The 55,595-nt window shown below is 69.7% G+C and carries 57 protein-coding genes and 3 pseudogenes (2 of these 60 cut by a window edge); 27 read left to right on the forward strand and 33 right to left on the reverse strand.

The window, feature by feature from the left end; all coding sequences use genetic code 11:
• From AOQ37_RS08070 to AOQ37_RS08080, 4 genes are all read left to right on the forward strand, one after another.
• On the forward strand, positions 1-869 hold the 3' portion of the coding sequence (locus AOQ37_RS08070) for a fumarylacetoacetate hydrolase family protein (RefSeq protein WP_062642698.1). Its footprint begins 118 nt before the window's first position; the window shows 869 of its 987 coding nt (coding positions 119-987); its start codon lies beyond the left edge, outside the window; it ends in the stop codon at positions 867-869.
• Positions 866-2,242 carry an aldehyde dehydrogenase family protein gene (locus tag AOQ37_RS08075; protein WP_062642700.1) on the forward strand — a complete coding sequence of 459 codons (1,377 nt, stop codon included), beginning with the start codon at positions 866-868 and terminating at the stop codon, positions 2,240-2,242. The genes AOQ37_RS08070 and AOQ37_RS08075 overlap by 4 nt, the downstream gene beginning before the upstream one ends.
• A gap of 190 nt (positions 2,243-2,432) precedes the next feature.
• Entirely contained in the window at positions 2,433-2,837 is a 405-nt protein-coding gene (locus AOQ37_RS42115; RefSeq protein WP_078890085.1) for an acyl-CoA dehydrogenase family protein, read from the forward strand.
• 242 nt (positions 2,838-3,079) lie between these two features.
• Positions 3,080-4,600, forward strand: a complete 1,521-nt coding sequence (locus tag AOQ37_RS08080) for a carboxylesterase/lipase family protein (RefSeq protein ID WP_062642702.1) — start codon at positions 3,080-3,082, stop codon at positions 4,598-4,600.
• Positions 4,601-4,818: 218 nt separating this feature from the next.
• Here the strand turns inward: AOQ37_RS08080 and AOQ37_RS08085 are convergent, their stop codons facing one another.
• Entirely contained in the window at positions 4,819-5,256 is a 438-nt protein-coding gene (locus AOQ37_RS08085) for a pyridoxamine 5'-phosphate oxidase family protein (protein ID WP_062642704.1), read from the reverse strand.
• 820 nt (positions 5,257-6,076) lie between these two features.
• Between AOQ37_RS08085 and AOQ37_RS08090 the strand changes: the two genes are divergently transcribed.
• From AOQ37_RS08090 to AOQ37_RS08100, 3 genes are read left to right on the forward strand one after another with little or no spacing between them, the layout of a single operon-like run.
• Positions 6,077-6,490: a hypothetical protein gene (locus tag AOQ37_RS08090; protein ID WP_234436840.1), complete on the forward strand. Its 414-nt coding sequence runs from the start codon at positions 6,077-6,079 to the stop codon at positions 6,488-6,490.
• Positions 6,491-6,493: 3 nt separating this feature from the next.
• On the forward strand, positions 6,494-7,609 hold the full coding sequence (locus AOQ37_RS08095; RefSeq protein ID WP_062642709.1) for an MAB_1171c family putative transporter: 1,116 nt from the start codon (positions 6,494-6,496) through the stop codon (positions 7,607-7,609).
• 22 nt (positions 7,610-7,631) lie between these two features.
• Positions 7,632-8,828, forward strand: coding sequence for an amidohydrolase family protein (locus AOQ37_RS08100; protein ID WP_062642711.1), 1,197 nt, complete (start codon positions 7,632-7,634; stop codon positions 8,826-8,828).
• A gap of 42 nt (positions 8,829-8,870) precedes the next feature.
• On the opposite strand, the gene AOQ37_RS08105 is transcribed toward AOQ37_RS08100, so the two are convergent.
• On the reverse strand, positions 8,871-9,773 hold the full coding sequence (locus AOQ37_RS08105) for a helix-turn-helix transcriptional regulator (RefSeq protein ID WP_062642714.1): 903 nt from the start codon (positions 9,771-9,773) through the stop codon (positions 8,871-8,873).
• 833 nt (positions 9,774-10,606) lie between these two features.
• On the opposite strand from AOQ37_RS08105, the gene AOQ37_RS08110 reads away from it, so the two are divergent.
• The 11 genes and pseudogenes from AOQ37_RS08110 to AOQ37_RS08160 all read left to right on the forward strand — a co-directional run.
• Positions 10,607-10,966 (forward strand): hypothetical protein, encoded by a 360-nt coding sequence (locus tag AOQ37_RS08110; RefSeq protein ID WP_234436841.1) that lies wholly within the window; start codon positions 10,607-10,609, stop codon positions 10,964-10,966.
• Positions 10,967-10,968: 2 nt separating this feature from the next.
• Positions 10,969-11,910 carry a hypothetical protein gene (locus tag AOQ37_RS08115; protein ID WP_062642719.1) on the forward strand — a complete coding sequence of 314 codons (942 nt, stop codon included), beginning with the start codon at positions 10,969-10,971 and terminating at the stop codon, positions 11,908-11,910.
• Positions 11,910-12,617, forward strand: a complete 708-nt coding sequence (locus AOQ37_RS08120) for an ATP-binding protein (protein WP_062642722.1) — start codon at positions 11,910-11,912, stop codon at positions 12,615-12,617. The genes AOQ37_RS08115 and AOQ37_RS08120 overlap by 1 nt, the downstream gene beginning before the upstream one ends.
• A 101-nt stretch (positions 12,618-12,718) precedes the next feature.
• Positions 12,719-13,312 carry a WhiB family transcriptional regulator gene (locus AOQ37_RS08125; RefSeq protein ID WP_062642724.1) on the forward strand — a complete coding sequence of 198 codons (594 nt, stop codon included), beginning with the start codon at positions 12,719-12,721 and terminating at the stop codon, positions 13,310-13,312.
• A 5-nt stretch (positions 13,313-13,317) separates the two neighbouring features.
• Positions 13,318-14,310, forward strand: a complete 993-nt coding sequence (locus AOQ37_RS08130; protein ID WP_062643551.1) for a DUF2637 domain-containing protein — start codon at positions 13,318-13,320, stop codon at positions 14,308-14,310.
• Positions 14,311-14,402: 92 nt separating this feature from the next.
• Positions 14,403-14,624 carry a hypothetical protein gene (locus AOQ37_RS08135; RefSeq protein ID WP_062642726.1) on the forward strand — a complete coding sequence of 74 codons (222 nt, stop codon included), beginning with the start codon at positions 14,403-14,405 and terminating at the stop codon, positions 14,622-14,624.
• A gap of 239 nt (positions 14,625-14,863) precedes the next feature.
• Positions 14,864-15,247: a plasmid mobilization protein gene (locus tag AOQ37_RS41170; RefSeq protein WP_234436842.1), complete on the forward strand. Its 384-nt coding sequence runs from the start codon at positions 14,864-14,866 to the stop codon at positions 15,245-15,247.
• A 2-nt stretch (positions 15,248-15,249) separates the two neighbouring features.
• Positions 15,250-16,995 (forward strand): relaxase/mobilization nuclease domain-containing protein, encoded by a 1,746-nt coding sequence (locus AOQ37_RS08145; RefSeq protein WP_062642730.1) that lies wholly within the window; start codon positions 15,250-15,252, stop codon positions 16,993-16,995.
• A complete protein-coding gene (locus tag AOQ37_RS08150) occupies positions 16,961-17,455 on the forward strand; it encodes a hypothetical protein (protein ID WP_234436843.1) in 495 nt (164 codons plus the stop codon). The genes AOQ37_RS08145 and AOQ37_RS08150 overlap by 35 nt, the downstream gene beginning before the upstream one ends.
• Positions 17,456-17,685: 230 nt before the next feature.
• Positions 17,686-20,430, forward strand: coding sequence for an AAA family ATPase (locus tag AOQ37_RS08155; RefSeq protein WP_063781139.1), 2,745 nt, complete (start codon positions 17,686-17,688; stop codon positions 20,428-20,430).
• Positions 20,431-20,447: 17 nt separating this feature from the next.
• Positions 20,448-20,681, forward strand: a pseudogene (locus tag AOQ37_RS08160) (6-pyruvoyl trahydropterin synthase family protein); the annotation flags it as partial.
• Positions 20,682-20,704: 23 nt separating this feature from the next.
• On the opposite strand, the gene AOQ37_RS08165 reads toward AOQ37_RS08160, so the two are convergent.
• Entirely contained in the window at positions 20,705-21,907 is a 1,203-nt protein-coding gene (locus tag AOQ37_RS08165; RefSeq protein ID WP_062642735.1) for an IS110 family RNA-guided transposase, read from the reverse strand.
• A gap of 260 nt (positions 21,908-22,167) precedes the next feature.
• On the opposite strand from AOQ37_RS08165, the pseudogene AOQ37_RS38500 reads away from it, so the two are divergent.
• Positions 22,168-22,293, forward strand: a pseudogene (locus AOQ37_RS38500) (6-pyruvoyl trahydropterin synthase family protein); the annotation flags it as partial.
• A 244-nt stretch (positions 22,294-22,537) separates the two neighbouring features.
• Here AOQ37_RS38500 and AOQ37_RS41175 read toward each other — a convergent pair.
• The 3 genes from AOQ37_RS41175 to AOQ37_RS08180 all read right to left on the reverse strand — a co-directional run bounded on the left by AOQ37_RS41175 (position 22,538) and on the right by AOQ37_RS08180 (position 23,603).
• Positions 22,538-22,714 carry a hypothetical protein gene (locus AOQ37_RS41175; protein ID WP_234436844.1) on the reverse strand — a complete coding sequence of 59 codons (177 nt, stop codon included), beginning with the start codon at positions 22,712-22,714 and terminating at the stop codon, positions 22,538-22,540.
• 239 nt (positions 22,715-22,953) lie between these two features.
• Positions 22,954-23,178 (reverse strand): hypothetical protein, encoded by a 225-nt coding sequence (locus AOQ37_RS08175; protein ID WP_062642736.1) that lies wholly within the window; start codon positions 23,176-23,178, stop codon positions 22,954-22,956.
• Positions 23,179-23,231: 53 nt separating this feature from the next.
• Positions 23,232-23,603: an SPDY domain-containing protein gene (locus AOQ37_RS08180; protein WP_062642738.1), complete on the reverse strand. Its 372-nt coding sequence runs from the start codon at positions 23,601-23,603 to the stop codon at positions 23,232-23,234.
• A 246-nt stretch (positions 23,604-23,849) separates the two neighbouring features.
• Here AOQ37_RS08180 and AOQ37_RS41780 point away from each other — a divergent pair, with 246 nt between their 5' ends.
• Positions 23,850-23,984 carry a hypothetical protein gene (locus tag AOQ37_RS41780; RefSeq protein ID WP_267888004.1) on the forward strand — a complete coding sequence of 45 codons (135 nt, stop codon included), beginning with the start codon at positions 23,850-23,852 and terminating at the stop codon, positions 23,982-23,984.
• A 102-nt stretch (positions 23,985-24,086) separates the two neighbouring features.
• Here AOQ37_RS41780 and AOQ37_RS38075 read toward each other — a convergent pair whose 3' ends face one another.
• The 25 genes from AOQ37_RS38075 to AOQ37_RS08290 all read right to left on the reverse strand — a co-directional run bounded on the left by AOQ37_RS38075 (position 24,087) and on the right by AOQ37_RS08290 (position 46,012).
• On the reverse strand, positions 24,087-25,289 hold the full coding sequence (locus tag AOQ37_RS38075; protein WP_063781133.1) for an HNH endonuclease: 1,203 nt from the start codon (positions 25,287-25,289) through the stop codon (positions 24,087-24,089).
• Between the two features lie 233 nt (positions 25,290-25,522).
• Positions 25,523-26,377 (reverse strand): SPDY domain-containing protein, encoded by an 855-nt coding sequence (locus AOQ37_RS08190; RefSeq protein WP_062642740.1) that lies wholly within the window; start codon positions 26,375-26,377, stop codon positions 25,523-25,525.
• Positions 26,378-26,475: 98 nt separating this feature from the next.
• The gene (locus AOQ37_RS08195; RefSeq protein WP_062642743.1) at positions 26,476-27,270 is read right to left on the reverse strand and encodes a winged helix-turn-helix transcriptional regulator; all 795 of its coding nucleotides are present in this window, start codon (positions 27,268-27,270) and stop codon (positions 26,476-26,478) included.
• A gap of 32 nt (positions 27,271-27,302) precedes the next feature.
• The gene (locus AOQ37_RS08200) at positions 27,303-27,788 is read right to left on the reverse strand and encodes a type II toxin-antitoxin system RelE family toxin (RefSeq protein ID WP_062642745.1); all 486 of its coding nucleotides are present in this window, start codon (positions 27,786-27,788) and stop codon (positions 27,303-27,305) included.
• The gene (locus AOQ37_RS08205; RefSeq protein WP_062642748.1) at positions 27,785-28,594 is read right to left on the reverse strand and encodes a hypothetical protein; all 810 of its coding nucleotides are present in this window, start codon (positions 28,592-28,594) and stop codon (positions 27,785-27,787) included. Before AOQ37_RS08205 ends, AOQ37_RS08200 begins: the two co-directional genes overlap by 4 nt.
• 1 nt (position 28,595) lies before the next feature.
• Positions 28,596-29,195 carry a DUF4913 domain-containing protein gene (locus AOQ37_RS08210; protein ID WP_062642750.1) on the reverse strand — a complete coding sequence of 200 codons (600 nt, stop codon included), beginning with the start codon at positions 29,193-29,195 and terminating at the stop codon, positions 28,596-28,598.
• A 95-nt stretch (positions 29,196-29,290) separates the two neighbouring features.
• Positions 29,291-30,214, reverse strand: a complete 924-nt coding sequence (locus AOQ37_RS39685) for a DNA cytosine methyltransferase (protein WP_107085142.1) — start codon at positions 30,212-30,214, stop codon at positions 29,291-29,293.
• The gene (locus tag AOQ37_RS40805) at positions 30,207-30,497 is read right to left on the reverse strand and encodes a DNA cytosine methyltransferase (RefSeq protein ID WP_107085143.1); all 291 of its coding nucleotides are present in this window, start codon (positions 30,495-30,497) and stop codon (positions 30,207-30,209) included. The genes AOQ37_RS39685 and AOQ37_RS40805 overlap by 8 nt, the downstream gene beginning before the upstream one ends.
• The gene (locus AOQ37_RS08220; RefSeq protein WP_062642752.1) at positions 30,487-31,089 is read right to left on the reverse strand and encodes a hypothetical protein; all 603 of its coding nucleotides are present in this window, start codon (positions 31,087-31,089) and stop codon (positions 30,487-30,489) included. The genes AOQ37_RS40805 and AOQ37_RS08220 overlap by 11 nt, the downstream gene beginning before the upstream one ends.
• Complete coding sequence (locus AOQ37_RS08225; RefSeq protein ID WP_107085144.1) at positions 31,086-32,267, reverse strand: DnaB-like helicase N-terminal domain-containing protein; 1,182 nt, start codon at positions 32,265-32,267, stop codon at positions 31,086-31,088. Before AOQ37_RS08225 ends, AOQ37_RS08220 begins: the two co-directional genes overlap by 4 nt.
• Positions 32,264-32,500, reverse strand: a complete 237-nt coding sequence (locus tag AOQ37_RS39695) for a hypothetical protein (protein ID WP_107085145.1) — start codon at positions 32,498-32,500, stop codon at positions 32,264-32,266. The genes AOQ37_RS08225 and AOQ37_RS39695 overlap by 4 nt, the downstream gene beginning before the upstream one ends.
• A 103-nt stretch (positions 32,501-32,603) precedes the next feature.
• On the reverse strand, positions 32,604-34,397 hold the full coding sequence (locus AOQ37_RS08230) for a type IV secretory system conjugative DNA transfer family protein (protein ID WP_062642756.1): 1,794 nt from the start codon (positions 34,395-34,397) through the stop codon (positions 32,604-32,606).
• 126 nt (positions 34,398-34,523) lie between these two features.
• Positions 34,524-35,225 (reverse strand): hypothetical protein, encoded by a 702-nt coding sequence (locus tag AOQ37_RS08235; protein ID WP_062642758.1) that lies wholly within the window; start codon positions 35,223-35,225, stop codon positions 34,524-34,526.
• Between the two features lie 19 nt (positions 35,226-35,244).
• Positions 35,245-35,742 (reverse strand): hypothetical protein, encoded by a 498-nt coding sequence (locus AOQ37_RS08240; RefSeq protein WP_062642760.1) that lies wholly within the window; start codon positions 35,740-35,742, stop codon positions 35,245-35,247.
• Between the two features lie 32 nt (positions 35,743-35,774).
• On the reverse strand, positions 35,775-36,545 hold the full coding sequence (locus AOQ37_RS08245) for a hypothetical protein (protein ID WP_062642762.1): 771 nt from the start codon (positions 36,543-36,545) through the stop codon (positions 35,775-35,777).
• Positions 36,546-36,574: 29 nt separating this feature from the next.
• Positions 36,575-37,291 carry a hypothetical protein gene (locus tag AOQ37_RS08250; protein WP_062642764.1) on the reverse strand — a complete coding sequence of 239 codons (717 nt, stop codon included), beginning with the start codon at positions 37,289-37,291 and terminating at the stop codon, positions 36,575-36,577.
• An 84-nt stretch (positions 37,292-37,375) separates the two neighbouring features.
• Complete coding sequence (locus AOQ37_RS39700) at positions 37,376-38,506, reverse strand: hypothetical protein (protein ID WP_159401321.1); 1,131 nt, start codon at positions 38,504-38,506, stop codon at positions 37,376-37,378.
• Entirely contained in the window at positions 38,499-38,690 is a 192-nt protein-coding gene (locus tag AOQ37_RS40370) for a hypothetical protein (RefSeq protein ID WP_159401322.1), read from the reverse strand. The genes AOQ37_RS39700 and AOQ37_RS40370 overlap by 8 nt, the downstream gene beginning before the upstream one ends.
• 82 nt (positions 38,691-38,772) lie before the next feature.
• Positions 38,773-40,287, reverse strand: coding sequence for a putative type IV secretion/conjugal transfer ATPase (locus tag AOQ37_RS08260; protein ID WP_062642767.1), 1,515 nt, complete (start codon positions 40,285-40,287; stop codon positions 38,773-38,775).
• A 20-nt stretch (positions 40,288-40,307) separates the two neighbouring features.
• Positions 40,308-40,763 (reverse strand): DUF6238 family protein, encoded by a 456-nt coding sequence (locus tag AOQ37_RS08265; RefSeq protein WP_062642769.1) that lies wholly within the window; start codon positions 40,761-40,763, stop codon positions 40,308-40,310.
• A gap of 43 nt (positions 40,764-40,806) precedes the next feature.
• The gene (locus AOQ37_RS08270) at positions 40,807-42,276 is read right to left on the reverse strand and encodes an SCO6880 family protein (protein ID WP_062642770.1); all 1,470 of its coding nucleotides are present in this window, start codon (positions 42,274-42,276) and stop codon (positions 40,807-40,809) included.
• A gap of 103 nt (positions 42,277-42,379) precedes the next feature.
• Positions 42,380-43,768, reverse strand: coding sequence for an SCO6881 family protein (locus AOQ37_RS08275; RefSeq protein WP_062642772.1), 1,389 nt, complete (start codon positions 43,766-43,768; stop codon positions 42,380-42,382).
• 31 nt (positions 43,769-43,799) lie between these two features.
• Positions 43,800-44,486, reverse strand: a complete 687-nt coding sequence (locus AOQ37_RS08280) for a hypothetical protein (RefSeq protein WP_062642774.1) — start codon at positions 44,484-44,486, stop codon at positions 43,800-43,802.
• Entirely contained in the window at positions 44,486-44,785 is a 300-nt protein-coding gene (locus AOQ37_RS08285; protein ID WP_062643557.1) for a DUF6112 family protein, read from the reverse strand. Before AOQ37_RS08285 ends, AOQ37_RS08280 begins: the two co-directional genes overlap by 1 nt.
• Positions 44,786-44,869: 84 nt before the next feature.
• Positions 44,870-46,012, reverse strand: coding sequence for a C40 family peptidase (locus tag AOQ37_RS08290; RefSeq protein ID WP_062642776.1), 1,143 nt, complete (start codon positions 46,010-46,012; stop codon positions 44,870-44,872).
• 630 nt (positions 46,013-46,642) lie between these two features.
• Here AOQ37_RS08290 and AOQ37_RS08295 point away from each other — a divergent pair.
• Positions 46,643-47,392 carry a DNA-methyltransferase gene (locus AOQ37_RS08295; RefSeq protein WP_062642777.1) on the forward strand — a complete coding sequence of 250 codons (750 nt, stop codon included), beginning with the start codon at positions 46,643-46,645 and terminating at the stop codon, positions 47,390-47,392.
• 95 nt (positions 47,393-47,487) lie between these two features.
• Here the strand turns inward: AOQ37_RS08295 and AOQ37_RS08300 are convergent, their stop codons facing one another.
• The gene (locus AOQ37_RS08300) at positions 47,488-48,435 is read right to left on the reverse strand and encodes a DUF5655 domain-containing protein (RefSeq protein ID WP_306305209.1); all 948 of its coding nucleotides are present in this window, start codon (positions 48,433-48,435) and stop codon (positions 47,488-47,490) included.
• Between the two features lie 599 nt (positions 48,436-49,034).
• Positions 49,035-50,603, reverse strand: coding sequence for a recombinase family protein (locus AOQ37_RS08305; protein ID WP_062642780.1), 1,569 nt, complete (start codon positions 50,601-50,603; stop codon positions 49,035-49,037).
• A 147-nt stretch (positions 50,604-50,750) separates the two neighbouring features.
• Between AOQ37_RS08305 and AOQ37_RS08310 the strand changes: the two are divergent.
• From AOQ37_RS08310 to AOQ37_RS08335, 6 genes and pseudogenes are all read left to right on the forward strand, one after another.
• Positions 50,751-51,134 (forward strand): annotated as a pseudogene (locus AOQ37_RS08310) (MBL fold metallo-hydrolase); the annotation flags it as partial.
• A gap of 310 nt (positions 51,135-51,444) precedes the next feature.
• A complete protein-coding gene (locus AOQ37_RS08315) occupies positions 51,445-53,742 on the forward strand; it encodes a sensor histidine kinase (RefSeq protein ID WP_062642783.1) in 2,298 nt (765 codons plus the stop codon).
• Positions 53,743-53,805: 63 nt separating this feature from the next.
• The gene (locus AOQ37_RS08320; protein WP_062642785.1) at positions 53,806-54,240 is read left to right on the forward strand and encodes a roadblock/LC7 domain-containing protein; all 435 of its coding nucleotides are present in this window, start codon (positions 53,806-53,808) and stop codon (positions 54,238-54,240) included.
• Positions 54,241-54,242: 2 nt separating this feature from the next.
• Entirely contained in the window at positions 54,243-54,614 is a 372-nt protein-coding gene (locus AOQ37_RS08325) for a DUF742 domain-containing protein (protein ID WP_062642786.1), read from the forward strand.
• The gene (locus AOQ37_RS08330) at positions 54,592-55,224 is read left to right on the forward strand and encodes a GTP-binding protein (protein ID WP_062642788.1); all 633 of its coding nucleotides are present in this window, start codon (positions 54,592-54,594) and stop codon (positions 55,222-55,224) included. Before AOQ37_RS08325 ends, AOQ37_RS08330 begins: the two co-directional genes overlap by 23 nt.
• 61 nt (positions 55,225-55,285) lie before the next feature.
• Positions 55,286-55,595, forward strand: partial view of a GAF domain-containing protein gene (locus AOQ37_RS08335; RefSeq protein WP_062642791.1) — the 5' portion only. It continues 263 nt past the right edge of the window; only the first 310 of its 573 coding nucleotides appear in the window; the start codon lies at positions 55,286-55,288; its stop codon lies beyond the right edge, outside the window.

Here is a 55,595-nt window from a genome sequence, read left to right on the forward strand (position 1 = left end):
TCACCCTGCTTGCCGCTCCGTCCGCCGAGCGCGCGGCTCGGGCGCAGTCCGCCACTCGGCGTGACGGACTGCTCCCGGGCGATGTCGTCCTTCTTCCTCCGGTCTATCCCGTGGCGATGCGCGACTTCCTCACCTTCGAGGCGCACGTCGACGGGATGGAGCGAGGGCAGGGCAACCCCGGTCCGCCGACGGAGTGGTACGAGGCGCCCGTCTTCCTGTTCATGGCGCCGCACGCCGTCACCGGGCCGTACGACGACGTGCCGATGCCGCCCGGTACCGAACGCCTGGACTTCGAGCTGGAGATCGCGGCGGTCGTCTGCCGGGATGTCAGAGACGTCACCCCCGCCCAGGCGCGCGAAGCGATCGGTGGCTACTGCGTGATGAACGACTGGTCGGCGCGCGACGTGCAGGGCAAGGAGATGAAGCTCAAGCTCGGGCCGTCGAAAGGCAAGGACTTCGCGACGACGATCGGTCCGTGGATCGTCACTCCGGACGAGCTCGACGCCTTCCGCGATGCCGATGGCTTCCTTGACTTGGAGATGAGCGTGAGTGTCAACGACATCGAGGTCGGTAGGGACCGTTCCGGCCACATGGGCTGGTCGTTCGAGCAACTGGTCTCGCACGCCTCCCAAGCCTCATGGGTCAAGGCGGGCGAGGTGCTCGCGTCAGGCACCTGTGCTTCGGGTTCGCTCGCCGAGTCGTGGGGCCGCAACGGTGCGCTCGTCCCGCCGCCCTTGCGGACCGGCGACATCGTCGAGATGACGATTCAGGGGCTCGGCACCATTCGCAACGTCGTCGCACCGCGGAAAGAGAGCGTGGCGGCCGTCGCGCCGGCCCGACGACGCACAAGCCTGGAGACCTCCGCATGAGCATCCTGATCACTCACAATCCTGCTACCGGAAGAGAACTCGCGTCGTACGAGGCACATGACGAAGCGGGCGTCGACCAAGCGCTGGCCGACGTCCACGCCGCCTCCGCAGTCTGGCGGGACACTCCCCTCGACCAGCGGCTCGCGCTGCTGCGCGGTGTCGGCAAACTTCTGACGGAGCGGAAGGAGCGGTATGCGGCGCTGATCACCGCGGAGATGGGCAAGCCGATCACGGAGTCGCTCGGCGAGATCGGCAAGTGCGCCTGGAACTGCGAGGTGGTCGCCGACCTCGCTCCGGAGTGGCTCGCCGACCACGAGATCGCTTCGGGCGCATCCCGCTCGTGGCTTTCCTATGAGCCGCTCGGCGTCGTCTTCGCCGTGATGCCGTGGAACTTCCCGTTCTGGCAGGTGCTGCGATTCGCCTGCGCCGCGCTGGCCGCCGGCAACGCGGCGTTGCTCAAACACAGCCCGGATGTGACGGGGTGCGCGCTGGCGATCGAAGAGCTCTTTGCCGGCGCAGGTGCGCCGAAGGGACTGTTCCGCAGCCTCGTCGTCGCGGCCGAGGACGTGCCCGCGGTCTCGCACCGCGTCGTCGAGGACCCTCGCGTCGCGGCGGTGACCCTCACCGGCAGCGAGCGCGCGGGCTCGTCGATCGCCGCGGTCGCCGGTGCGTCGGTCAAGAAGTCAGTGCTCGAACTCGGAGGCTCCGACCCGTTCGTGGTCCTGGCCGACGCCGACGTGGCGGCAGCCGCCGCCACCGCGGTCAAGGCGCGCTTCAACAACACCGGTCAGAGCTGTGTATGTGCCAAGCGATTCATCGTGCACGAGGACGTGGCCGACGAATTCATCGAACGCTTCGTCGCTGACGTCGCCAAGTTGCGGCTTGGCGACCCCACAGACCCTGCGACGACGATCGGCCCGATGGCGCGCGCCGATCTGCGTGACGGGATCCTCCGGCAGATCCGGCAGAGTCTCGCCCAGGGCGCTCGCCTCGTCGTGGGCGGCCACGCCGTCGAAGGGCCCGGTTCGTTCGTCGAGCCCACTGTGCTTGACGGGGTGGAGCCGGGAATGGCGGTGTTCGTGGAGGAAACCTTCGGTCCCGTAAGCGCGGTGACTCGCGCCAGGGACGACAACCACGCCGTCGAGCTCGCGAACGACACCACGTTCGGACTCGGCGCCTCGGTCTGGGGTAGTGCGGAACACGCGCTGGCGGTTGGTCGTCGGATCCGGTCGGGTGCCCTCTTCGTCAATGCGATGGTCGCCTCGGATCCGCGCCTGCCATTCGGCGGCACGGGCCGAAGCGGATACGGCCGGGAGTTGTCGGCGGAGGGCGTGCGCGAGTTCACCAACGTCCGCACGATGGTCGTGGCCTGACGCCGCGCGGTGTCGGCTCGCCTGGTTCCCTCGGAAGTGGGTCGCATCGGCATGAGGAACCGGGGACGCCCAGGAGCGGTGGTCACCGCAGGGGCCCCGTGTGGGCGTGGGGTGATGCCCACCGGTCCACGGGCGCCGCGCACCCCCATATCAGCGACAGAGTCCAAGAAGCGGACCAGAGCCCGACTACATGTGCCTAGCCAGCACCCTCCTCGCTGACTTGAAGGCCCGCCTGGAAGCATGCCGCTATCTGACCTGGAAAGCTTGTGACTACTTTGACAAGAACGGCGGCCACAGCACCGAACTGTCGCTGGTGACCGGGGCGTTCGCCTTCGAGACCGCCGTTCAGGACGTCGACGACGGAATGCGCGCTATCGCGGTTGCGGCGTATGCGACGGCCCGTCGGCCTGCCGGCTTTTTGCGGGACGTCCTAGCCTTCCTCTGTGCAACGGCGCCAGCGGGGGTATGTGCTGACCGCGGTTGCAGCGGCGGTTCGTACAGCCGGGCTACGACTAGTTGGCGGCGGCTGAGGGACAGGACGACACCACGACGGGCAGGCGCTGGGAACGGAGGGCCCGCCCATGTTCGTGCTTAGCCGAGGCCATCCGCGCCGACCTTGACGGCCGATTCGTCCAGCGTGGCGTCGGAGATGGGCCGAGGGTTCCCGTTGAGGTCGGGCCGTGGCCGATTACCGGAGGGCCTGTCTTGTCAGGTTCGCCGTGGTTCCAGTATCGACCTGTTGGTGACGGCCGCTCCGGAGGTCCGGCGGCTCGCCCTGGACGACGGCATCGACCGCGTCGCGCGTACCCTGCGCCGACACCAGGAAGGAACCACACCATGACCGCACCCATCGTCGCCACCACGGGAGGGAAGGTCCGCGGCGTCGAGATCGACGACGGGATCGTCACCTGGCGGGGCATCCCCTACGCGGCGGCCCCGCTCGGCGACCTGCGCCTGCGTCCGCCCCAGCCGGCCGAGCCGTGGAACGGGACACGCGACGCGACACGGTTCGGCGCGCCCGCCGTCCAGCCACCGCTCGGCTTCACGGGCGACGGCCTGAACGTGCTCGCCGAGGGACTCGGCGGGCAGCCCCACGGCCCGTTGCCCGAACCCTCCGAAGACTGCCTGTTCGTGAACGTCACCGCTCCCGTCGATGCCACCCGCCGCCCCGTGCTCGTGTGGATCCACGGCGGCGGCTACCAGCTCGGCCATGGCTGCGACATAGCCGGTGACGGCGCCGGCTTCGCCCGCAGCCACGGCATCGTCGTCGTGACCTTCAACTACCGTCTCGGCGCCCTTGGGTTCCTCTCCGTCTCGGGTGAGAAGCCCACGGGCGCGCTGGGCCTGCACGACCAGATCGCCGCGCTGCGCTGGGTCCGGGACAACATCGCCGCATTCGGAGGCGATCCGTCCCGGGTGACCGTCTACGGTCTGTCCGCCGGAGCGAAGTCCGTCGCCAACCTTCTCGCGTCACCGCTCACCGGCGGCCTGATCCACCAGGCCGCATCCTCCAGCGGCGGGGGAGAACACGTCGCCACCCCGGCCCAGGCGTCCTCCCTGGCCGAACGGTTCTTCCGAGAACTGGGCACGGGCCCGGACCGCATCCGGCAGGTGCGCGCCGAGGACATCCTCGGCGCGCAGGACGCGATCGCCACCGGCGCGCGGGCCACCTGGCTGTGGCGGCCGGCCATCGAGGGTCAGGCCCTCACCGCCCGGCCGATCGACGCGATCGCCGCCGGTGCGGCCCAAGGCATCCCACTCCTCGCGCAGACCTGCGTCGACGAATGCTTCATCTTTCAGCTCGCGGCACCCGATGCGACCGACCAGGCCGAGCGCGTCCTGGAGCAGTACTTCGGCCCGGTCGGCCGCGACGAGATCCTTACCATGTACGCCACCGCGGACACTGAACTGGCCCACGATCCGGGCAAGTTGCGCCTACGGGTGATGACCGACGAGCGCTACGCCGTCCCCACCGCCCGGCTTGCAGCCGCCCAGGCGGCCCATGCCCCGGTCCATCTCTCCCGCTACGACGGCCCGCTCACAGGCCTGCTTCCCGGCGTCTCGTCCTCGGACCGACCGGGAGCATTTCACGGCACGGACGGCGGAGCCATCTGGATTGGAGGCAATGGTGTGGCCGGTCAACTTCACGATGCCTGGGGCAATTTCGTGGTCGTTGGCACACCGGCTGTCGACGGCCTGCCGGCCTGGCCGATCTGCTCCGGCGACCGCAGCGCCACCCTGGTCTTCGACGGCTCCGGTTCCTACCTCGCGGAAGCCCCGAATGCCGCCCGGCACGCGGCATGGGATGGGCGCGACTGGACATCGGGCATGTGGTGGAGCTTCGACGGCGTCCTTTGAGGGATGGCCGGCCATTCGGTACTCGAGGAGGCGGAGGCGGTGCGGACCAGATACCGTCTCGGTCCTTCCCTGGCAGCGACGGCGGTATTCGCCAACGGTGTCTCGGCGGGACACCATCCGCTGCACCGCGACACTGTCGTCGACGGTTGAAGGGTGGGATTAGCTCGGTGAACCAGGCGCTTTCACGGTGGGTGCGGCGAGAAAGCGCCTAGTCCTCGTCAGGCCGTCTTCGGGGCCGTGAGCTTTGGCGCCTTAACCTGGCCGAGGGCCCGGTCGATCGTGATCTCGATGACCACGCGCTCCGGATCTGGTGCCGGCGTTCGTCCGTATCGCTGCCCATAGCGCGTCACGGCGTCGTCCACCGCGTCCGGGTGCGTGCGGACCTCAGCCGTGCCCTCCAGCGTCGCCCAGCGTCCCCCGTCCACTTGGCAGACGGCGACGCGCGCTTGGCCGGGCAGCGCCGCCTGAAGGTTGGCGACTTTCCTGCTCGATTTGCGAGTGATAACCCGGGCGATTCCAGCTTCGGCGTCCATGGTGACCCCGACCGGTACGACGTGTGGGCGGCCGTCCGGCCGAAGTGTTGTCAGAGTGCACAGATGGTACTCGTTCCAGAACTCCAGGTAGCCGTCACCTTGGCGGATTATCTCGGTACTCATGACCGGGAAGCCTAATCGCGAATGATGTCCAGACTGTCCGAAAGTGGTTAGGGCCACACCTCGCCCATCGGTGCAGAGGTCACATAATTTGACATTGATCGCGAAGTTTGCCCCATGTATTCATGGTGAAAATATCTCGGATCGATAACAAATTTAGCGCCCCTTATGAAGTTTGATGTGGGCGCGTCAGGCGTAAGAAGCGCCAGCTCAATGACATGATCCACATCTAGAAGGGCTGATTTGGTGCGTTTTGTTGCTTGGGTGCCACGGTAGCCCGTGGGGTGACTTCCAGCCAGATCCTGATGGGGGCTTCGCGTAGTGTCCGCTGAAGTTCCCGGAGCCCGTCGAAGGTGCTCGATGTAGCGCATTGCTCGTTCGCGCTAGCGACTTTTCGATTACGGAGAGTCTTGGGTGCGCACCGCCGCGCGCCCTGGGCCGGGGTGTTCGCGGTCTGGATCAACCCACCGCCCTCGATGCCCGTGATCACCTTTTCGGCTGCGTCGTGCAACGGGGACTGGACCTGATTCGAAACGGGCGCGGTCGTCGCCCGGCTTCGTGGACGAGCCACCCATGGCTGGTACGAAGGGGATTACTGATGTGTTCGGGAAGAAGTGACCGCGACGCGGCTGAACCCAACGTCTCCGCGCAGGGCGGGGTGAGCCGCCGACGGTTGGGTCGGTGGCGTACCGCTCAGAAGCGGACGGTGGAGCGGGACCTGCACCGTCGCCTACGGCGAGAGCTTCAGGACCTCGGCGTCCAACCTCCGCTTGACGTGGAAGAGCTGTGCCGACTGGTCGGCGAGAGGCGCGGGCGCCCGATCGTGCTTCGAGCCTTCCCGCTGGAGAAGCCGGGCCCCTCCGGGCTGTGTATCGACACGCCGCAGATGGACGTGATCCTCTACCAGCAGGAGACGACCCGTCTGCATCAGCTGCAGATCATCCTGCACGAGCTCTTCCACATCCTCGTAGCCGAGTGGGAGGACGGCGAGAAGCAGGAGGCGCCGGACGACTTCGTCGAGGGCTGGGCGACCCTGATCCCCGTACTCGACCCCAAGTTGATCCGCCGAGTCGCCCGCCGGTGCTCGTACGAGGACGGGGAGGAGTGCCAGGTCGAGCTCGCGGCCACGATCATCCTGGAATGGTCGTCGGTGCTTGACCACGTCACCCCGCTGTCCGAGGACCCCTCGGTCCGCCGTGTTCAGGCGGCGCTGGGCGACCGGCGAGGGTGGCTCTGACCAGTGACCGGAGTAATTCTCCTGGGCCTCGTCGCTGCCGTCGTCTGGAAGCTGTACCAGTGGTCGAGAGCACCCCGTGACGCGCCACTCCGCTCCGTCACGCTCTGTCTGTTGAGCGCCGCGCTGTCCTATCCGCTGGCCATGCCCGGCGGAGCCTCGGGCGTCGACACCGTGGCCGGGCACGGCACCGCGAAACTGATCCAGAACGTGCTGCTCCTGCTCACGGTCTACTTCCTCATGTGCTTCTACCTGTATTCGGCCGACGAACGGGCCGGGCGGCTCCGCGGCAGGAGGGAAGCCCTCGTCGTGGCAGCCGTGGCGGTGGCGATCACGGTCGCCGCGCTGTCGGTTCCGCACGACGTGTTCGCCGGTTCTTTCAGCACGGCGGACATGACGATCCCGCAGATCGCCTTCTTCTACGGCGGCGCCGGTCTGTACCTCATGTACGCCCTCGGCGTCGCCGGTCGGTGGACTCACCGCTATGCCCGCGTGTCGCGGCGCCCACACGCCACGGGTCTGTGGATGGCCGCCATCGGCCTCGGCGTGATGGCGGTGGCCTGCGCCGTCCGCGCGGTCTTCGTCGCCATCCGGTGGAGTGGCGGGACCGTGCCTCAGGCGCTCATGACGGGTGTCGCGTTCCTTCTTGTGGTGTCCATCCTGCTGTTCTTCGTGGGGGTCACCTATCCGGGGGCTCGCTCGCGGGTCACGTCGGTGCGGCTCTGGCTGCTGCGCCGCCGTCACCACCGGAGGCTGGCCCCGCTGTGGCGACTGCTCGCCGAGGCCTATCCGGAGAACGTGCTGCGGCCCGCCTCCTCCGGGCTGTGGGACCGGTGGCGAGCGCGTGGCGTGCACCGCCGCTACCACCGACGGATAGTGGAATGCCGTGACGGACTGGTTGATGTCAGCCCGTACCTGGCCGATGCATCGGAGGACACGGAAGTGCTCGACCTCCCCCCTGCCGTGTTGGCGGATCGCCTTCAGCGCGCCGTGGAGATGATCGGAAAGGGAGCCCTCGCGACACGTCCGGCGGTACCGCTGGCCGTGCCCAAGGAGGACAACCGGGAAGCGGATGTCCGTCAGCTGATCGCGGTGTCGGACGCACTGCGCCTGTCCGCGTAACCACCGAAGTCAAGGAGATCAGATGCTCATCACCGCAGGCCGAGTCCTCGTCGACTCCGGGACGTACCTGGACGACGGCGCAGTCCTCATCAAGGGTGACTCGATCACGGCGGTGGGACCGCGTGCGCGGATCGAGGAGCAGGCGGACACGGACGTTGAACACGTCGCGTTCCCTGGGGGGACAGCCGTGGCCGGCCTTATCGACGCGCACGTCCACCTCGCGTTCGACGGAGGCGCGGACCCCGTGGCCGCGCTCCACGAGTCCAGCGACGAGACCCTGTTGAAGGACATGCGGCGCCGTGCGGAGCAGCTCCTGCGCAGTGGCGTGACGACGGTCCGAGACCTGGGCGACCGCAACGGCCTCGCCCTGCGTCTGGACGAGGAGATCGCCGGCGGCACGACCCCGGGCCCTCGGGTCGTCTCGGCGGGGACGCCCGCGACCCCGCCCGGGGGACACTGCCACTTCCTCGGGGGCGAGGTCTCCGGCGTGACCGAGGTCCGTGATCTCGTACGACGCAACGTCTCGGCGGGTGCCGGCGCGATCAAGGCGATGGTCACCGGAGGCGGCCTGACCAAGGACGGGCCGAAGAGCTGGCAGAGCCAGTTCACCCCGGAGGAACTCCAGGCCCTCGTGGACGAGGCCCACCAGGCTGGCCTACCGGTGGCCGCCCATGCGCACGGCACGGACGGCATCACCGCGGCCGTGGAAGCCGGCGTCGACACGATCGAGCACTGCACGTGGATGACGAACGACGGCTTCGACCTCCGCCCCGACGTCCTGAAGCAGATCATCGACCGGGACATCGCCGTCTGCCCCGCGGTCAGCCCCCACTGGGAGATGCTTCCCCGCTTCTTCGGCGAGGAGCGGGCGGCGGCCATGTTCGATCTCGTACGGCAGATGGCCGACGCCGGCGCCAAGCTCATCGCCGGCACTGACGCCGGCGTCCAGCGCGCCGGGTTCGACGGCCTAGTCCCCGCTCTTTCCTTCTACGCTCACCTTGGCCTGGCGAACAGCAGGATCCTCGACATGGCGACCACCGACGCGGCCGACGCGCTCGGGCTGGGCGGGACGACGGGCCGGATCGCTCCGGGATTCCGTGCGGACCTGCTGGTGATCGACGGAGACCCCTTGGAAGATCTCAGCGTCCTGAAGACGGTCCGGGCTGTGGTCGCCGCCGGTCGCCTCCACGAGCCGGGCACGACGGCGGAGCAGCGGTAGGCATATCGCCTGTCCGCAGCCCGTGAGCTGCGGACAGGGGGGCTACTCGTTCGCGTCAGTTTGCTTCTCCTCCAGCTCCGCCACCAGCTCGTTGACGAGTTCCATCGCCTTCGGCGACAGGCCCTGCGAGCCCATGCCACGGCCCTTCACCCGGCCCACGGCCCCCTTTTTGGCGGCTGCCAGGAGCTGGAGGCCTTCATAGACCTGAGCGGCCACGGCGTCGTTCGGCTCGAAGTACATCCGGGAGACGCCGACGACCGCGGCCAGTGCGTCCAGGACCGCGGGGGACGCGGTCTCGGTAACGCCTGTGCGGAGATCCCGGAAGTCCTCTTCGGTGAGGATCGGCGCCCCGGCATGGGCGTTCACCGCGATCGCCAGCTCCGCGTCCGAGGGCGGACCTTGGGGGCCGGGATACGAGCTGTCCAGGAGCAGAGTGATCTTCTCGGCCAGTGATTCGGGAGGGGTTCCAGGAGCCGAGGTCCTCCCCGCTCGCGATGGTGCGGGTTCTTCAACCTGCACACCCTGCGCCTTGGCGATCGACCGGGCTTCCGCCCGCCGCAGGTCCTCCTCGCTGACCCCGTACGCCGTCGCCAAGGCGGGGACGTACTTGTCCTTGAGCTGTCGCTCTCCGCGTTCGGCCGCCGCCACTGGTCCGGCGCTCTTGGTTCCGATCAGCGCGGCCGTCTCGTACTGGTAGTAGCCGGCATCGCAACGCAGATCGGTGAGATCAGGCGGCCCAGACCGGGGGAACAGTTCGTCGACATCGCTTCCGAGCGCGCGCGCCAGCGCGGACAGTTTCTCCGGATCGGGAGTCTGGGCACCGCCTTCCCAACTGGCGACCGCCGAGTCGGACACGCCCAGAGCCTCGCCCACGGCGGCCTGGTAGATCTCGGCGGCTCGCCGCACCGCACGCAGACGGCTTCGGTCGAAGTGACGAGCAGGCATCGGATCCTCGTTTTTATGGAAGCTGGAGTAGATCCAGTGTGTTGACTTTTTCTTCAGGCGGGAATAGCTTCAGCTTAGCGAAGAGCGAGCGGCGTTGCACCCTTGCTCGATCTTCGTCTTCGCGCTCTGGCGAGGCTCTCGGGCTGAGGGAGGGAGCGAGGGGGGCGGTCGCGATGTCCTGTGCGGGGAGCGCTCTCGGAAGGAATCGGTGCCGGGGAGTTCGTCTCTCGGGCGCCAGAAAGTGCGCGGCTTCGGCCCGGACGAGGCGCGAGGTCGTACTTCGGTCACTGCTTGCCCTTGAACGGTACGCGCGGGTGGCTGTCGCGTGAGGAGTGTTGTATGTCTCTGCTTCATCGAACGGCCATGGATAAAGCCGTTCGGGTCGAATGCCTGGTGCCCGCGGAGATTCCGTCGTGCATCAGCGCCGCGCACCCGCTGATCCTCACGCACTGCGACAGCTTAGAAACCAGGCGCGGGTGCCGAGTTCGGTCTAGGCACGTGTCCTGACGCCCACCAGTCCAGCGATATATGTCGAGTTGGCGTCGAATCCGCTCAGCACCCGCTGCCCGCTGGAGTGTTGACCGCCGTCTGCATATGTTGCTGCTCCCTCGGCGGAACCGCCGAACCCGAACCCCTCAAGGGAGAAACGCGAAAACCACATCCAACTTCAAGTCCGCGGTTCCCAAAGGGAAATGAGACGGCGCCCAGGAGTTAGCAGCTCCCGGGCGCCAAACCCGCCACCCTGAGGGCGCGGATTCATAACCGGGGCGAGTCGGCTGGCCTTTTCGACGAGAACGGCCGTCCCACCCCACCTACGAGTGAGGAATTCTCGCATGCCCGCGTCCCGAAGCGGAAGGGCGCTCGCCGTCCAGCCCGCCAAGGCCGTTGACGCCACTGACGGTATCCGCCAGCACCGCCTCGCTGCCCTCCTGGTGGACATGGTGCCCGGTGCCCGCATCATCCGCGTCTCGCAGCACCAGCCCAGCCAGACCTGGCCGAGCCCCTACACCCGCGCGTACGACGAGCGGGGACAGCCCATACCCCTCAACCGGACCCAGCGCGTGGCCGCCGCCCGCTGGGTGATCCGCGCCTTCCCCGAGGCGAACTGGGACGAGACGCGCGACCTCGACCTGACCAGCGGGACCCTGCGCCCCGCCGCCGAGGCCTGCGCTCGCTCGGACGGGGGCCGTTGACCGTGGCCCGGATCCGAACGATCAAGCCCGAAGCCTTCGCGTCCGAGTCGCTCGCCGCGGTCTCCCTCGCCGCGGAGCGGACCTTCTTCGGCCTCCTCACCCAGGCCGACGACCACGGACGCTTCCGCGACCAGCCTGCCGTGATCACCGGACTGCTGTGGTCGCTGCGCCCGGAGCACGGCCCCGTGGACGTCGAGGACGACCTGACCCAGCTCGCCGCCGCCCACCTGATCTGCCGCTACGAAGACGACGAGGGCAAGCGGTACCTGCACATCGTCACCTGGCGCCAGCACCAGAAGATCAACCGGCCCAGCGGCGTCCGCTTCCCCGCCTGCCCGCACCACGACATCGAGCAGCCCACCCCGGACGCACCACGAACTCACGGAGACGGCAGTGAGTCCTCCGTGAACACTCACGGAGGACTCAGTGAGGGCTCACGCACCCCGCACGACCTTCCCGACCATCACAAAACCGCAGCTCAGAGCACACTCCGTGAGCCTTCACGGACCCTTCATAGAGGACTCAGTGAGCCCTCGATGAGCCCTCACGGTCCGGATCTAGGACCTAGGAACTTGGATCTAGGAACTACTTCTCCTTCAGGGGGCGCAGGCGCCCCCGCACCGGAGACCGTCTCGACCCAGCAGCTCATGGCCGAGTACGCCGCCGCTTGTGCCCACCGCCCGCCCAGCGGAGTGCTCGGTCACCTCGGACGGGAGACCGCCAAGCTCCTCGCCGAGGGCATTGATCCGGACCACATCCGAGCCGGGCTGGCCCGCCACCGGGCCAAGGGACTGCACCCGAGCACCCTGCCGAGCCTGGTCCACGAGGCGATGAACGCCACCTCCGCCGGTTTGGTGCGGACGGAATCGCGGCCTAACGTGCCCGGTCACCGGGCCTGGGCCAACCCCGCCGACCCTGCCGCCGCCTATGCCGAGGAGCTGTGATGCGCGACCGTGACGCCCAGCCCGTCGGCGGCATCGCCCGCCGCCTGGCCAACATCCTCACCTCTCGGGGCATCGACCCGACCGCCCCGCTCACCGATCCGGTCGAGCCCATCCCCGCCCTCCAGGCGGCGCAGGCCCGCATCCCGGCCCGCTATCAGACAGCCGTCGCCGACCACCCGGCGGTCGCCGCCTGGGTTCGCGAAGTCGCCCAGGCGGGGCGGCCCGGGATCGCGGGGGCCCCGGGACTTGCCCAGGGACGCTCGCTGCTGATCGTCGGCACCACCGGCACCGGCAAGACGCACCAGGCGTACGGCGCGATCCGGTCGCTGCTGATCGCCGGGGTCCGGCTGCGCTGGAAGGCGACCACGGCCGCCGACCTGTACGCGGAGCTGCGACCCCGCCCCGGGCACGACGGTGAGCGGGAGCTGATGGACCTCGCCCGTTGCCCGCTGCTGATCATCGACGACCTCGGCGCGGCCAAGAACAGCGAGTGGACCGAGGAGATCACGATGCGGCTCATCAACCGCCGCTACAACGAGATGCTCCCGACGCTGATCACCACCAACCTCGGCATGGCCGACCTGCGCCAGCACATCGGCGACCGCGTCGCCTCCCGGCTCACCGAGATGACCGACAAGGTCATCCTCGACGGTCCCGACCGCAGACGAGCCCTCGCAGCCGAGCGTCGCCGCATCGCCGCCACCTGATCCCTGCCGCGACCGGCTGCCACCGCTTCCGCCTCCTTCACGCACCAACCCCTGGGCCGCGTATGCCCAAAACGCGCCCGGGGCGACCCGGAGACACCCACATGCACAGCACCGAGAACCAGATGCCGCGCACCCTCGGCGACCTCACCTGGCACGAGAGCGCCGCTTGCCGCTCGACGACCCACCACCAGGTCGACCCGGACCTCTTCTTCCCCGAGCCGGACGAGATGGACCGCATCCGCGCCGCCAAGGCCCTGTGCGCGCAGTGCCCCGTCCGCACCACCTGCCTCGACGCCGCCCTCGAAAACGGTGACCGCGACGGCATCCGGGGCGGCATGACCGAAGAGGAACGCGACCCCCTGCACCGCAAGCTCCACAGCCGCTTCGACTACGCCCGCGTGAACGCCGTGCTGGCCGGCCGAGACATCCACCTCACCCAGGCGGAGCGCGACGCCGTCGTACGCGTCGCCTACCAGGCGGACATGCCGGCCGAGCGGCTCGCCTGGCTGCTCAAGGTCACCGAGGAGCACGCTGAGAAGCTCTACCGCCGCACTCGCCGGGAGATCCGCAACCGGGCCGTCGACCAGCAGAAGAAGGGGAACAAGGGGAAGACGAAGCCCAAGAGCCCTACGAAGGTGCTCAAGGCATCGGCAGCGGAGACACCCGCACTCGACGATCTCGGGACGGCCGCGTGAGCGACATGGTGCCCATACCGGCGCGGATCACCGGCTGGGACCGAGCCGCGATCGTCGCCCTCGGCGGCGCAGGCTGCGCGCTCTCGTACGACGCCCTGCAGCAGATGGCCACCGCCATCCACGTCCGCGGACCCCTCACCTTCCTCTTCCCCCTGGTGATCGACGGCTTCATCGCCTACGGAGTACGCGCCCTCCTGGTCCTGCGTACCGCCTCCTTCACCGCCCGCCTCTATGTGTGGATGCTGTTCGGCACGGCGACGGCCGCCAGCATCTGGGCCAATGCCCTCCACGCCGTGCGCCTCAACCAGCAGCGTCCCGAAGGCGACGGACTGCGGCTCGGCGACGTCACCGTCGGCGCCCTGTCCACCATCGCTCCGCTCGCCCTGGCCGGAGCCGTCCACCTGTACATCCTCATCGCCCGGCGGGTCACCGAACCCGGTCACCACGGACACCCGGACACCTTCGGTGTCCGAACCGACCGGATCAACACTGACCGGCCGCACGCGGCGGACGGACACCGGCCGACCCCGGTCACCTCCGGACACTCGGCCGCACTCTCCGCGTCGGAGAGCAGTCGTCCGGCGGTCACCTCCGGCTCGGAAGTACCGCGAGCGGCTGACCGGGAGGAACCGTCGGGACACCCGGAGAGCGTGCCGGAGCCGGAGCCCGCGCATGACGGAGACGCCGTTGACCTGGTCGGACACCCGGTCAGTAGACCGGTCCCGGTCGCCCGCCTGCGGCTGGCCGCCTCGTCCGTCACCGAGTCGGAGACCGGCCCGGACACCTCGGACAACGGCCGTCCGGACACCGCCCCGCCGGCGGACACCCTTCTGCCGATCGCCCGCGAGGCGGTCGCCGACGCGGGCAAGGTCACCCGCGAGGTCGTCGCGGACGCCATCCGCGGACAGGGCAAGACCCTGGCCAACGACCGGCTGACCGCCCTGATGCGACAACTCCGCGCCGAGACCGGCCAGGACTCGGCCACCAAGACCGGCTGACCGAACGGCCCGGACGGGCGGGCGGCCAACGGCAACAGCCGGGCCGCTCGCCCGCACCCCACCAACTCCCGTCCACGCACCGGAGACACACGATGCGCACCACACCGGTCACTCCTGCCGAAGCCGACGCCTGGATCACCGTGCTCCGGCGGTACGGGCACCTCCACCGCGCCGAACCCGGCCCGGATGGCACCTGGACCGTGCAGCGAACCCCCGCCAGCACGCCCCGCACCCTGCACCACCCGGTCCTCGCCCTCGACTTCGTCGCCGAGGTCCTCCGCGACGTGCGCCGCGCGAAGGCCCAGACGCTCTGATGACACCCTCTGAGTCGGCCGACACCGCCTCCGACCTGCAGCAAGGCGACTGCCCGGCACGCGGCGGAGCAAGCTGTACCTTCCGAAACTCCTCCGCGGCCCGTGGCCGCGGAGGAGTTTCGGAAGGGTTTACCCCCGCCTCGGGAGGGGCGGGGGAGGCCAGGCACCAGAGGGTGCCGGGCTCAGAGGCTGCGACCGAGGGCGGATCGCAGCCAGGGGAGGAACCGAACCCGCCCGCCATGCCGCGTACGCGCCCTCGCCTGCGCCAGAGCGTGCACCGCGACCAGGTCCGCAGCGTCCGCCTGACCCACGACGAACTTGAGCTGGTGAAGCGCGCCGCGGAAGCTGTTGGTCTGAAGACCGCCGGGTTCCTCGCCGACGCCGCGGTCGCGGTCGCCCAGGCCCAAGGAGGTCCCCAGCCTTGGCTGTTGGACCAGCGCGGCCGGGTCGAAGAACTGATGGCCGCCAGTGCACAGCTCGCCCGCGCCGGCAACAACCTCAACCAGGTGGCCCGCATCCTCAACTCCGGCGGTCAGGTGGAGTACGCGGACGACGCGGTCGCCCGTGTCCTGCGGGCCGCGGACCGGGTCGAGGCCGCCGCGATCGAGATCGCGCGGCGCTGACCGTGGTCCCCGACATCTCCACCGGCAGCCGCACGTATGGACTGCTCAACTACCTCTACGGGCCGGGCCGTCGGGACGAGCACACCGACCCGCACCTCGTCGCCTCCTGGATGCCAGGGCTCGCCCCCGACCCCGGCCGCGATCCGGCCGCCACGCTCAAGCAGCTCACCGACCGACTTGACCTGCCCGTGCTCGCCCTCTCGAAGAACCGCCGTCCGGCCCGGCACGTGTGGCACTGCCCCGTCCGCACTGCGCCCGGCGACCGGCACCTCAGCGACGCGGAATGGGCCGAGGTCGCCCGCCGCATAGTGCACGCCACCGGCATCGCCGAAGACGGCGACGCCAAGGCCTGCCGGTGGGTCGCCGTACGCCACGCCGACGACCACGTCCACCTCGTCGCCACGCTCGTCCGCGAAGACGGCCGCCGCCCCCGCCGCCACGAGGACGGCATCCGCGCCCAGGCCGAATGCCGCAAGATCGAGAAGGAGTTCGGCCTGCAGATCCTCAACGGCGGCGACCGCACCGCCGCCCAGCGCCCCACCAGCGCCGAACGCTCCAAGGCCGAGCGATCCGGCCGAACCGAGACACCCCGCGAAACGCTGCGGGAAAGCGTCCGCCACGCCCTGGCCGGAGCCGCCAGCGAGGAGGAGTTCTTCCACCGCCTCGCCGAGGCCGGCCTCCGGGTCGAACAGCGCATCGCCCCGTCCGGCGACACCCTCGGATACAAGGTCGCCCTCCCCGGCGACCGCAACCGCGACGGCGCACCCGTCTGGTTCTCCGGATCGAAACTCGCCCCAGACCTCTCCCTCCCCAGGATCCGACAGCGCCTCGACGCCGGACGCCCCGACGACGAGCCCGTCACCGACCATGCCGATGAACGATCACCTCAACCGGCCCGCGCCCGACGCCAGGCCGCCCCGGTCGCCGAACGGGCGGCATCGATCCTCGACGGGAACGACGACGAGGACTCCGCCGCCCAACTGGCCGGCGTCGGCGAACTCCTCGACGCACTCGCCCAGACCGCCCCGACCTCAACCCGCAAGGAACTCGCCGAGGCCGCTCGCGACTTCGAACGCGCCACCCGTTCCCACATCCGTGCCGAGCGCGCAGACAACCGCGCCATCCGCTCCGCCGCCCGCGGCATCATCCGCGCCGGCAACGCCCTCGGCAAAGGCGAAGACGGTGGCGCCACCGCGATGCTCCTGTCCACGATGGTCCTCGTCACCATCGCCGCAGTGCGCTGGCACTCCGCCCGCGGCCACGCGCAACAGGCAGCCGCTGCTCAACGAGCCGCTCAACACCTGCGCAGCGCCTACCGATCGGCCGCCGCTGTCTCCATGCACGCGATGCGCGAGCACGGTCGGCGCCTCCCCGAACCCGTACGTGAGCGGTACGCCGGCACCCTCGAAACCGCCCTGCCAGAGCAGGCCGACTCCGTACGCCGCGAACCCGGTTGGGACGCCCTCGCCGTCACCCTGGACCAGGCCGAGCGCGCGGGACACGACCCCGATGCCCTGCTCCAGCAGGCCATCGAATGGCGCGAGCTGGACACCGCAGACAGCGTCACCGATGTCCTCGTCTGGCGACTGCGACGCATCGGCAAACTCCCCGCCACCATGGACCCGCCCCGCGCCCGTACGAACACACGGACAACGCAACCACGCCCTCACCCATCCCCGCCACAGGTACCCGAGACGCCGGCTGAGACCCGCCATGTCGACCCTCGCTCCCGAGGACCGAGGCGCTGAGCAGCACGAAGAGCTGGACACCCACGGCCGGTACCTGTTAGGGCTGGTTGATATGGAGAAGGAGACGATGCAGATACTCAACGAAGGCCTCCACCCTCAGAGAACCGTTCTGGCGGAGACCGCCCTCGGTGACGACCCCCTGCTGCGGCTCCAGCAGGAGACGCAGCTCGGCGACGGCAGCATCGGTCTCCGTGCCACCACCCACCCCGAGGAAATCGTCATCACCGGGATCCCCGTGATGTGCCCGCAGTGTGGCGCCCGGCGTGACTGGATGGTCATCTGTGACCGCGACGAGGTCAGCATCCGATGCCGCTGTGCACACCAGTGGGTGGAGCGCGAACTGACCCGCGCGGACTACGAGGCGATGATCGACGTCGGAGGCCAGGACTACCCGAACTTGGAGGCCGCGGCCCAGGCCGCGGGCTACGACGGCACGTTCGCTGGCGTCTACGTGGATTGACGAGTGGAATCGCCTGTGAAGCATTGCCCGGCGCCCGGTCCTGCCATCTGACATCGCTGGCCCCGACCATCGGGCCGGCAAGGGGGGCCATGTCTCCCTCGACTCCTGCGGTTCCTGGGCTCGGTCCCGGAAAGCCTTCGTAGATCGTCATACGTCAAATACCCTGATCGCGCGCGTTGTTGACGTGGTGCATGGTGAAGTCGGCGAGATTAGGGGGCGCAGTGGCGGCGGTGTTCGTCGACCGTGAAGACAGCCTGGACGTGATCGGGAGTGTCGCGAGGAGGCTGGAAGGGGGCACCAGCAGCGTCCTGGTCGTCGAGGGCGACTCGGGCATGGGTAAAACGTTCCTACTGGCCGAGGTATGTCGCAGGTCGTCCGGCGGAGCCTGCCGTGTGGTGCTGGTCAGTTGCGTGCCAGGGCTTGGCAGGGGAGGCGAATACGGACCGTTCCTCGACGCCCTCGCGGAGCTGAGCTCAGCCCCGCGTGCCGGGAAGCGCAGGTCGAGGTGGGCCCGCGCGCTGGGACGAGGAGCCGTCTCCGCCGCGCCGGCGTTGGTGTCCCTCGCGATCCCCGGAATCGGCGGCGTGGTCGACGCGGGAACCGTGGCGGTCAAGTCGGCCCTCGCCACCGGGTCCCTTCCGGCGGACAGCTTGGGTTCGGTGCGGACCATCATGGCCCACCAGATCAGCGAGGCATTGTTGGCGGAGGCGCGCGACGGTGCACCGCTTCTGCTGCTGATCGATGACATCCAGTTGTTCGACGAGGGGAGCCGTGAGCTCCTGCACATACTGCTGCGCAAGCTCGAAGGCGAGCCGCTCAGCCTGGTGCTGGGCCTCGGCTCCTATACGTCGACGACGGCGAGTGGCGCGGAGATGGAGCAACTGCTCCGCATGTGGGAGTCGAGGCACAACCTGCTGATCGCCCGGCACCAGATGGGGTCCCTGCCGGACTGGGCCGTTGGTGACCTTGTCTTGGCCAGGCTGGAGGGCCAGGACGTTCCCGTCGGCTTCGCCGAGCAGGTGCACTCGGTGACCGGTGGGCGCCCCGTCTTCGTGGACCAGGTCCTGAAGCTGTGGCGCCCCGGCTACGGGACAGACGTACCACTGCCGAACGAACTGCCGCACGCAGTGAGGGAACGATTCCAGGGTATCGACTCCGAAGCCCAGGAACTGCTTGTTCTCGGGGCCACCGCTGGCCAGTTCTTCTTCTCACACACGCTCGCCGAAGTGACAGGGATGCCCCAGATCCGCGTTCAGGATCTGCTGCACGGCGTGGCGCGCGACCACGGACTGGTGCGCGAGCGGCGCCGTGCGGACATGCCCCGCTGGGCGGAGGGACTGCACATCGACTGGTACGACTTCGAGCACCGAGCCCTCCAGCGGTGCATCCGCGAAGGGCATCAGGACGAGGGAGCGCGGCTGCTGAGGCACGCCCAAGTGGCCGAGGCCCTGGAGAGACTGCCGCGGGCCGGCGAGGATCTTCCGCGTGAGGTCCGCGTCATGGTCGCCGACCACCTGCGCGCGGCCGGGCCTTCCCGTGCTGCCGCGAGCGCCGGCGCCCACTACCGACTCGCCCGGTCCGTGGCCGTGGACGAGCTGGCGTTCGTCCAGGCCGAGAAGTACTGCGAGACGGCCCTCGACTCGGCCCGGCAGCTACCTCTGGGAGACCCGCAACGCGACCGTCTGCTGGTGGAGGCGGCCGAACTGCTGCTGAGCCTCACCGAGGTGCGCTGGAAGGGCAGCGGGAGCGAAGCGGAGTCTCCCAGCATCGACACGCTCGCGGCTGAGGCCGAGGAATCGGCCCGCCGCCTCGGTGACCCGCTGCTGATGGCCCGCACCGCGCTGCTGCGCGGCAAGACACTGCTGGCAGTACGCGGTCTTGATCCCTCGCTGGAGAAACACCAGGAGGCTGTCGCTCTCGCCCGCGAGTGCGGTCCGGAGGGCACCGAAGTGCTCTACGTAGCACTTGTCGAGTACGGCCGCCAGCTGCCCAAGCGTGACCTGGAAGCCGGCCTGAGGGTGTTGTTCGAGGCCGAGGAACTCTACGCCTCCGCCGCCGAACTCGGTGATGTCGCGAGCCCGCTGCTCCAGCACGCGCGCAACCTCAACGAAATGCAGATCGGCGTCAACCTCTTCGACGCGAGCCGCTTCGACGAAGCCCTGCATCGGCTGCTGCGCTGCGTGGAACGGTTGAGTGGTGAGGCGATGCGCGGCGAGCTGCCCATAGCGCTGAACTACCTCGCTCAACTGCACATCGCCATGGGCGACATGGAGGAGGCGGAGGCCGCGCTGGCCAGAGCGCTGGCCTTCGAGGAGGAGTACCAGGAAGAGCGCGAGAGCATCAGCGGCTGGCACGCGTACAACAACGCGCTCCTAGCCATGATCGCCTCCCGCACACCCGAGCGCGCGCCAGAGGCGCTCCGGCGGATCCGGGCAGCATGGCTGGAGACGCAGGAGACGTGGCTGGTCAACCTGGTGCCCATCGTCCGCAACCTGTACGTGGACGTGCTCATGGCCGTGGGGGAGGACTCCAGGCTGGCGCTCCAGCTGATCGGGGACACCCTCGTCGAGACCGAGACCACGAAGATGGAGCGCAGCCGCATCGCCGCGTTCTGCCTGCGCAGCCGTCTCCGGCTCGCGGAGGGCGATGCCCGGAGCGCGCTGGAGGACGCCCGGGCGGCGTACGCGATCCTCGAAGAGCGGGGTGCGATGCCCGCCCTGCGTACGGAAGAAGTGCTGTACGACGTCTCACGCGCCCTGGCCGCCGACGGCGCCGACGAGGAAGCCGCCGACCTGCTGGAGCGGGCCCGTGCCGAGGTCCGCCGCAAGGCGGACAGCATCGGCGACCCACATCGGCGGGCACACTTCCTGAACGCCGTACCGCTCAACCAGGTTCTGTTCGCGGACGTGCCGTCGGTATCCGGCGGGTTCGCGGTTACAGTGCGGGACCAGGGTGATTCGCAGACGCAGGAGTAGAGGGGGAGGCGGAAATCGTGTTCACCATAACCAAGGAGTTCCACTTCTCCGCGAGCCACGTGCTCGACCAGCTGCCCGCGTGGCACCCTTGCGCGCGCATGCACGGCCACAACTACATCGTGGTGCTCGAACTCTCTGCCGAGGACGACGCGCTGACCCCTGCGGGATTCGTACGGGATTACAGGGATCTCGACGCGTTCAAAAAATGGATGGACGACACCCTCGATCACCGGCACCTCAATGAAGCGATGGGGGGGTGCCTCTATGTCTTTGGTCAAGTGAGGCGTGGGGTTCGGGGTTCGTAGAAGGTGCCGTCGCGGAGGATCGCGAACAGCACGTTGATCCGTTGTCGGGCCAGGCGGAGAAGGGCTTGCGTGTGGGTTTTCCCGCGGGCCCGGCATTTGTCGTAGTAGGTGCGGGAGGCGGGGTCGTGCAGGGCGGCGAACGCGGAGAGGAACATCGCGCGTTTGAGCTGCCGGTTGCCGCCTCTGGGTGCGTGTTCGCCGTGGATCGAGGTCCCCGACGACTTCGTGGTCGGGGCGAGGCCGGCGTAGGAGGCGAGGTGGGCGGCGGTGGGGAAGCTGGTGCCGTCGCCGACGGTGACCAGTAAGGTGGCGGCGGTCCTGACCGCGACCCCCGGAATCGAGGTCAGGACCGGGGAAAGAGGGTGGGCCTCCAGCAGCTGTCCGATCTGCGTTTCCAGGGCTCGTCGCTGTTCGTGGACGGCAGCGAGGGAGCGGGCCAGGGACGGGATCACGATGTCGAGGGTGCCGGTGCCGGGGACTACAACGGTCTGCTCGTCGAGCGCGTCGAAGACCTCGTCGATCAGCCGGGCGGCCATGCGCGGGGCCTTGGGCCGGATCACCTCGACGAGCCTGCGTCGACCGGCCTTTCGCAGCGCGGCCGGGGAACCGTGGCGTTCCAGCAGCCAGGTCACGGCCTGGTGGTCCAGACGGGGGCCCAGGACGCGTTCCAGGCTGGGGTGGAACTGGGTCAGCAGGCCGCGTATCCGGTTGGAGGTGCGGGTTGCCTCGGCCGCGAGGTCCTGGTCGAAGCCCACCAGGACGGTCAGTTCGGCGGTGATCTCGTCGGTCAGTTCCAACGAGCGCAGGGTGTGCGGCATGGTCCGTGCGGCGTCCGCAATCACTGCGGCGTCCTTCGCGTCGGTCTTCGCCTCGCCCGGGTAGAGGTCGGCGATCCGCCGCATGGACAAGCCGGGCAGGTAGGCGACCTTGCAGCCGGCGTAGCGGGCGACGGTCAGGGGCAGGGCGCCGATCGAGGCCGGCTGGTCCACGATGACCAGGACGGTGCCGAACTTCGCGGCCAGCTTGTCGAAGACGGCCCGCAGCTTCGGCTCGCTGTTGGGCAGCTGCTTGTCGAAGACCTTCTTGCCGGCCGTGGTGAGGCCGTGCCCGTGGTGAGCGCTTTTGCCGACGTCCAGGCCGAGGAAGACGCCCACGTCGTCGATGTCGTACAAGCCGTCCTCCCGAACGGGGTTCGTGCGGTGCTGGCCGGGCGTTGGCGTCGTATGCGCGCATCCACGTTATGCAGACCTGCCGCCCGAGCGGCCGGGCATTGCACCAGGCCAGGCGGTGTCGGACCTCTCATCAGCGTCTCCAACGGCGCCTCTCGGGCCCGGTGACACCACCCCCCAGGTCATCCCTTCGACAGGGGGGAACAGTCATGCCGGGCCCGGAAGCCAGCAGTCCCATTGCGGAACCGCGAAAAAGATAACGGGGGTACTCCCCCTCGGCGGAGAACCTCGCCAAGTGGATCTTCGACAGGTGGCGTGACGAGGTGCCTGAACTCACGGCGGTGAAGGTATCGGAGACACCCAAGACATGGGCGGTCTACCGGCCGTAGTGGCGACTTTCCCGCTTCGAACGGTTCCGCTCCCTCAGACGCCGGCCGCATTCAACTGTTCGGCCTGGAAGGGCCGATTGCCGCACGGCACTCGGTCTACGAGCTTCCTCGTCGTACACGTGAATTGACGGCGACAAGGGGCTGATCAGACGCCCGAAAGAACCGTCGGCGGGGGCGACCTGCCAGTCAGCAGAGGGCCGCCCCGGCTCTCGGGGCAGCCCTCGGTGTTCGAAGTGCGTGATCGTCAGTTGGCGGCCAGGTGGTTGGCGAGGTGCAGCGCGTCTGTCGCCACGGACAGCGCGGAGTGAAGGCCGATGACCTCGTGGAGGGTGGGGTGTACGACGGGGATCCAGTCGCCGTGAAGTGCCGGCCACCTGGCGAGGAGGACCTCCGCCGAGGCCAGACCGAGGTGAGCGGTCACGTCCATTCCGCCCCCCAATCCGGGCTCCCAGCTGAGCAGGATCGAACCGGGGCCGAGTCGGCGGGGTTCCAGGTCGGATATCCACACCGTGTGGATCGGCTGCGTGGGGTGCGGAGGGACGCGGCGGAGGAGGGCACCGCGTGCGGATCGCGGCATCGGGCTCTGGACGACGTCGCGGAGGACCATGTAGCGCGAGGAGCTGACCGGTGGAACAGCGGGCTGCGTGCGGGGATGGCAGCTCATACGTCGGACCAATCCAGCTTGGTGCGGACTGCGGATGGCAGCACACCCTCCTGGCCGTTCTCGGCTATGTAGACGGCTCCGTTCGATCCGGTGATCTCCACGATGCGGCCGATGCGGTGGGCATAGGGCCAGTCGGGATTGATGGCGAAGTACGCGGGCAGCTCGGGGTCGAAGGTCTGAAGCTGATGGACCAGTTGGCCAACGGTGATCTTGTGGGGCAAGACAGTCTCCTGGACGCCGGTCGGACAGGACAGTGGTTGCTGACGGGCGGGTGTCACACACAGGTGCAGTAGCGGGTGGGGCAGATGACCAGAGCGGCGAGGAACCCGGCGACGGCCTGTGCCGGGGTGTCCGGCCCGAAGGTCTGGCGCCAGGCCGTGCTGCCGTCCTTGTCCGTGACGTGGACGTGCCACAGCTCGCCGCGCGCCGCCTCCCGGCTTTCGGGGAGGAAGCCCACGTACACACGTCGGTCGGGGCTGGAACAGTGGACGTTGCAGTCCAGGTCGGCGACGACGTCCCATCCCTGCTCTTTGAGAAGGTCGGTCACGGGTCGGGCGCAGTGGCATTCGAGGAGCCACTCACGCTCGCCGAGGGCGGGCGGAGGAAGCTCGGCGAGCGGCCGGAACGTGGTGGTGGTGAGCGTCACGAACAGAGAACCCTTCGTTGACCTGCTGTTTTTCCGGGCTCCCGTACGTTGACATGGTCTTGGGCGGGGTCTCCAGCCGTTGCGCACGGTGGCCGTCTGCCGTGGGCGAACTGGCGGCGGGCGCGACGGCTGATGTCCGTCCAAGACGGAATGAATTGGCCGCTCCCTCTGCTGTCGCGGTAGTGGCCTTCGCAGAGCAGGCCGGAGATGGGGAGAGGGTCCGGCTTGGGCAGTGAGGAGATCCGTGTGTACGACGAGGTCGTCGATGACGTCGCGGCGGCGTCATTGGGCCGATCCCGGATGGTGGATGGACGGCGGATCGAGCTCAGCGTGGAGGAGTTGGCGCGGTTGGTGGACGCCGAGGCCGACGGATCGCTGTGAGCGGACCTGTACCAGTGTGCTGGCATCGGCTAACGCCGTACAGACTGAGACGCGTTGCGCGGAGCGCCGTGATTCGGCGGGGCTTCGGCGATCGACCCGTTCCTAGACTGTGCCCGGCATCGCATTGTGGCGCTCCGCCGCGACGCGGAGCAGGGTCTTGCACAGTGCTTCGCGTGTGCGTCCACGCGTCTTCACAGCATGGCAGTTTGGACAGAGTGCCACCATTTGGCTTGGATGATCGCGACCACCGTTGGCAAGGTCCACCACGTGATCCACTTCAAGTATCGGATGCCTCCGATCGGTCACATCGGCAGGCTGGCCCTTGCATTGCGGGTTCTCGCAGAGTCCATTGCTTCGGCCCAGGACGAGACGGCGGACGGCTCGTGAGCGCCTAGGACTTTGCGTGGTGCGGGAGACCCGTTCCCTTTGGGATTTCGCTTCCCGCTGCTCGACTAGCCTGCAGCCGCGCTCGTATTCGGCTGCCGTGATGAGCCACGGCTCTGGCGCTCGCTCGGTACTCTCAGAGAGATCGGCCGCCTCGATGTCGCCCAAACCAACGTCAGCGAGCAGTGGGGTGCAGTCGAGGCCGTCGAAGAAGGTGTCGACAAGCTCGTCGATCACGGCAAGGCGGGTCACTTGGGATTCTCGGAACAGCTCGTACAGCGGCTCGGCCAAGCCTCCTAGCGGCTGGTTGACATCGAACCAGCGGCGTACCTTCGCGTCACCGTGTGCGGTGGGCACGAGCTCCGCGTAGTCGTGCAGTGCCCAGACTCCGACGCGGTAGAGAGATGCGATGGGATAGTCGGGGCGTGGCCGCTCTCCCCTCACACCGTGTCGCTCCAGGAGGGTCTTGAGGGCCTCCTCGGTTTCAGGCCAGGGAAGCAGCCGGGGCTCGCCGCGTAGGGCTCGGCCCATAGCCCACAGGAGTGCGATCGGTTGGTACAGGGCGGGGTGCCCGGAGGAACGGTTCACCTTCAGATGAGTGACTCGGTGGACGAGGTCGTCAAGCGTAAGACCGGTCACCGAATGTTCCGCCTCGATGTTGAAACCGAGACTCTTCAACAGTCCTGCAGCATGCGCCGCGCCACCGGAGAAGTCGCTCGCAGCCAGCGGCTGCTGACCTGACAAGAAGCCGTGTGCGACGCCCACGATCGCCTTGGAGTCGTACTGCTTACCCTTGTGAGACAGCAGGTAGCGGCGGGCGGGCCGGAAGCCGTGATGCTTGAGGAAGGCATCGCGGCCGAGTCGATCGCACTCTTCGATCGCCCTCTCGACCTCGCGGCGTGTTATGTCGGTCAGCGCCATGCCGGAACACTACGTGAAGGGGCTGACATGCCCCTTCCGCTACCACTGCATCACTCCAGCCACACCGCCGGTACGACTCTGCTGGATGTCCGCCGAGCCTCCGCCGATCTGCGATCCCCTGCAGCGGCGGGCTCGTCGGCGAAGGGGGAGTTGGCGCGATAGAGCGGAGAGACATACAGGTCTCCGTCGGAGCGGCGGTTGGCACGGTGGGACTTCAGGGCTGGGGGTGAGCGTTAGCGCTGCCGTCGGGAGCCGGCGTGTCGGGCGGGCGCGGTCGGCGCGGCCGGGGGCGGAGGCACGTGCATCGCCTGGGCTTGGCCGCTGCGGGCGAGCGCCGCTGTGGCCCGCGGGTTGGGCCTGGCCGTGGCCTCGCGGGTGACCGAGACCAGCGAGCGGTGGCGGTCGGGAATCTGGTTCAAGGCGCGGGGCACGGGAGTGGGGTTCGTGAACACGGCGGTGGAGGCCGTAATGAGGTGCTGCGGCGTGTACCGGCTGAAGAAGGCCTGCCAGCTCGGCGTGTACACCGGGTCGGTGCCGGCGGACATGCGCCACGTCGACTTCTCGGGCGTGAGCAGCTCGTCGTACTCGTGCAGCCAACCGACGCCCATCTGATAGGCGGCGTGGCCGTCGGGCGAGACCGTACGGAACGGTCGGGAGCCATGCACCGGATCCCACCGTTGCCGCGCGGTCAGGGACGCGGGGCTGGTGCCCGCGAATTGCCGGCCGCCGCTGAGGTAGTCGGCGAAGTTGTTGTGCAGCCCGTCGACGAGGGCCTTGGTGAACGCGGCCACGATCTCGTGGGGCGTGTTCCGGTCGAACGTGGTGATCCAGTCGGGGACGCCGAGTGGATCCTCGGCGTAGGAGATGGTCCACCCGCCGTAGAAGCTCTCCATGGGGTTGGCGACGCGTACGCGCTGGCACGGGCTGGTGTAGTAGGTGTCGGTGCCGAAGGCGATGGTCTTGGTCCAACTGGGAGCGAGATCAAGGGTGTTGAAGATGCCGCGGCTGTCGCCGGGGCCGGCGAGGTAGCCGGGGCTGACCAGGACATCCGCATGCGGGTCGGGGGCGAGGGGATCCGAGCTGGGCATGAGAGGGCCTTCGGGTGGTGGGGCACGGCCGGCTGAGCGGCTCGTGTGGGGACACGAGGGCGCGGTCGCGCGGCGGAATCTGGGCGTGAGCACCGGAGTCACCTGGTCCGGGACGGGTGGGAGCGTGCGGTGACGTACGCCGGGACGCGCGGCTGAGGGACGGAGATGTGCGAGAACAGCTCGGAAGAGGCCGCAGGACTGCGGCGTATGGCCGCGCTCGCCCGGACGGCCCGCTGAGCTGTCGCGCCGTGCTGGTCCGGGCGAGTCGCCGCTGGGTGTGCCTTGCGGGCGAACTCCGCGAGTTCGGGGTAGACGGGGGTGAGTCCGCGGGCCGCGGACGTCAGGGTGTACTCGGAGCCTCGGCCGGAGAAGGGGCTCGTGCGGGTGATGAGCTGGTCGATCTGGAGCTGTGTGATGCGGTAGTGGAAGGAGCCGGTGGCGAGCGCGGCTTCGTCTCGCAGCGCACCGTTGGGAAGAGGGCCGTACTGCGCGAGGGCATGGAGGAGTGGGATCGTGCCCTTCCCGCGTAGCCGGCCGAGTGCGTCTTCCGCGCGCTCCGCCTCAGCGAGCGACGCCGTGTCGTCAGCGAGGTGGGTACGGTGCCAGGCCGCGAGCGTACGGTGGACGTGTCGCGTGTCGCGGCCGAGCGGCGTGAGGTCGTACACCCCGAACTGAGGCCGGTCCAGGAGACCGCTCGTCTGCATACGGCGCACGATCTGGGCCATGGCATGGACGCCTACCCACGGAAGCGCGGAGTTGATGTCCGCTAGGCGCATGGGGCCGTGGTGCTGGATGGTCTGCAGGGTCCAGGTGGTCCAACGGGGCGAGAGGCGGGCGACGGCCTGGTCGACGAGTTCGGTGTGACGGGCGGGCGCGTTGGAGAGGTCGGGCACGGTGGGGTTCTCCGGAGGGTGGTTGAGCGCCGTCAGCGGGACCGCGCGGCGCGTTCCGACGTGGTGCGGTTCGTGGCGGTGGTCGTTGCCGCGGGGTGCTGGGTGGCGGTGACTGGTTGCCCGCCGCGGTGCTGAGGAGAGCGGGCCCTGGCGGCTTGGGCGCGCCGGCCGTGCGGGGACGTGGCGGTGGCTGCCCGTTCGCGCTCCAGCCGGAGGGCCGCGGTGCGGTAGGCGGCCTGGTCCTGGCGCTCGCCGACCGCGAGGAGGTAGATCTCCCGTTTGTGCTGGGAGGAGGCGGGAGCGTCCCGGTACTGGATGACGAGGCGCCAGCGGGTTTCCGGGTCGACGTAGACCTTGTGGCAGCCCGCCAGTTCGCGCTGGAGGGCGGCGCCGCGTTCGTTGCCGTGGACCAGGTGCTGCAGTTCGAGCAGGGCCAGGTCGCGGATGTTCTCCGGTATGGCGCGCAGGTCGGCGAGGGCCTCGGGATGGGCGGCGAAGGCGTACCGTGCCCGGCTCATCGTGCGCTTCCACGGGGGTGGGTCGGGGCAGGTCCTGCTGCTGACCGCGGCGGCGATACGGGTGCCGGAGCCACGGCGAGGCCGTTGGCCGTGACCGTGGAGCGAGCGCGGGCGGCTGCCGCCCGGCGGCCGACGGCGCCCGGTGGATCAGGTGCCAGGGGGAGCGGCGACTCCCGCTCCATGACCCACACATCGGCCTCTTCGGCGCTGGTGAAGGCGCCTTCCCGCACGGTGTACGAGCGCAGATCCTTGGTCGTCTCTTCGAGGAAGAGGCGATACGGCGCATCCGCGGAGTCGGGGTGGCTGTCGTGGACGAGGGTGCGTACCTCGACGCCGAAGTCGAAGGAGCACGGGTTGTCGGTGTAGTGGTCGAGGACCTCGTACCGGTCGCCGGGATTGGTCCGGAGCAGGTCCTCAAGGCGTGCCGTGAGCGCGTCGGCGGGCCGGGGACCGTGGTGGTTGGACACCTCGGCGGCTTCCTGCGGGCAGCCCCGGCGGATCAGCCAGTTCTGCGCCAGCGGAGTGACCGGGTGGCGCTCGGACGTGAAGTCGAACGTGCGTTGCTCGACGTCTCGGGTGATGTGCAGCGTGACGTACTCCGCCGTCCCGGGGATGTCCCAGATCGCGGCCCGGTCGTACAGCAGCAGGTAGCTGTCGCGGCGGTCGGCGCTGTGGTGCTCGGAGAGGGGCACGAACAGGTCGTCCGAGAGCGTGACGGAGAAGAAGTCGTCCTCGACTTTCTCGGTGGCCGCTTGGAAGCCGTCGAGCCGGTAGTCCGGCGCAAGGGGTTCGTACGCGTGGGCCATCTCAGACTCCGGCGGGCTCGGGGGCGGCCAGCAGCCGGTGGTGGGGTCGGGCCGCACTGGTGGTGCAGGCACCGAACGGGCCGTCCGCGGTGCGGAGTTGGAGCAGGGCCGGGTCGAGGTGGTCGCGATGCCAGGTGGAGGGACCGGTGAGGCCGGCCTGGACGTCGGTGAGCTGCTGCCAGGCGAGCCAGAGGGCGTGCAGCCGGGCCACGGCCTCGGGGTGCTCTTGCCACTGCCGGCACCACGGGCGGCCGGTGGTGATCTCCCGTCCGTAGACCGGCAGGAGCAGGTTGTGCACCCAGTTGGTCAGCGCGGCCAGTTCTTCGGCGTACGTCTTGGCGCCGAGCGCCAGGATGAAGACGGAGGCCGGCCCGTCGTTGGCATTGCCTTCGGCCGGGGCGGAGGCCGATGCCGGACTTTCAGGGTGCACGGGATCGGCCGGTTCGCCGTCTTCCTGGGACGGCTGGTCGTCGGCGAGCCGGGCGAGCGTCTCGCCCTGCTTGCGGCTCTCGGCGACGAGCCGGGTGACCGTGGCGACGAGGTCGTCCAGGTCGTGGTCCGGTATGCGCACCGGCTCGCTCTCGTGGGCGGGTTCGGACATGGCTACCCCTGGTGGAGGTTCTGGTGGATGGGGTGTCGAGGTTCCGGAGAAACGGGGGTTTGGCCTGGCCGGGAAACGGGTGTAAAAGGCGCAGCTCAGCGCGGCGCGCGATGGCGGCATACGGTCCTGGGCCGGGTCAGGATCCGCAGGGCGCGGGCGGCCTGTTGGGGAACAACTCCGTTGCCCAGAGCGGTCAGTTGGGCGGGGCGCCCCAGCCCAGGTGTGCCGGTCACCCAGCCGGGAGGAAGGCCTTGCATCCACTCCACGAACCGCGGACTCAGGTGGCCCGCAGCGTCGGTCGGCCGAGGTGCGGGACGGGTGGCACGTTCCCAGCGGGTGATCGCGTCGGCGTACGGCCCCCAGATCTCGGCCCGTCCTGCACGGCCGACGGATCCCCGAACAGCGGCAGCGACTGCGCTCGTGGGGTCCTGCTCGTGGCGCCCTTCCGCTGCCCTGTCGTGCGTGTGGGCGTGGCATCCGGGGTGGGCCGCAGGCGTGCTGCCGCTGAAGGCAGGGTCAAGTCCCCATTGCCGTGGCGCTGGTTGGGCGAGTCCTTGGTGCGGTCGGAGGCCTTCGGGGTGGGCAGGAGCCACTCGATCTCGTCCGCCAGGTTCGGGCCGTGGCCGCCCTGCTTGCGTTTCGCCGGGTGTTGGCTGCCACCGTTGGCCCCCAGGTTGCTGGTCGGGGTCTTGAGGAGCGGTGATCCGTCCGGATGGCCAGGCGGCGAGGAAGATCCGCTCTCGGCGGTGCGGGGCTCCGACGTCGGAGGCGCGAAGCACGCACCAGCGCGCATTGAACCGGATGTCGGTCAGGGAGCCGAGTACGGCGCCGAGTGCGCGCACAGGAGGCTGGCCTGCGGTGTCTCCCAGACACCACGGGCAGAGTTCCACGTCGCCAGGGGAACCGGCGGGCGAGGTGAGGAGCCCTCGGACATTCTCGATCACCACAAGGCATGGGTTGAGGACTTCGATGGCACGGACGACGTGGTGCCACAGACCGGACCGGGTGCCATCAGCCAGTCCGGCGCGACGGCCGGCGACCGAGACGTCTTTGACAGGGGAAGCCGGCCGTCAGGACGCACACCTCCGGGACTTCGGCCCAGTTCGCGGCCGTGATGTCGCCGAGGTTCGGCACGGCCGGCCAGTGCCGGGACAGGATCCGGGCCGGTCCCGGATCGATCTCGGCGTGCCAGGCGAGCGTGCCTCCGAGGGCGGTCTGGACGCCGAGGTCCAGGCCGCCGTAACCGGAGCACAGGCTCCCGATCGAGGGTGGCGTCTCCGCCGAGGCCGGGTCAGCGGCCATGGCGAGGCGCCGTGGTGTAGGCGAGCGGGACCGGACCCGGGGCGGGCGGCTCCACGGGTAGGCGGTAGATCGAGCTCGTCGGCCGTGCCGAGCGGCTCAGGGCGGCGAGAACACGGGGCGGGGTGCCGTCGATCCGGTCCGTGGCGCGCCGCAGCGTGACGAAGGTTTCCTGCAGCGAGTCCACCGTGAGGTCCAGCCGGTCCTGCGCGACGTCGAACGCGGCCTGGCGGGCATCGCGTAGATCCGCCGAGGCCGGGGCTTCCGCGTACCTGCGCAGGAATCCGAGCTGTTCGAAGGCTTCGGTGTAGTTGTTCATGGCGCGTCCCGCCGAGGCGGACGCGCTGGTGTAGGCGGCGATGACCGGGCCGAAGTCGAGGCCTGGGTCGTTGTCGGTGGCGCGGAAGAGGACCTCGTCGGACAGATCCTTCACCAGTCCTGTGAGGGCGCCGAGCTGCTGGGACGCGGTGACAAGGTCGGGCAGGGAGCTCTGTGTGTACGACCGAAGCAGGTCGGAGCGGAGCATTTCGAACTCCCTGGCCAACGCGTACAGTTCGTCCTTCTCCAGGCCCGCGCGGCCGGTGTGGTCGGTCATGACGGACTCCGATGGTTGTGCCGGTCGGGAAGCGCGGCGCAGGGGGCCTCGACTGGCGCCGAGGGAGCCGGGGTGGCTGCGAGGTGGCTGCGGGCTCGGGCCGCGTCGATGCGGGCGGCGGGCGGCGACGTACCGGGCCGGCTGGTCGGCCGCCGCTGCTCGGGTTTTGGTTCGTTCGCGAGGCGCAGGCGGCGGCGTATGTCGTCCAGTGGGCCGAGGGCGTGCAGGGCGTAGCCGATCAGCCGTCCTGGGGCCAGGGATTCGTCGTCGGCGAGTGCGCGCACTTGGCGGGCGGAGGCCGCGGCGGTGCGTACGAGCGAGGCCTGGACGACCTGTTCGCCGAAGTGCTCGGCGACACCGGAGAGGGACAGCGGATCGCAGATCCGCATGACGCGTTCGGCGTCGAGCGCTCCGCCGGACAGTGCGCCCCGGCGCTGGGTTTCCCACAGCACGGTCAGGTGATCGATGGGCTCGCCGCGGTGGTGCAGGGCGCCCAGGGCGCGGTAGATCTGCTGATGGCCGGCGTCCGCGAAGTCGCCGGGATGCAGCCAGCTGACGACGTCGAGCAGCTGCTCGGGGCGGGCGCTGATGCAGCCGAGGAGGAACTCCTCGTCGGCGAGGACCTGTTCGTCGACGGGCTGCGCCTGCGGGGAGGGTGATGTGTTCGGCGCTGGGGGCTGTACCGGTCGTGGCTCGGTACCCCACCGGTGAGCGAGATCGGCGAGGACCTCGGCCAGGATCTGGGCGTGGTGGACCGTCTCCTCGACCCCGCCGCGGACGGCGTCGGCACGCGCGGCCTGGTGGAGGCGGATGGCGTGCTGGGTGACGCCGCGGTGGATGGCGCCCTCCAGGACCATCCGCCCATAGACGGGTGCGTGGGTGGGCCGCGGACACGCGGAGATCAAGGAGTGGGCGTACGACGCGGTGAGCCCACGGGTCCGGGTGCTGGCCTCCCGCACGGTGTCCGTCACCCAGGACAGAGGGATCGGAGCTCCGCTCTTCCCCGTTGCGGCCGGGTGGCCGTCGGCGCGGAGCTTGAGCATCGCGGAGTAGAGAGCGGCGTGTGCCGGACGGGAGAAGTGTTCGGGCCGCAGCCAGGGCGAGAGATGGTCGAGCTGAGCGGGGTCGAGGAAGACCGAGCCCAGGACCGCCTGCTCGGCCTGGACGAGCGGCGTCACCGCCGGTCCTTCCGCGCGGCCGTGCGTTCGGTGCGCAGCTTCGCGACGGCGCGGTCGGCGGCGGCCATGTCGGCGGCGAAGCGGTCTAGTTCGTCGGTGAAGACGGGGTCTGAGGCGGAAATGGTGCCGGTCGGGGTGACCAGCCACCATGCGCCGCCGCGGCGTACGGCGGGAGTGTCGGCGAGCCGCTCGGACGGGCGGACGGAAGCCCAGGTCGGTACGGGGTGGGACATGGGAGCACCTCAAGAGGAACTAAGGGGAGGGCGAGCAGCGGCTCAGGGACGCGATGGGCTGTACGTCCGCGTCTCGTGCGGGCGTCGCGTCGGGCCGGGGTGCTCATGCCGCCGGGCCGAAGTCGTCGCGGTGCGGCTGCTTGGCCAGCGCGCGCTCGGTGATGGCCGCGGTCGCCTGGGCGGAGGCGGCGCCGAGCCGGTCCGCGTCCGGCTCGCGGTACCAGGGCTTGAGGTTCAGGAGGGCGGGGCGGATGCCGGTGGCCAGCAGCAGTGCGGAGCCCTTGGGCATAGCCCGGATCGCGTCGGCCGGCAGTACACGCTCCTGACGCATCGACACCGACGTCGACTTGCCCGACTCGCTCGTGGACACGGAGACGGTGCGTACGTCGTGGTCGCCGACGAGGCGGGAGAGCTTGTCCGCGAAGTCGGCGTCGTCGATGCCGGAGCCGACCAGCTTGATCGTCGCGGCGGACCACAGGGCGTCCATGCCGGCCTCGCCCCATACCCGTACGCCCTGGCGGTAGGACTGCAGGATCGTGATCGGGATGACGCCGCGCGAGCCGAGGTGGGAGTAGAGGTCTGGGAGGTCGGAGATCTTGCAGACGTTGGCGGCTTCGTCGAGGATCGCGAGCAGCGGCGTGTCGAGGCGCCCGCCGTCGCGTTCGGCCTGGAGGACGGCCGAGCGCATCACCGCGTCGGCGGCTGCGGCGATGATCGCCGAGGCGGAGCCGCCGCCGTCCTTCGACAGCAGGAACAGGGTGTCCTTGCTGGTCGCGAACTCCTCCGGCTTGAACTCCCGTACCTTGCCCAGGTCGTTGGGAGGCGTGACCCAGGCGGCGATGGTCGGGTCGAGGAGGCAGCTGGCGTACTGCCGGGCGGTCTCGAAGATGCCGTCGCGGGTCTCGACGGCTCCGGCGACGGTGCCCTGGAGCTGGGCGGCGACGGCGTCGAGGCCGGCGTCCTGCAGGAGGTCGATGGGGGTGCGGTCGGCGGGGGAGGCGAGCCAGGCCAGCACGTCGGTGATGGGCCGGTGGTCGCGGGCGGAGGCGAGGAACAGGGCGGTGAGGGTGTTGGCGGCGGCGGTGGACCAGAAGTCGCCCGCGCTGGACTCGTCCACGGAGGCGGTCACGAAGTGCCCGGCCAGCCGCCGGGCCCCGGCGAGATCGTGGGCGTCGGCGAGGATGTCCCACCACATGGTCTGCTGGGCGTGGGCGATCTGCTGCGGGTCCAGCGTCCACACCGTGCCCACGTGGGAGCGCTCGTCGAGCGTCGCCGTGAAGGCATCGCGTGCCGCCTTGTTCGAGGTCAGCAGCACCGGGCCGGGGGCGCGCAGAATCGCGGGGATCGCCAGCCCGGATGTCTTCCCGGAGCGGGGCGCCATGATCGCGAGGAGGACGTCCTCCCAGGAGGAGCGGACCTCGATGGCACCCGGCTTCAGCGTGCCGAGCAGGACGCCGCGGTCGTCCGGAGCGATGTCTTTGGGCTTGGTGCCCTTCAGGCTGGGCCGAAGGTCGATGGCCTTTGTGGCGATCTTCTTGGGCAGCAGGTCGGCCAGATCCCGCTGATCGGCCAGCCCGTTGGGATTGCGGCGAAGACGCAGCCACAGGCGGCCGCCGAGGACGGCTGCCGCGGTGAGCGCGGCGGCGGGCAGCAGGTAGCAGCTGGTGAGGACGGCGGGTTGGGCGAGATGCGGCCAGACGCGTTCGGGGTGCAGGAGCGCGTCGGTCGGTTGGAAGGCGGCCCACGGATCGGAGCCGGTCACGGCGTTGGCGAGATTGCCGAATAGCCAGGCCAGCGAGCCTCCCGCCATGCCGAGACCGGCGATGGCGATCAGGAGGTAGAGGAGGAGGTCGGTGCCGGTGGTGGTCGAGGGCGTGCTGGTGCGCGGAGATGGCAAGGCGGGATCCAGAGGGGTGCGGACCAACGGGTGGCGGCGGGGCAGTGGGTTGCTCTGGCGATCACGAGCGGGCTCCTGGCTGTTGTGGCGGTGAGCAGGGGAGTTGGACGGAGCGGCGGGGAGCGGTCAGCGAGACCGGCCGGGCCGGGGCGTGGTGGGTGGTGTGGCGGAGGGCTCTTCGGCGGCGGGCGCGGCTCCGGTGTGAGGGCGCGGGGCCGTCGCGTAGTAGTTGGCGACGCCTTCCTGCCAGCTCCGCTTCTGGGGCGGTCCGAGCCTCCGCGTCTGGTGGCCGGCGCCGCGCAAGTCCTCGGCGAGAGAGGTGAGCGTGGCAGCGGCGTCCTCGAAGAGGTGGGACAGGTCCCAGCCGTCATCGGTGTCGGCGACGTTGGCCTGCACGGCCGCGGCCTCGAAGAACTCGCCGAGGCGGACGAGGACGCCGTCGTCCGGGTCCACGACGTGCTCGATGAGGTCGGCCGCCTTCGCGTACGTCTCGGATCCGTTGAGCTGGTCGGTCAGGGAGAGGATCTGCTGCCCGTAGACGCGCGTGCCGAGGGGATCGGTGGGTGTGGTGATCCGGGTGACGTCCAGGCCGGGATCGAGTTCGACCTGGTAGCCGACCGCGGTGAGCATCCGGGCGGCATGGCTGGCCATCTGGTTCTCGCGCTCCTCGCCCATGTCCCAGGGCAGGCGGTACCAGAAGGAGAGCGGGGTGGTCTCGATGACGAAGCCGGCGCGCTTGAAGAGGGTGACGGCCAATTCGTCCCCGCCTTCGGCGGTGACGTTGCCGGTCGGCTCGCGGATGATGACGACATCGGGCGTGGTGGACATGGCGGCCTCCGCGGGCGGGTCAGAAGTGAGGGTTCTCGGTGGGCCGGTCGCCCCCGGTGGCGGCTGCCAGAAGCTCGGGCAGGTCGGCGGGGTCGGCGTCGCGCTGGTCCAGCCACCACCCGGCACGCGTCAGGGGCCGCGCGGTGTCCTCGATGGCTGCCCAATCCGCCTCGCTAGTGGTGCCTTCGAGCACCAGGGCGGTGTACGCCGCGGCCATGAGCTGGTGGCGGCAGCGGGTGCCCCAGGCGATGGCCCGGTCGGTGCCCTCCAGCGGAGGCATCCGATACCGCGTCGACCATTCCTCGGCCTCGGCCTGCTCGGCGACCCGCTTCTTCGCCAGCCACTCGGCCTTGGACTCGGTGTCCTCGCCCTGGGCGGCACGCCAGCAGTCAGAGCAGTCGCGCTCGGCGAGCCAACGGGCGTAGCCAGCACGCCGGTCGGCCGGACGGTCGGAGAGATCGGCCTGAGTGCTGTCTCCACAGGCATGGTTGATCGTCCAGATCTTCTTTACGGCCATGAGCAGGGCTCCTTGTGCGATCGAGAGGAAGGTCAGCGCGTACGACGAGGGCTGGACGGGGGGGCCGGTGAACGGGCTGCTTCGTCCGGGGAAGTGGGCTGGGCGGCGGGGCGGGTTGGGGAGGACGCGAGAGCGGCGCGGGCACGGGCGGTGTGCGTGACCGACGGGATTTCGTGCCGGGGGAGCAGCGGCACCTCGGACAGGGACGAGGCGTCGTCCGGCGTTATGTCCGGCATGACCGCCAGGTCGAGCTGGGCGGTGACGAGCTGGTCGCCGAGGAACGCGACGTGGTGGGCGATGGTGCGCAGGTGCTGGCCCAGCTCGCGGCCGTTGGCTGTGTCGAGCCGATCGCACCAGGCGGCGGTCGTGTCGATGAACTCCTCCAAGTCGCCGACGACGCCGTGGTGTTCGTCGAGGATCTGTTCCAGGACGTCGGCGGCATCGGCCGAGCGGCGCAGTTCGTGCAGTTCTCCGGTCAGGGCGGTCAGTGACTGTCCGGGCAGCGCCTGGCGTACGGGCACCCCGTCCGGCGTGGGAATCGGGGGCGGCAGCATGATGCGGGGGTCGGCGGCGACCGAGAGGCCGACGTCCTGGAACTCGCGGCTGGCGCGGGCCACGGCCCGCACCGCCGTGTTGTGCGGGGTGTCGCCGGGCAGCAGGTAGAGATCGAGGGCGCCGCTGTAGCGGAAGTGGTGCTTGCGCAGCACTTCGTCGAGGAACGGCCGGTCGTCCGCCACGGCGGCGACCACACCGAACTCCGGGTGGACACCGAAGGCGACGTCGGGCTCGAGTCGCAGTTTCATGCTGAAGACTTCCTTTGGGTTCGGATGACCTAGCGGGCGCGGACCGGCTGCCGGGCGGCCGGGGCCGGGCCGTAGGTGACGGTGACGTCGGGCCGCTGCGGCACCGCGGTGCCCGCGCGGGCCGGGGAGATGGCGGTGGCGGCCTGGGCCCGGCGCTCCCAGGTCGCGGGAGTCGGATCGGGACGTCCGTTGCCGCGGATGTAGGAGAACGCGTCGAACGCGAGGGCCGTGCTGTCCAACCGCGTCTCGACGTAGCGCAGATCGCCTTCGCCGTGCAGCAGCACGCCCTCACCTGTGCGCATGTCGGTGCCGACCGCGCGCACCGTGCCGTCGGGATCGCGGACCTGGTCGTGCACGACGATCCGGGCGGCCCGGATGTCGGCGGCGAGTGCGTGGGAAGCGGTGAAGACCGCCTCCTCGCCGCCGAGGCCCTCCTGGCCGGGGTTGTTCGAAGGCCCGTCGAAGAGGCTTCGGCCGGGGGTGGGCCGGGTGGCGGGTTTGAGGTCGTACGCGGCGTCGGAGGTGACGCTGTATCGCGCGGCGCGCAGCGACTGGACGGCCTGCTGCCCGCGCCGCGTCAGGTCGCGGTCCGGCTCGGTCAGGGCGTATATGCGGCTGTCGGCCAGCCGCTCGAAGCCGACCCGCCGCAGCATGTGATCGGCGACGTGGTTGGCGTGCGACATCGCGGCCACGACGCCGTACTGGGCGTGGTGGGCGACGGTGATGTGCGGGGGTATTTCCGCCACGAGAGGTGCACCTCACAGGTCGGGGCCATGCGGAGGACGAGGATGTGGCCCGAAGACGGATTTGGAGGGGCCGGGGAATCTGCGCTAGCGCGATCGGCGCACGCGGTCACGCGGGACGAGGCCGTGCGACGCCTCGGCGGTGGACACCGCCGCCGTCGCGACGCTCTGGCGGGTCGCGTGCGGGGACCGGGCACGGGCGGCCTGGACCTGCGCGGACTGCTGTGGCCTGTGCGGATGGCCGCGCAGGCCGCGCTCGGCTCGTGCCATCTCGACGAGCGCGCCGCTGTTCTCCATCCAGGTCAGGGAGTAGTGCCAGCCCTCGGCATTGCGCTCGACTACGGCCTTCGCGAGCGCGGCCTCGGCGCGAGGGCGATCCGGCAGCAGCGCACCGGTGACGGCTTCGAAGTCGGCCTGAACACGCGCGCCGCCCTCCAGGGCCTCACGCAGCACCCGAAGCCGGTACGGCCACCGCCCATCCGCACGATCCTCCGGATCCAGGAGCGGGAGCGTCTCCTCGGCGTGCGCGACCAGGGCAGGGCCGTGGTCGAGGAAGGGAGCGAACAGAGCCCACATCTCCGCATCCCGCTGCTGCTGGCGCAGGCCGTAGCGCTCGTCGAGGGGCCAGTGGTCGGCGTCGCACAGGCTGTCGGAGATCGCGTCCCACTCGGCAAGAGCCCGCTCACCGGCATCTACCGCCATGACGACCTGTTCAACGCGGGCCTCACGCACGGCCGCTTCGTAGCGGGGAAGCAGCCGGTCGGTCACCGCCGACGCCGCGCGCGCCGGGTCCGCGTCGACGACGATGCCGTTGGGTGCTTTCACCCGGTCCGCGACGTCACTGCCGTTCGGCTGCAAGGCGGCGACCAGAAACTCGCGTTTGCGCCGCGGTCGGTCGACGACGACCAACTCGCGACCGGCGTCGCTGGTCAGCACCGCGTCCCGGGACAGCGCGAACTGATCGAAGGCCCAGTGCACATGCCCGAGGTCCCAGACCCGCTGCGCGAGCGGGAACTGATCGGAGTACGCGGCGTGCTCCTGCGCGACGATGGCCCATGAGCCGGGCAGCCGGGCGGCGAGTCCCTCGGCGAACGCCACAAGGTCCGCGCGGTCGTTGGGCCTGCGGGCAGCGGAGGCGACCTGGCGCTCTGAGGCCGACGCGGTGAAACGAGATACGGGGAGGCTGCCACCGCGAGAGGTCGGTATCGGGTCAGCCATGACGGAGCACCGCTTCGTTGGGCGGCGGAGCCTGTCGGGCGTCGAGCCGCCGGGATTCGTCAAGGACACCGAACGGGCCTGTGGCCAGAGGGATATAGCGGTGAGAGGAGTTGGCCGCGATTGCGCGGATGTAGCGCTGGACGAGCCGATGCGCCACGCGGTGGATCGTGTACTGCTGAGGCATGAAGGCGGACTTCCTGGGAACGCTCGGGGCGGGAAGACTTGGGCGGCCGGGATGTGGTGCGGCCCCTGAACAGTGGGATTGATCAAGGACGAGTGATCGCCGCCATCCGGGCGTCCGTGTCGAACAACTCGCGCTCACGCGGATGAAGTAGATGCTGCGTAATGAACGACCGGCCTGCGACCTTCCACAGCCCACGCCCCTTGGTGAGAGCGGAGACGGCCTGGGTCTCGACGCCGGTGAGCCCCAACAAGGAGGCAGCAGAAGCGAGTTGGTCGGCTTCCTGGCGGTAGATGATCCGGGTGGAGCAGTCGGTGAGCAGGCCCTCGGCCAGGGCCCGGCCGCGGGAGCCGGCATCGCCTGCGGCGAGCAGGTCGCTGAGGCGGTGGATGACCATCAGGTTCGCGATGCCGAGGCCGCGGGAGAGCTTCCACTGGCTCTGCATCCGTTCCAGCAGGGCGACGTGACGCATGACGCGCCACGCCTCGTCGTAGATCACCCAGCGCCGGCCTCCGGCGGGATCGGCGAGCGCGGACTCCATCCAGGCGGAGGCGCAGGTCATGGCCAGGACGAGCGCGGTGTCGTCGCCCGCGCCGCCGAGGCGGGACAGGTCGATGGACAGCATCGGCGCGCTCGGGTCGAAGGCCACGGTGCTCGGCGCGTCGAACATCCCGGCCAGGTCGCCGTGGACGAGCCGGCGCAGTGCGTGGGCGAGGTCCTCGGCGGCATGCCCGAGACGGCCGGACAGCTCGCCGAGCGCCGCATCGAGCCGCTCGGGGGAACCGAGGACGTAGGCGACCTCGCCCAGCAGCGGAGTGGTGCCGCGGGCCTCGGCGTAGGCGACGACCTGGTCGAGTGCCACATCAAGGGCGGTGTGTTCCATGGGATGCAGCTCGCGCCCCAGGACGGTCTTCGCGAGCGAGCCGAGCAGCAGAAGGCGCCGCTTGCGGACCTCGCCGGTCCAGTCCTCCTCGCTGACGCCGTACGGCCGGGCGGGCGTGTCCAGGGGGTTCAGGCGTCCTGGCAGGCCGGGGCCGAGCGCGATGGTCTGGCCGCCCAGTTCCTGGGCGACGACGGTCCATTCGCCCTTCGGGTCGCAGGGCACGTAGATCCGGTATCCGAAGGCCACGGCGCGCACGGCGAGGGACTTGGCCAGGGCGGACTTGCCCATGCCGATGATCCCGGCCAGCAGGATGTTCGGATTGGTGAAGCCGTCGAGACGCCCGTAGAGGGCGAACGGGTCGTAGGTGAAGGCCGCTTCGGCGTGGACGTCACGGCCGATGTAGATCCCCTGCGCGCCCAGGCCGCCCTCCGCGAGAAAGGGGTAGGCCCCTGAGGCCGTAGCCGTCGTCATCCGGTGGGCGGGGAGCTCGAGACGGCCGCCGCGGGCGGAGGCAGCACCGGGACGGCCGGCGGCCGGGTAGGTGGCCCGCAGCTCGGGGTCGAGACCGGGCGCGGTCGGGCGGGCTTCTCGACGTACGGCGTGGCGGGCCTGGTCGCGAGCGGCGGCGAACTGATGGCGAGCGGCGCGTGCCGTGCGGCGGTCGCTCTTGCGCGGGACGAACAGCGGGCTGGCGCTGGCGCGGGTACGAGAGGGCATGCGGATGGTGCTCCTGGCGGTCAGTGGCGGGTGAGGCCGGTGAAGGGGTCGCGCAGATCGGCCGGGGTGTGATCACGGCGGACCCGGGTGGCGGTGGCCAGATGGCGCTGGCACACGGTGAGTTCGGGCGCCCCCTCGGGCAGCCGGGCCCGGCACGCCTCCCGGGTGGGGAGACGGCCGGAACTGGGGTGCGGGGAGGCGTGGAACGCGGCGTGGAGGTGCTCGGCTGCCTGCCACAGCCGGATCCTGCACGCGCGGAGGTGGTCGCCTTCTGCCCTGGCCACGGGGGTGGTGCGGGCGGTGTGGGCGTCGAGCAGTCCGTACAGCGCGACGATGTGGGCGTGCAGGGAGTCGAGTTCGGCACGGCCGGCGGCGATGGGGGCGACGGGCATGTTGATCGCCTGGTGGAAGTCGAGCGCGGCGGTGGCGAACGGGACGAAGTCCGGAGCCAGTTCGGGCAGGGGCTCGGTCGGCATGAGGGTGCCCTTCGGTAGAGCGCGAGAGGGTGGTGCGGGTGCGCTACGGGCGGGCGAGGGGCAGGGCGGCGTTGGTGAAGGCCTCGGCCTGCTGCCAGGTCAGGAGGCGCAGGTCGACGAGGGCGGCGACGGCGGCCGTCTCGATCGCCGCGCAGGCGGCGTTGAGTTGCTCGTCGGTGTCGGCGCTGACGGTGAGCAGGCCGGTGAGGGCGACGTCGGCGTGTCCGGCGATCAGCTGGCGCTCGCGCTGCTTGATGTCGGCGTACTCGACCGAGTCCTCCTCGGAGTCGACCTGCCCCTTGCGCTGCCGCTCGGCGGCGTCCGCGATCACGGTGGCCTTGCGGCGCTGGACGTCCTTGAGCGCGGAGTCCAGCCCCTTGGGCTCGTAGGTCAGCGAGAGCGTGCGGCGCACGCCGGAGGTGAACAGGAGCTGGTGCAGGAAGCCGGGTGAGGTTTCGATGCGGGGCCAGTTCTCGATCCAGAACGTGGCGTGGTGGGCCGAGTCGGTCTGGATCCGGTCGGCCTTCTCGATCAGGACGACGGGGCCGGCGGCAGCGGGCTCGGCCTGCGCGCGGCCCGAGGAGGACCACTGGTCCAGGGCGGCCGATGCCTTCGGGTCGTACGCGGTACGGATCACGGCGGCGATCTCGGCGGCGTCCAGCCAGCCGCTGGGGGTGAGACCGGAGTTGCGGGCGGCCTGGTCGAAGGTGGCGGTGAGCTGGGCCAGGACTGTGAAGCCGCCGGTGAGCCCGCCGCCGGCCTGGTTGATCAGGCGGCGGGCCTCTTTGAGATCGAGGGCGAGCGCGACGTACGCCTCGTGCGGGGCGGCGGCGGGGCCGGCGGCGGCCAGCAGGTCGTTGTAGATGGGCCCGGCGAGGTGGGTCGCCTCGTTGCCGTGCTCGTGCCAGTAGCGGTTGAGCGCGTCGCCGGAGTCGGGCACCGTGCGCTCCAGGACCTGGACCCGGGCGATGTGCCCGGTGCGCGCCAGGGCCGCCAGTGTGCGCCCCCAGCCTGCGACGTTGCTGGACTGGGTGGCCGGGTCGAGCAGGGCGAAGGCACGCGAGGAGACCTTCACGACAGCGGTGAGGGTGCCGTGGTGGGGATCGTGCACCGCGCCGAATCGGCCATGCGGGGAGGTGACCACCCGAAGGGACGCCGCGGTGCCCGGGAGATGGAGCAGGCCCTCGCGGCGCGGCCGGGTGGACGGCCGGGCCAGCCAGACCAGCTGACCCCGGAAGCGGCGCAGTGCGTACCGCGTGGCGATGGGAGCCCAGTCGGCGAGGGAGCGTCCGAGATGGCGGATGAAGACCGCCGCCAGGATTACCGCCCACAGCGGTATGAGCTTGAGCGCGCCGGTGACGCCGGCGGTGAGCAGCACCGCGAGCAGCAGCAGCCCGGTGAGGGTGACGACGATCAGCTGAGGCGCGGACAGGCCGAGCAGCACGCCGCGCCGTGAGCGATGCGGGAACTTCACGGTGGCCGGGCCATCGGGCTGAGAGGTGTCGGAAAGCATGGCGAAGCCGTCCTTGGAACGTGGAGAGCGAGAAAGAGGAGGGGAGGAAACGGTGCGGGCGGCGCGGGAGGCGACCTGCGCAGCCCGCACCGTCAGGCGAGGGCTACGAGCCCGATCCACCCGGTGGCTGGGGGTAGACCCACCGCTGCGGCGTGGCACCGCCCTGCGGCGAAGGCCCGCTCACCGCGCCCGGCCCACTGCGCCGGGGTGCCGGCGGATCCAGGTGCGTGACCTGCGGCTGTGCCACTGCCGCGCCCTGGGGTGTCGGCCCGGAGGAGACCGGTGCCGCGTCGGCCGCTGTCCCCTGACCCGGGCGCTGGATCAGCGGCTGACCCTGGTCACCATCGGTGGGAGGCCGCCGGATCAGTGCCCGGCCCTTGTCGCCGGTGGCGTTGGGGTCCTCGCCGAAGCGGAAGTGGGTCTGCTTCGGCTGGTCGTCCCCGGCCGATCCGCCGGTCGGGTCGATGCCGGAGGCGACACCGTTCGAATCCTGGCCCGGGACCTTCGAGGGGCCCTGCGGAGCCCGCATGCCGGTGCCGGCCTGCATCGCGAGCTGACCCGCGGTCTTCGCCGCGCCGGCAGCCACCGCGAGTCCGGCGACGCTGGTACGGTGCAGGTCGTCCTGGCCGCCGCCGTCGGCCGCCCAGTGCACGAACTTGTACGTGGCGTAGGGGCACAGCATCACCAGGACCATGACGACGATGCCCGCCATGGCGTCGGACAGGGCGGAAAGCCCGTGGGAGGCGTCGCTCTTGCCCATGGCCGAGACACCCAGGAGGAACACGATCGTCATCAGCAGCTTGCTGACGATCAGGGTCGCGGTCGCCTCGATCCAGCCGCGCCGCCAGCGCTTGGCGACTTCCCAGCCACCGCCCGCGCCGGCGAAGACCGCCAGCGTCACCAGGACCAGGATGCCGACCTTGCGGGCGACCATCACGCCCCAGTAGAGGAACGCGCCGATGGCACACCCCAGGCCGACCATGGCGGGGATGGTCCAGCCCAACGCGTACATCGGGCCTAGGTTGTTGACCTCGATGACGCGGCGGATCGCATCGTCGACCGAGCTGTTCGCCGCCTTGAACAGCCCGGCGGACAATGCGTCGACCACGGTCAGCGCGACGGTCGTGCAGGCGATGGCGGCGAACGCGAAGAAGACACCCGCCACCGTCCCGGTCACCGCCTGCGCGAGAGCGCGTTCGTCACGGCGCCAGGCGGCACGCATCAGCTGCAGACAGAACGTGCCGACGGTCAGGATCAGACCGATGGGCAGCAGCAGCTCGTAATTGTCGCGGAACCACTCGGCGTTGAGATCGACGGCCGTGGTCTTGTCGACGGCCGTCGAGGCGAGGTCCGCGGCGGACTGGGCCAGCTCGCCCATCGACTTGGCGATCCAGGCACCGATACCATCGGTGATCGCCTCGCCGGTCGAACCGACGACGCCGCCCACGGTGTTGCACACCGTGTCCATCAGGGGAAGGTCACATGCCCCCATGAGGGCACCTCCTTACGGGGATTGGGGGCGATCAGGGCGCGACGCTCGGCAGCACGCCGACCAGGGCGCAGGCCTTCTCGGGGCGGCACTGGACGGCGAGCGTCGTGGAGCGGGACTCCGCTCCAGCCCCGGAGCCCTTCCAGGCGATGGACTGCTTGCCGGTGACCGTGACGGCGTAGACGTACGCCTCGGTGATCGCGCCGGGGTCCTGGGCCAGGGCGGTCTTGAACGCCTGCGGGAAGTGGCCCTCCCCGACCTTCGCGGTCGCGTGCTGGCGGTTGTCGTGCATCCGCGACCACAGCACCGGGCTGGGCACCTGGTCGGAGACGGACTCCCAGTCGGCGTACTTCTTCTCGCCGGTCATCCACCGCTTGAGCCTGGCGACGTGCTCGGCCCGGGAGAAGGAGCGGGTGTCGTACGTCCACAGGACCTTGGTGGCCGCCTTCGCGAACTCGATCGGATCGCTCGTCCGGGGCGGCGACGCAACGGCCTCACCCTTGCCGTCGGCCGCCTCCGGCGAAGCCGCCCGCGGCGTGGACTTCGCAGGCGGGGAGGGCTTCGCCGAGGCAGGGCTCTCCGTGCGCGTCAGATACGCGAGGAGCCCGGCGGCGGCCAGCAGCACGGCCAGAACCAGGCCGCCCATCAGGGCACGCCGCAGGACCGAGGACGGAGCCCCGTACGTGCGCTCCTGAGTGGTGAGGGAACGTTTCTTCGGCATCAGTGGACCTGCGTCCCCATCGCCGAGAAGAACGCGACGATGCCGTTGGCCGCGCCGAGCAGCAGCGCGCACCCGGCGGCGATGACCGTGCCCTTCTTCCCGTTCGCCTCGGCCTGGTGGCCGCCGCTGTGGTGACCCCAGGCCCAGACGATGGCGGAGATCGCCAGGGCGCCGACCACCGCGACGATCCCGAAGAGGTTGATCGAGGAGACGACGTTCTTCAGCACGTCGAGGCCGGGGAGACCGCCCTCCTTCGGCGTGATGCCGGGGTTGTACGCCAGATACTGGGCGTGCTGCATGAGCTTCACTTGGAACTCCAGTGCGAATGTGGGCGCGCGAGGGCCCGAGAGGAGATGGAGCGGGGGAGGGGGAGAAGAAGCCGGTCAAACGACTCGGCGGGCGGCGACGATGTCTGCGCGCCAGTCGGCGAGGGTCGAGATCTTGACCACGTCGCCGGTGTGCGGGGCCTGCAGGATCAGCCCCTGGCCGATGAACATCCCGACGTGTTCCGGCACCTTGGCCGTGCCGCGGGTAAACAGGAGGTCACCCGGCTTGAGAGCATCGACGCTGACCGCCTTGCCCTCCCTGACCTGCGTGTACGTCGTCCGGGAAAGCGAGACACCGCCGGCCTTGTACGACGCCTGCATCAAAGACGAGCAGTCGCACCGGCCCATCGGGTCCTGGCCGTGCGGAGCGGAACACGAACCGCCCCACTGATACGGCGTACCGAGCTGACCAAGACCCCAACGGATCGCCGTACGCACCGACTTGGACGCAGTCGCCGGGATCTTGTAGCCCTCGGGAACGGACCCTGCGGGAATCGCGCCGAACGAGGAGCCGTCCTCGCCGATGCCGCATTCGGTAGCCGCCGAGGAGCCCGTCTGCTCGACCTCGCTGCTCGTGTCGCTGCTCGTGCCGGAACTCCCGTTCTGGCCCAGCGACTTGGCGATGGCCTTCTGAAGTGCCGTGGCCAGCGGCTCCCACTTCGCGTACGCATCGGGGAAACCGCTCTTCTGGACCGCCTGCGCGGCCTGGGTGATGGTCATCGACTGCCAGCCCGAGACCTTGAGAAGGGACTCGTAGAACTTCGTCGAGGCGTGCACCGGATCACGAACCTCCGCGGCCGTACCCCAGCCCTGGCTGGGACGCTGCTGGAAGAGGCCGAGCGAATCCCGATCGCCGTAATCCAGATTCCGCAGCCGCGACTCCTGCAGTGCTGTGGCCAGGGCAACGATCTGCCCCCTCGCCGGCACCTTCATCGCGACGCCGGTGGCCTGGATCGTCGCGGCGTTCGGTATCTGCTTCTCGGGTTCGTCCAGCCCCGAAACGGACACGGACTTCTTCCCGTGCCCCTTGAGGATCGACTCCACTTGCTTCGCAACCGCCGCGCTGTCCACAGCCTGCGCACCGTCCGCGGAACATGAGGCCTGGGCGCTGCTGGAACCAGCGACAGCGACGGCGACCGGTGCGATCAACAACGTCGGGCCGAGCGCCACGGCCCCCGCTATGGCAACGACCTTCTTCACGGGCGCTGCCCGAACGCCGAACGGCAGGACAGGGAATCTGGCCCCGGGGAGGGGCGCGCCTGGGCATGCTGCATCGACAGCTCCTTACTCGTAGGCAGCGCGGCGCAGGCGTTCTCGTCGAAAAGGCCACCGGCACCGCGCCGGATATGAATTCGCAATACCTGGGGGAGGCAGGGAAACCAGGGCCGGGAGCTGCTAACTCCCGGCCTCTGGACCCTTACTGGAAAGCGGCAATCAGCCGCGCTCGTAATCTCACTCGCCACATGGGGAGTCCCCTTCGCCGATTAGGAAGCCAGCCGGTGGGGTGTCAGAAACGCTGTCCCTTGGACGGAAGGGCACGCATCGACACAGCTGAGCAGGGGCGGAATCAGGTCCCGCCCTGCGAACACGGCGAGACTGTAGGGACGAAATCTGGCCGCACCAAACGGCCTGTGCCTCGGGCGGTTTCAGGGAGCTGAGCCGAGATCTACCTCATTGGGTGCGGCCGGAATTCGGCGTTAACCTCCAGCGCATTGCTCGCCACGGCTGCTGCTTTCGCAGTTCCGCGGAGCGACCGACGCCGGCGTGCGCAGCCCTCCGCGTGCGGAGAAACAGGCGCACGACCGCCTCCCTGAAAGAGAGAACCGCGCAATGCCATACACCCTGCACCGAGGCGACGCGCTGACCGCCCTTGCTGGCATCCCCGACAACAGCGTCGATGCCGTGATCACCGACCCGCCTTACAACAGCGGGGGCCGAACGAGCAGCGAGCGCACTGGCCGCTCTGCGCGCGCGAAGTACACCTCGGCCGACGCCGAGCACGACCTCGCCAACTTCCCCGGAGAGAACCGAGACCAGCGCTCGTACGGCTTCTGGCTCACCCTCCTGCTCACCGAGTCCTATCGCGCGACCGTCGAGTCCGGCACCGCGCTCGTCTTCACCGACTGGCGGCAGTTGCCGACGACAACGGACGCGATGCAGGCCGCCGGGTGGACCTGGCGAGGGATCGCGTCGTGGCACAAGCCGGTCTCTCGGCCGCAGAAGGGCCGACTCAAGCAGTCGTGCGAGTACATCGTGTGGGGGACCAAGGGGCCGGTCGATGCCAACCGGAACCCCGTCTACCTGCCCGGCCTCTACACAGCTAGCCAGCCGAGGAAGGGCCGCGTGCACATCACGCAGAAGCCCGTGGAAGTGATGCAGGAACTGGTGAAGATCTGCCCGCCGGGCGGAACGGTCCTTGACCCCTTCACCGGCTCCGGCACGACCGGCGTCGCCGCCTTGCGTGAAGGCCGCCAGTTCATAGGCGTCGAACTCTCCGCTCACTACGCCGACATCGCAGAAGCTCGCCTCCACAACGCCTTGACGCAAGACGACTTCGAACTCGCCGGACCTGAGGAGTGAGAGCCAGTAGGTCCTGTCAGCAAGGTCAGTACACAAGAAAGGGCGGTTGCGGTCACCCGGTTCGGGACCGCAACCGCCCTTGAGCACAAGGCGGATCAGGAGGTCTCGATACACCGCCAGAACAGACCACTCGCCCGGTCGAGATCCTCAAGCGTTCCAATCCGCACCTCGACGCCGTCCCGGATTCCGAGGCACCCCAGCCCGCGGACATCCCTTGAGAAGCCATCCTTCAACTCCACCGTGTCGGGGTCCAGCTTCAGGTTGACTACGAGAACCCGGTTGCGAGGCTGAACACGCACTGTGGCGACATTCTTGATCCGCCGGTACGCGATGTAGTGGAGCTGGGCCTCCCTCTGCACGTCACCGTAGGAGAGGAGGACCTCGTCGAGATCCGCATACAGGTTCTGTAGGCCTTGCGGGGATTCGGCGAGGTACTGCTGCACCGACTTTGCGGAGCCCGGTGCAGCGGAGCGAGGCATGGAGGCTCTTCCCCGAGAGGGAGGAGTAGCGCCAGCGACCGATGCGACGAGCTGGAGAGTGAGCACATCGTCGAACACGCGGTAGCCCACCAGGTCGATCCGGCGGCCGATCATCTCAACGGCGACGGTGTCGTGGTGCGTGAACGACCCGGCGATGCACACGATTCGGGGATTGTTCCAGTCGATCTCCTTGGCCGCCCTGGCGTCGTGTTTCTCCCTGACCAGGCTCTCGAATTCGTGGTGGTGATCGTGCAGCCACGACAGGTACGAGAGGGCTTGGGTGACGACGTTCTGGTCGCGCGAGCGCTTGTACTCCACGATCACTGGCGTCCCGCTCTCATCCAGACCGAGCGAGTCGATCCGACCCCGGTGACGACCGGTGCGGTACTCGGTTGCCAGGAAGCGGATGCCAAGCATCGCCTCCATGTTGGCCTCGATGAGCGTCTGCAACTCGCGCTCCACGCCCACGGACGCTCCGGGTATCTCGGTGGCCTGTCCGCCCTTCACCCTGAAGACCTTCAGGTTATTCACGTGTCTCCCTGACTCCACCTCGATCGCTGTCAACGAACAATCCAGGCCAGGAGGCATTTATTCCGGCGGAAGAAGTGGTCCCACCCTGTTGAATCCACCGACGGGGTGGCCGGCTGGGAACTTGCTGATGGCCCGCAGCGGTCGGATGCGACCGCTGGCCATGGTGAACCGGGGTGATGGCGCCGTTCGCTCACCGCGCCCTGCTGCCGACAGCAGCCTGCGCTCCCATTGGCCGAACGCCGTCGGAGCGGGGCGAGCGAGGGCGATTCCACCTTCGTCAGGGGGCGCAACATAGTCGAGGATCCCTGCCTCACCAAACCGGGGATTTTCAGGACCGTGGATGCCGTTCGCGTCGCCTTTCACGGGCAGCGCGGAACTGTCCATGTTCCTTGTGCTGCTCAGTGGAGCAGTGGCTGACCCGAGGGGTTCCGAGAGTGAGCGACAGGCCTTTGAAGGTGTATGTCTACCGGACGGGAAAGAATGGTGAGCGGCAGCTTGTGACTGTCGTTGTGTACTGATCGGAGACATCCTGATCAACGGGATGGACGCTTTTCACCGAGAGCCTGCCTGCCCGCCCGCTGAGGCAGGCCCCCGGTGCTTCGGTCGAAGTTGGCGTGCGCCAGATTGCGTCGCTACAACTTCTTCTTGAAGTAGTCGTCCTTCACGACCAACCGTTGCTTCACGTCGTCAGGGATCAGCAGGTCGCAGTGGTCCGAATGAACCAGGAACGTGATGCCGCCCCGTAGCAGGTCCTTCTCCATCTGGTCCGTGCCCATTTTGGTCCAGTGCTCGCGGTAGGTCACACCCATGGAGCGGTAGTGCCAACGATCCTGGGTACTCTCCGGATCGATGGTTTGCAGCTCCGCGCCCAGCTTCTGAAGGGCTTCCTCGGCCTGCTTCTGGATGAAGCCGCCAACGGCGAAGGCGCCGCCAGGCGCAAGGCCGTCCATATAGTGCTTGATTGATGCCTGTAGTTCCGTGACTCGGGCGAGGCTCTCAGCACCACGGGCGTACTCGCGGTGGATCACCTCGTAGTTGCCCAGCTGATCAAGCACCGTAGCGGCGAGCGCGCCGTACATTTCGTCAGGATCGAAGACCGGAGCGCCGCAAGGCTCCCTTGTGTACGACGAGCAGCGCAGCCTGGGATAGACGCGAGTTGACCCGTCCTTCCGTGCCTTCTTCGAGATGTGCTTGTACATGTTGGAGCCGCAGCTGCCGCACAGAATCACGCCCAGGAAGAGTGACAGCCTCTTTCCCTTGCTGTCCTTGCGCCCGTGCTTGGCGTTCCGCTTGAGGCGGTCCTGAAGCTGATCAAACTCATCGTCCGTGAAGATCGGCGGGGCGAGCCTGATCGGCTGGCCATCCGAGCCGTAGACGATGCGCGAGACCTCCTTGCTCTTGGCCTTGGGGGGCCGAATCACTCGCACACCCTTGAGGGCTGGATTCGTGAGGATCGAGGTGAGGTTCTTCGCGTACCACTTTCCGCCGTTGGGCGAGGAGATGCCCGCGCGGTTCACTATCTGCGTGATCTTGTACATGGATCGACCGCGCATGAGCATGTCGAAGATCCATCGCAGCACCCTCTTGCGAAAGGGGTGGGCGACGAGCTTCCGGCCGTCCGGTCCCTCCTCTGTGGTGTAACCGTAGACCGGCTTGCCGATCACCCACCGATCCGTAGTGCGCGCGTACTTCCACAGCGACTCCAGGCGGATGCCGGTGTTGGCGGCCTCGATGCGCGCCATGCCGGCGATCATCGTGACCATCATTTCGCCATAGGCGCTGTCGAGGTCGATCGGGTCCTTGTCCGCTGCCAGGATCTTGTCGTACTCCTTGCACCATTCGATCATCAGGTGCAGATCGGAGATGCGTCGGACGAAGCGGTCCAGCTTCCAGAAGAGAATCTGGTCGAACTCGGGAGCGCGGTTGTTGATCCAGTCGCCGAGTTCGGGGCGCTTCCACGGCGGAACCTTGGTTGCGGATACGTTCAGATCCCGGGCGACGCCGATTACGCGGCAGCCACGCATGAGGGCGAATCGGCGAAGATCCAGCTCTTGCCGTGCCGGAGATGTTGTCTCGTCCGTGAGAACCGATAGGCGGATGGAGAGAAGGGCGCGTGGAGCGTCGGCAGGGAGGAGCGACTCCCGCTGCCGCAGATCTTCCAGTTCCCGCAGCTCCGCTGCGGACCACTCGACGTCATGCACTGGCCAATCCTATCAATCGGGAAAATAGGGGTGGCTATGGGCGAGATGCTTCTATGTGACGTTATGTGACCGGTGTAATACACATGGATGTAGGTCCACATCCACACGCAGGACACACCCGCCTGGCGTCTACAGTCCGAGTGGCTCTGGCCCGACATCCACATGACCCCGGAGGAGGGCATGCGCGCCCACCTGGACCTCCAGGGCGGTCCGGGCGGAGTGATGCTGCCGATCCACTGGGGCACCTTCAACCTCGCCACCCACGCGTGGACCGACCCCGGCGAGGGCACCCTGGCCGCCGCGCGGGCCGTCGGGGCGCGGGCCGCGCTGCCCCGGCCCGGCGAGCCCTTCGAGCCCGGCGCCGAGGCGGTCCCGGGCGAGCCGTGGTGGCGCGAGGTGGCCCTCGCTCCGGCCGCCGGCTGGCAGCCTCTGATCGCCACGGTAACCAAGGCCAAAGCCGATACCGAGAGTGACGGAAGTCGGGGTGTCGTCGAGGGTGGAGGCGCGCCGGAGGCGGTCCCGGCGGGCTGACCGGAGGGCGGGACGTTCGACTGTGCGGGCCGGGGAGCGAAAAGCTCCCCGGCCCGCACAGTCGTTTCCGGATCACCTCTGACCAGGTCTGATCGGCTTCTTTTCGGGTTGCGTCCGGGGAGGTGCGGCTTTATCGGTCTGTCGTGCGAAGCCTCATACCAGAGCGGGACGCTCGCTGGGTGACTTTGTCAACTGCCCACCGCACCTGACACGTTGCCGACTACTGTGAGTGGCCGTCGGGCGACACCGGGCCGAAATCTTGGCTCTCCCGACCGACAGCCAGGCTCGACGGACCAGTACGAGGACACCGATGTCTCACCTCCGCGCACCCGCCGCACGCGCCGACCGCCGTGAGGGCGGGCGGCACGGGCGGCCGGTCGCCCGCCCCGCACCGGCGTCGGCCGAGACACACATACGGCCCCAGCTGCTGCGACTCGCCGTGCTCCCGCCGACCGCGGTCGCCCTCAGCGCCTGCGCGGTCGTCCTGTTCACCGTGCGCTCCACCGGAGTCCGGCCCGGTGTGACCCTGTGGGCGGTCCTGGCCGGTGCCGTCGCGGTGACCGGCGCCGGCATCGTGATCGCCGCCGTGGCCGCGGACCGCGCCGCCCGCTCGGTCAGCGACCGCGTCGCGGCCCTGCGCCGGGGCAGCGCGCGCGGTGAGGCCGAGCTGCGTGCCGTCGTCGAGGCGCTGCGGCGCGGCGAGGTCCCGCCCCGGCGTACCTCGCGCGGCGGACCGCCCGGCGACGCCGACGACTTCGAGCTGCTCGCCGCCGATCTGGCGCGGGCCCACGAGGGGGCCGTCACCGCCGTCGTCCAGGCCGCGCAGCTCTCCAGCCAGGCCGGCAGCGAGCAGAAGCTGGAGGTCTTCGTCAATCTCGCGCGGCGCCTTCAGTCCCTGGTGCACCGCGAGATCTCGATCCTCGACGAGCTGGAGAACGCGATCGAGGACCCCGACCTCCTCAAGGGCCTCTTCCATGTCGACCACCTCGCCACCCGCATCCGGCGGCACGCCGAGAACCTCGCCGTGCTCGGCGGGGCCGTCTCCCGGCGGCAGTGGAGCAACCCGGTCTCCATGACCGAGGTGCTGCGCTCCGCCATCGCCGAGGTCGAGCAGTACGCGCGGGTCAAGCTCGTCCCGCCCATCGACGGCGAACTGCGCGGTCACGCCGTCGCCGACGTCATCCACCTGCTCGCCGAACTCGTGGAGAACGCCACGGTGTTCTCCGCCCCGCACACCCAGGTGCTGCTGCGCGCCAACCTCGTCACCTCCGGGCTCGCCGTCGAGGTCGAGGACCGCGGCCTCGGCATGCCCGTCGAGGAGCAGAGCAGGATGAACGCCCTCCTCGCCGACCCCGACCAGGTCAATGTCGGCCGGCTGCTCGCCGACGGCCGCATCGGCCTGTTCGTGGTCTCCCAGCTCGCCCGGCGGCACGGCATCCGGGTCCGGCTCCAGAGCAACATCTACGGCGGCGTGCAGGCCGTCCTCGTGGTGCCGCAGGCGCTGCTGGGCTCCGCGCCCGGACTCCCCGGGGCGCAATCGCGAGGACCGGACACCGACGGCGCGGGCCTGCCCCTCGCGCCCGCCGCACCCCCCGCCCCGGCCGGCCCGGTACGGCCGCCCCTGCCGCCCGCCCCGCGGCACACCGCCGGGGCGGGCCTGCCGACGGGCTTCGCGCACCCGCAGGACGCATCGGAGGCGGGCGGCTCCCCGGTACGGTCCCCGGGACGGGACACCGACGGCGCCGGGCGGTCGTTCGGCCAGGCGCAGGCGCAGGCGCAGGCGCAGGCGCAGGGAGGTGCCGGGTCCCCCGGAACGTCGGGCGGCTCCCCGGAAGCACGGGGCCTCCCGGGCACGGGCCGGACCCCGTCCCCGTCCATGTCCCCGGCCCCGCCTCCGTCCAGGCCCCCGGCCCCGTCTCCCTCCCCGGCGCGGGACACGCCCGGCTCCGGGGCGCCGGTGGCCACCCCGTCCGCCCAGGGCCGCCCGAGCCGCTCCGGTCCCGCCCACGCCGCCGGGCAGGCCCCGCAGCGGCCGGGCGCGCCCGCGCCCCTGCCCGTCCGAGGCGCCCGTGCGGCCCGGCCCACCCCGGCCGAGGCCGTGCCCGGCATCAGGCCCGGCGACCGGCCCGTCGTCGAGGAGCACGCGGGCATCGCGCCCACCCCGCGCGTCGGCACGGTGCGCGGCACCATGGGCAAGCCCCAACTGCCCCGCCGCCGCGCCCAGGAGCACATCGTGCCCCAGCTGCGCGGCGGCCCGGCCCCGCGCCATGACTCCGAGCAGCCAGCCGGCCACGACCCCGGCCTGATGGCGGCCTTCCAGCGCGGCGTCGGCCTGGCCGAGGCCCAGCAGAGCATCGAGGCGGACGCCCTGAACCCGGCGGCCGCCGGTGGTGACACCCCGGGCGAGGGCGCCGAGGGAGGCCGGCTCGTGCCGCTCCCCACCGGCGCCGACGCCGAGGCACGACCCCCGCATCCGTCCCGCATACCGCAGGCACGGCCCGCGCCCGCCGCCGTACCGCCCGAGGCGTACGGCGCGCGGGACGGGCAGGACCTGCCCGGTCCCGAACGATCCACCGCCCGGCACGACGGGAGCGCACCCGCCGGATGAGCACGGTCACCCCCACCCCCAGCGCTCCCGCAGACCTTCGTACCCCCAAGGAGTCGATCCACCATGGCGAGCGACGCGCCGACCGGCCAGGTATCCGATCTCGACTGGCTGATGAGCGGCCTCGTGCAGCGCGTACCGCACACCCTGAGCGCGGTGCTGCTCTCCTGCGACGGGCTGGTGAAGTCGGTCCACGGCCTGGACCCCGACAGCGCCGACCACATGGCCGCCCTCGCCTCCGGTCTGTACTCCCTCGGCCGGAGCGCCGGCGTCCGGTTCGGTGACGGCGGGGACGTGCGGCAGGTCGTCGTCGAACTCGACTCGACCCTGCTGTTCGTCACCACCGCCGGCTCCGGCGCCTGTCTCGCGGTGCTCGCCGGCCGGGAGGCCGACGCGGCCGTGCTCGGCTACGAGATGTCGATGCTGGTCAAGAGCGTCCGGCCGTATCTCATGACCGCGCCCCGGCAGCACGCCGTCGAACCGTCGGTGATGGGGCCTTGAGCGTGGCGGCGGCCGGCGACGGTCCCTGGCTCGACGACGCGGCCGGGCGGCTGGTGCGCCCGTTCACGGTCAGCGGCGGCCGGACCAGGCCCAGCGTCGCCCTGGACCTGATGTCGCAGGTGATGGCCACCGGGGCGACCCCGCTCGGCTACCTCGGTCCCGAACACGCGACCGCGCTCCACCTGACCCGCGCTCCCGTCTCGGTGGCCGAGATCGCGGCCCATCTGAAGCTGCCGGCCGCGGTCACCAAGGTGCTGCTGTCGGACCTCCTCGACTGCGGGGCGCTGACCACCAAGCCCCCCGAGTTCCACCACAACCCCACCGACCGGGCCCTACTGGAGGCAGTGCTCGATGGACTACGACGACAGCTCTGAGTACGGCGCCCCCGACGGCGGCGGCTCGGATCCCTTTCCCACGGCGCTGAAGATCCTGGTCGCGGGCGGTTTCGGGGTCGGCAAGACGACCTTCGTCGGTGCCGTGAGCGAGATCGCGCCGCTCAGCACCGAGGAACTGCTCACCACGGTCAGTGCCGCGACCGACAACCTCGACGGCATCGAGAACAAGGTCGAGACGACCGTCGCCATGGACTTCGGCCGCATCACCCTCGATCCGAACCACGTCCTCTACCTGTTCGGCACACCCGGCCAGGAACGGTTCTGGTTCATGTGGGACGAACTGTCCGAGGGCGCCCTCGGCGCGGTCATCCTCGCCGACACCCGCCGCCTCGAGGAGTGCTTCGCGGCCGTCGACTTCTTCGAGGAACGCGGCCTCGCCTTCATCATCGCGATCAACGAGTTCGACGGCTCCCACCGCTACAAGCCCGAGGAGGTGCGCGCCGCCATCGACCTCGCCCCGGACGTCCCCGTCGTGCGCTGCGACGCCCGGATCTCCGCGTCCGGTGTCCAGACCCTGCTCACCCTCGTCAAACACCTCATCGCCCACGCACCGGCCGCACCCCAGCCGAGCCGCGGCGCCCACATGTGATCCCCGCAACCGACGCCCCGGAGCCGCATATGACGTACGTCCACAGCGACGGAACCCGGTCATGAGCTACGACCCGCCGCGTCCGGCCGGTCGTCTGCTGCTCACCCCGGAGGACAGGGAAGCTCCCGCCCGTGCCCGCAGGCTGCGCCGACTCGGCCTCGGGGCACAGCCGGAGCCCGCCCTGGACGCCTTCGCGGACCGCCTGGCCGAGGTGGCCTCGGCGCCGTACGCCATGGTCAACTTCCTCGACGAGGAACGGCAGTTCTTCGCCGGGCTGCACACCCCCGAGGGCGGCCGGGCCGCGCGCGGCGGCAAGCCCGAGGTGGGTCGCCGGCTGCCCCGCGACTACGGCTACTGTCCGCACGTCGTCG

Origin of the sequence: Streptomyces maremycinicus (assembly GCF_001184025.1) — a bacterium.
GTDB classification, from domain to species: Bacteria; Actinomycetota; Actinomycetes; order Streptomycetales; family Streptomycetaceae; genus Streptomyces; species Streptomyces maremycinicus.

Excerpts from the sequence above, each read along its gene's own strand:
- AOQ37_RS08120 (WP_062642722.1), top strand. The coding sequence starts at position 11,910 with ATGCGCGACCGTGACGCCCAGCCCGTCGGCGGCATCGCCCGCCGCCTG.
- AOQ37_RS08110 (WP_234436841.1), top strand. The coding sequence starts at position 10,607 with ATGCCCGCGTCCCGAAGCGGAAGGGCGCTCGCCGTCCAGCCCGCCAAG.
- AOQ37_RS08085 (WP_062642704.1), bottom strand. The coding sequence starts at position 5,256 with ATGAGTACCGAGATAATCCGCCAAGGTGACGGCTACCTGGAGTTCTGG.
- AOQ37_RS08205 (WP_062642748.1), bottom strand. The coding sequence starts at position 28,594 with ATGGCCCACGCGTACGAACCCCTTGCGCCGGACTACCGGCTCGACGGC.
- AOQ37_RS08270 (WP_062642770.1), bottom strand. The coding sequence starts at position 42,276 with ATGCTTTCCGACACCTCTCAGCCCGATGGCCCGGCCACCGTGAAGTTC.
- AOQ37_RS08285 (WP_062643557.1), bottom strand. The coding sequence starts at position 44,785 with ATGCAGCACGCCCAGTATCTGGCGTACAACCCCGGCATCACGCCGAAG.
- AOQ37_RS08125 (WP_062642724.1), top strand. The coding sequence starts at position 12,719 with ATGCACAGCACCGAGAACCAGATGCCGCGCACCCTCGGCGACCTCACC.
- AOQ37_RS08330 (WP_062642788.1), top strand. The coding sequence starts at position 54,592 with ATGGACTACGACGACAGCTCTGAGTACGGCGCCCCCGACGGCGGCGGC.
- AOQ37_RS08240 (WP_062642760.1), bottom strand. The coding sequence starts at position 35,742 with ATGGCCGTAAAGAAGATCTGGACGATCAACCATGCCTGTGGAGACAGC.
- AOQ37_RS08135 (WP_062642726.1), top strand. The coding sequence starts at position 14,403 with ATGCGCACCACACCGGTCACTCCTGCCGAAGCCGACGCCTGGATCACC.
- AOQ37_RS08150 (WP_234436843.1), top strand. The coding sequence starts at position 16,961 with ATGTCGACCCTCGCTCCCGAGGACCGAGGCGCTGAGCAGCACGAAGAG.
- AOQ37_RS08105 (WP_062642714.1), bottom strand. The coding sequence starts at position 9,773 with ATGCCTGCTCGTCACTTCGACCGAAGCCGTCTGCGTGCGGTGCGGCGA.
- AOQ37_RS08265 (WP_062642769.1), bottom strand. The coding sequence starts at position 40,763 with ATGCCGACCGAGCCCCTGCCCGAACTGGCTCCGGACTTCGTCCCGTTC.
- AOQ37_RS40370 (WP_159401322.1), bottom strand. The coding sequence starts at position 38,690 with ATGCCTCAGCAGTACACGATCCACCGCGTGGCGCATCGGCTCGTCCAG.
- AOQ37_RS08235 (WP_062642758.1), bottom strand. The coding sequence starts at position 35,225 with ATGTCCACCACGCCCGATGTCGTCATCATCCGCGAGCCGACCGGCAAC.
- AOQ37_RS08220 (WP_062642752.1), bottom strand. The coding sequence starts at position 31,089 with ATGACCGACCACACCGGCCGCGCGGGCCTGGAGAAGGACGAACTGTAC.
- AOQ37_RS42115 (WP_078890085.1), top strand. The coding sequence starts at position 2,433 with ATGTGCCTAGCCAGCACCCTCCTCGCTGACTTGAAGGCCCGCCTGGAA.
- AOQ37_RS08260 (WP_062642767.1), bottom strand. The coding sequence starts at position 40,287 with ATGCCCTCTCGTACCCGCGCCAGCGCCAGCCCGCTGTTCGTCCCGCGC.
- AOQ37_RS38075 (WP_063781133.1), bottom strand. The coding sequence starts at position 25,289 with ATGGCGCTGACCGACATAACACGCCGCGAGGTCGAGAGGGCGATCGAA.
- AOQ37_RS39700 (WP_159401321.1), bottom strand. The coding sequence starts at position 38,506 with ATGGCTGACCCGATACCGACCTCTCGCGGTGGCAGCCTCCCCGTATCT.
- AOQ37_RS08130 (WP_062643551.1), top strand. The coding sequence starts at position 13,318 with ATGGTGCCCATACCGGCGCGGATCACCGGCTGGGACCGAGCCGCGATC.
- AOQ37_RS08295 (WP_062642777.1), top strand. The coding sequence starts at position 46,643 with ATGCCATACACCCTGCACCGAGGCGACGCGCTGACCGCCCTTGCTGGC.
- AOQ37_RS39695 (WP_107085145.1), bottom strand. The coding sequence starts at position 32,500 with ATGTCCCACCCCGTACCGACCTGGGCTTCCGTCCGCCCGTCCGAGCGG.
- AOQ37_RS08100 (WP_062642711.1), top strand. The coding sequence starts at position 7,632 with ATGCTCATCACCGCAGGCCGAGTCCTCGTCGACTCCGGGACGTACCTG.
- AOQ37_RS08200 (WP_062642745.1), bottom strand. The coding sequence starts at position 27,788 with ATGAGCCGGGCACGGTACGCCTTCGCCGCCCATCCCGAGGCCCTCGCC.
- AOQ37_RS08275 (WP_062642772.1), bottom strand. The coding sequence starts at position 43,768 with ATGGGGGCATGTGACCTTCCCCTGATGGACACGGTGTGCAACACCGTG.
- AOQ37_RS08320 (WP_062642785.1), top strand. The coding sequence starts at position 53,806 with ATGGCGAGCGACGCGCCGACCGGCCAGGTATCCGATCTCGACTGGCTG.
- AOQ37_RS40805 (WP_107085143.1), bottom strand. The coding sequence starts at position 30,497 with ATGGCCGCTGACCCGGCCTCGGCGGAGACGCCACCCTCGATCGGGAGC.
- AOQ37_RS08245 (WP_062642762.1), bottom strand. The coding sequence starts at position 36,545 with ATGAAACTGCGACTCGAGCCCGACGTCGCCTTCGGTGTCCACCCGGAG.
- AOQ37_RS08315 (WP_062642783.1), top strand. The coding sequence starts at position 51,445 with ATGTCTCACCTCCGCGCACCCGCCGCACGCGCCGACCGCCGTGAGGGC.
- AOQ37_RS08210 (WP_062642750.1), bottom strand. The coding sequence starts at position 29,195 with ATGTCCGAACCCGCCCACGAGAGCGAGCCGGTGCGCATACCGGACCAC.
- AOQ37_RS08075 (WP_062642700.1), top strand. The coding sequence starts at position 866 with ATGAGCATCCTGATCACTCACAATCCTGCTACCGGAAGAGAACTCGCG.
- AOQ37_RS08280 (WP_062642774.1), bottom strand. The coding sequence starts at position 44,486 with ATGCCGAAGAAACGTTCCCTCACCACTCAGGAGCGCACGTACGGGGCT.
- AOQ37_RS41170 (WP_234436842.1), top strand. The coding sequence starts at position 14,864 with ATGCCGCGTACGCGCCCTCGCCTGCGCCAGAGCGTGCACCGCGACCAG.
- AOQ37_RS08190 (WP_062642740.1), bottom strand. The coding sequence starts at position 26,377 with ATGCCCAGCTCGGATCCCCTCGCCCCCGACCCGCATGCGGATGTCCTG.
- AOQ37_RS08080 (WP_062642702.1), top strand. The coding sequence starts at position 3,080 with ATGACCGCACCCATCGTCGCCACCACGGGAGGGAAGGTCCGCGGCGTC.